The sequence below is a fragment of the Limnohabitans sp. Rim11 genome (genome assembly GCF_001269365.1).
GTDB lineage: Bacteria > Pseudomonadota > Gammaproteobacteria > Burkholderiales > Burkholderiaceae_C > Limnohabitans_A.
In genome coordinates this window covers 1-53,476 of the sequence record NZ_CXOM01000005.1, presented here as the reverse complement: position 1 = coordinate 53,476, position 53,476 = coordinate 1, and the positions used below count along the sequence as shown (strand labels likewise).

The following is a 53,476-nucleotide window of genomic DNA, read 5'->3' as shown; positions in this document are numbered from 1 at the left end:
GCCAAAAACCGATACACCAGCCAATTTCAGGCGCTGGCCAAAACCTCCGAGCTCACCAAACTGGGCGACATTGAGGCCACAGACGTCGACCGCAGCCCCACCGGCATTGAAGAGCTAGACCGCGCTTTGGGCGGCGGCGTGGTGGAAGGCGGCGTGGTTTTAATTGGTGGCGATCCTGGCATTGGCAAATCCACCTTGTTGTTACAAGCCCTAGACGCCCTGCAGCGCAAAGGCATGAATACGCTGTACGTCACAGGCGAGGAAAGCGGTGCCCAAGTGGCGCTGCGCTCCAGACGCCTTGGCTTAGACAACAGCCAAGTGCAGGTTTTGGCCGAAATTCAGCTGGAAAAAATCCTGGCCACTTTGCAAACCGAGCGGCCCCACATTGCGGTCATCGACTCTATTCAAACGGTTTACTCCGACCAGCTCACCTCAGCGCCAGGCTCGGTTGCGCAGGTTAGAGAATGCGCAGCTCACTTAACGCGTGCGGCCAAAGCCACCGGCACGGCCATCGTCTTGGTCGGTCACGTGACCAAAGAAGGCGCCCTGGCGGGCCCGCGTGTTTTGGAGCACATGGTCGACACCGTCTTGTACTTTGAAGGCGACACCCACAGCAGCTTCCGCCTCATTCGGGCCATCAAAAACCGCTTTGGTGCGGTCAACGAGATTGGCGTTTTTGCCATGACCGAAAAAGGCTTGAAGGGCGTTTCCAATCCCAGCGCCATCTTTTTGTCACAGCATTCCGAACCTGTGGCCGGCAGTTGTGTCATGGTCACTTTGGAAGGCACTCGGCCTTTGTTGGTAGAAATTCAAGCCCTGGTCGACAGCGGCGGGCCCAGCCCACGCAGGCTGTCTGTGGGCCTAGAAAGAGACCGTTTGGCCATGCTCTTGGCCGTCTTGCACCGGCACGCTGGCGTGGCCTGCATGGACCAAGATGTATTCGTCAATGCGGTGGGCGGCGTTCGAATCAGTGAGCCTGCTGCTGACTTGGCAGTGATGTTAGCAATTACTTCATCCCTAAGAGGCAAGCCTTTGCCCAAGGGCTTCATTGCGTTTGGTGAGGTGGGTTTGGCGGGCGAAGTGCGGCCCGCGCCACGCGGCCAAGAGCGTCTGAAAGAAGCGGCCAAATTGGGGTTCACGGTCGCCGTGGTGCCCAAAGCCAACGCGCCCAAAAAGAACGACAAGAACTTTGAAGGCCTCACGATTTATCCGGTTGAGCGCATCGAAGACGCCATGAACTGCGTGCGCGGACTTTAAGATCGGCGCATGAACTTTTCTAGATTTTTGATCCCCATTGGGGTTGTTCTTTTTGTAGCGGGTGCTTGGCAACAATACCAATGGGCCGGTGTCGCCGTCGCCTCAGGCGCTGTCGTCATGTGGATTTTGTTGCACTTCACACGCATGGTGACCGTGCTCAGCCGAGCCGCCAACCGTCCCGTAGGCCATGTTGGCAGCGCCGTCATGTTGAACGCCAAGCTCAAAAAAGGCGTCAATTTGATGCACGTGATTGCCATGACCAAGTCTTTGGGCCAGCGCTTGTCCCCAGAAAATACCCAGCCCGAGGTCTTCAAATGGACCGATCAAGGCGAATCCTTCGTGACTTGCACCTTTAAAGATGGCAAGTTAACCGAATGGGCCATGACCCGGCCCGACCCAGAAGAAGCCGAGGCTTCACAAACATCGCCTGAAATCTCCTGAACTGAGCCCATCAACTGGCCAAAGACAGGGCATAAGACCCGTAAAATGGCAATTTTGCGAAACTGGCAACAAAGGACAAAACAATGAGCACCGCAACCCCCTCAATGGAAGACCGTGACGGCAAAATCTGGATGGACGGCAAGATGGTCGAGTGGCGCGATGCCAAGATCCACGTTTTGACACACACCTTGCACTACGGCTGCGGCGCCTTTGAAGGCGTGCGCGCCTACAAAACCATCAACGGTACCGCTATTTTCCGTTTGCAAGAGCACACCGACCGACTCTTCAACAGCGCCAAAATTTTGCGCATGAAGTTGCCCTTCACCAAAGAAGAAGTCAACGAAGCGCAAAAAGCGGTAGTCCGTGAAAACAATTTGGAAAGCGGCTATATCCGTCCTTTGACTTGGATTGGTTCGCAAAAGCTGGGCGTGAGCCCCAAAGGCAACACCATTCACCTGATGGTGGCCGCATGGACTTGGGGTGCATACCTGGGCGAAGAAGGCATGAAGCGCGGCATTCGCGTCAAAACTTCTAGCTTCACACGCCACCACGTCAACATCACCATGACGCAGGCCAAAGCGGTCAGCAACTACACCAACTCCATCTTGGCCAACATGGAAGCCACCGATGAGGGTTACGACGAAGCTTTGTTGCTGGACACTTCAGGCTTTGTGTCTGAAGGCGCAGGCGAGAATTTGTTCGTGATCAAAGACGGTGTGATCTACACCCCCGACTTGTCGGCTGGCGCTTTGAACGGCATCACACGCAACACGGTGTTCCACATTGCCAAAGACTTGGGTCTGGAAATTGTGCAAAAACGCATCACGCGCGATGAAGTTTATATTTGCGACGAAGCTTTCTTCACCGGCACCGCTGCTGAAGTGACGCCCATCCGCGAACTGGACCGCATCGAAATTGGCGCCGGCTCCCGCGGTCCCATCACCGAAAAAATTCAGACTGCGTTCTTTGACATCGTGAATGGCAAGAACCCCAAATACGCGCACTGGTTGACACGCGTCTGATTCTCGGAAAGAAATAGAACATGAGCCAAGCTGTTGAACTTCTCGCAAAAGACTTAAACCCACAAGGCGGCGTCTTTTGCCCAAGCCCCAAAGCCGACATGAAGATCTGGAACACGCATCCCAAGGTTTACTTGGATGTGGCCCGCGAAGGCCACGCCAAGTGCCCTTATTGCGGTACAGAATACAAACTCAAAGCGGGCGAAGCGGCCGGCCACAGCCACTAAAGCAAGCTCAATGGCTTGTCTTTGGCAGAGCAACTTCAAAACAAGCCCCGCCCCCTAAGCGATCGCCACACGTCACTCGTCCCTGATGGCGCAGGGCAATTGACTTCACCAGTGCCAAGCCAAGGCCTACGCTTCCTGCACGTTCACTTGCACCCGGCAGTCTAAAAAACGGCTCGAAAATTTTGTCGCGAAACGCCACAGGAACGCCTGGTCCTCGGTCGCAAACTTTCAGCACAATGTCCGTGTCTGTAATGGCGCAACTGAGTTGCACATCTTCTGGGCCTTTGGCGACACCGTAGCGTGCCGCGTTTTCTAACAAATTGCGAATCAAGCGCCTCAGGAGTTTGGGGACGCCCTGCGTTTCAATTTGCATCACGCCTGACTGCACTTCTAACAAGGCCCCCATCCGCGCGCACTCTTCAGCACACAGCCCAATCAAATCGACTGACTCGATGGTGCCCATATCGGCTTCTTGCGCATCCAATCGACTGGCCAACAAAATTTCATCAATCAATTGGTCAAGCTCGGCAATGTTGCGTGCAATTTCTTGTTTGACGGCATCGCTGTTGTCTTGATTCATGAGTTCAAGCCCCATGCGAATGCGCGTCAAGGGCGATCTCAGCTCGTGCGAGGCATTGGCCAACAAAGATTTTTGGGAGGCCAGCAACAATTGCTGCGAGTTCATCAATTGCTGAACACGCTCTGCAGCAGCGTTGAACCGCTTGGACAAATCGGCCACTTCATCTTGACCCAGCTCGGCAAGCCGAACCGTCAAGTCGCCCTCACCCCAGCGCTGCACACCCTGCTGAAGCGCCTCAAGCCTTTGCGTGAGTTTGCGCACGATGGGATAAATACCAACGGCAACCGCCACACCCACCAATAGCAGCATCCACACAAAGCCATACGGCGGCTTGGCCCACCAAGGGCCAAGGTCTCGCGGACCACGGCCCATCGGCCCGCCACTCGATCCGGAGCCAGGCCCGGGTCCTATGCCCGGCGGTCTTCTGGGTAGCAATACATTTAACTTTTGCCCATCTGGCAAAGTGACCTCGAAGTTCACACCCACACCGCGCTGCAATTGGCCTGGTACCGTCTGAATGACTTCGCCTTGCTCGTTTCGAATTTGCAACTCACGTGCACCTTGGGGTCCGTTGTGAGCTGCATGTTCAACAGACAAGCTCCAAGCCCAACCCACCAAAAGCATAAGAACCGCCACGCCAACAACTACGGCAAGCCAAATTCTCAAATACAAATGTTTAGCAACAGGTGCAAGCCAAGACATGTTGCTGCTTCACTTTTGTTGTTTGGCAAAAACATAGCCAACGCCGCGCACTGTCAAGATTCTTTCTGGCGCTTTGTGATCGTCTTCAATGGCCATTCGAATGCGGCCCATATGGACATCGATGGACCGATCGAAAGCTTCCAATTCTCGGCCCCTGACAGCTTCCATGATTTGATCGCGCGTGAGGACGCGGCCAGCCCGTTCTGCAATGGCCACCAACAAATCAAATTGATAGGACGTTAAGTCACAAGGCTTGCCACTGACGCTGACCGTGCGAGCATCGCGGTCAATTTCTAAACTGCCAAAAACAAGTTTGGTTTGACCGCCCGTGTTGCTACCTGATTTGCGTCGCAACACCGCTTTGATTCTGGCGAGCAACTCTCGGGGCTCAAACGGTTTGGGCAAATAGTCGTCTGCGCCCAACTCAAGCCCTACGATGCGGTCCATCGGATCGCCTTTGGCCGTGAGCATCAAAATGGCCGTCTGTGCTTCAGAGCCCGTCAAGGCCCTTACTTTTTGACAAATCTGCAAGCCATCGGTGTCAGGCAGCATCAGATCCAAAATGATCAGGTCAACCGAGTGCTTTTGCAAATGCAACAGGCCACTCGCACCATCGCCACAGTGCGCAAAGCCATACCCAGATTGACGCAAGTAGTCGCCCACCATCAGCGCCAAGCGGTCGTCGTCTTCGATCATCAAGATTTGTACTGTCATGCCTTGCCAACGGAGGGTCTGAGTAGCGTCACAACCCACATGATGCGCCCAGATCTAGCGCTTCGTGTCCAATTCTTTTGAAGTCTTCGTAAAGTTTCGTAAATTCGACTCAGCGCTGGATGGGCTCTTTGGCTTGAAAGCGCCATGCCAAGGCCACCAAAACCAAAACCGGCAAGCCCAACAAAGCTGTGGCATTGAAGAATGTGGCATAGCCATGCGCATTCACAAAGTCACCAGAAAAGCCCGCAATGAATTTGGGCAAGAGCAACATCATGGAGCTGAGCAAAGCGTATTGTGTGGCCGAGTATTGAATATTGGTCAGGGATGACAAATAAGCAATGAAAGCAGCCGATGCGATGCCACTGGACAAATTATCGGCCGACACCACCACCATGAGCGCATGCACATCATGGCCGTGCCCACTTAACCACGCAAACAACAAATTGCTCAAGGCGCTCAAGATGGCGCCCAGCATCAAGATGCGCATCACCCCCCAACGCAAAGCCATGACCCCGCCCACAAAGGCTCCCAGCAAGGTCATGAGCACGCCATAGACTTTGGTCACGGTGGCCACTTCGGCTTTGGTGTAGCCCATGTCGACATAAAAAGGATTGGCCATGATGCCCATCACCACATCGCTGATGCGGTACACCGCAATCAAACTCAAAATCAAAACCGCTTGCCATTTGTATCTTTTAAGGAAGTCTGCAAAGGGGTCTATCAAAGCACCTTGTAGCCATTCCTTCACATTGCGCGCAGGCGGCAACTCGGCAGGTACGGGTTCTCTCGACATCAGCACTGTGAACAAGCCAACCGCCATGCTGGCGGCCATGACCAAATAGGCGGATTGCCAAGCTTGTTGCACATAGCCAGCAGGGCCATCACCCTGAACCCATGCAGCCACCCACAAAACGCCTGCGCCTGCCCAAATCATGGCCAAGCGGTAGCCCGTTTGGTAGCTGGCAGCCAAAGCGGCTTGTTGTGTGGGCTCGGCAGACTCAATTCGAAATGCATCCAATGCAATGTCTTGCGTGGCTGAGCCCACGGCAACCATCAATGCACACCAAACGATGGGGCCCAATGTTTGCCGCGGATCGCTGACGGCCATGCCGATCAAGCCGATGGTGACCATGCATTGCGACAGCAAGAGCCAACTTCTGCGACGCCCCAAACGGCGCGTGACATAAGGAATGGGCATGCGGTCAACCAGCGGCGCCCAAACCCATTTGAACGCATACGCCAGCCCCACCCAACTGAGATAGCCAATGGTGCTGCGGTCAATGCCCGCCTCGCGCAATCTGAAACTCAAAGTACCGAGCACCAAGAGCAATGGAAGTCCCGCAGCAAAGCCTAAAAAAAGCATTCGCAAACTGGCCGGCTGCAGGTAAATACGCCAGGAGGCGAGCCAGGAAAAAGAGGCGGCGTCAGAGCTAGGCTTTTCAATCATGTCGACATTATCCAAGTCTGCGGAGGTTTTCCAAAGACTTCCATCTTGAATTATGGCGTTGTGCCACTATGATTCCAATCATGTGCTGGCTTTGCTTACCTCAACCTACCGATACCGACAAACCAGAATCCCATGGTCTGCCGGATATGTCTCGGCGTGCGTTCATTCATCAAGCGCGTTGGGGCACTGGTTTCAGCCTGACGGCTTTGGTGGCGTCGAATGCACATGCGCAGGTTGATGTGGGTCAGTCCTCCAGCCTGCGCAAACTCATTCCCGCCGAGACCCTTGAAGCCTCTGCACGCCAACAGTATCGGCAAACCCTGGGCGAAGCCAACAGCAAGGGTGCGCTTGCGCCTGATGATTACCCCCAACTGCAACGCCTGCGCGCCATAGCGGCCAGACTCATTCCGTACACGGCGCAATGGAATCCCGATTCGCGCAAATGGAAATGGGAAGTCAATTTGATTGGGAGCAATCAACTCAACGCGTGGTGCATGCCTGGCGGCAAGATTGCTTTTTACACGGGTATCTTGGATCAACTGAACTTGACCGACGACGAAGTTGGCATGATCATGGGTCACGAAATGGCGCACGCCTTGCGTGAACATGCCCGCGAAAGAATGGCCAAGTCCAAAGCCACTGGCTTGGGTTTGTCGGTGGCATCCCAATTGTTAGGCTTGGGTCAATTGGGCGATGTTGCCGCCAACATGGGCACGCAACTTCTCACCCTGAAATACGGTCGAGACGATGAAACAGAAGCCGATTTGGTCGGTTTGGAAATTGCTGCGCGAGGTGGTTTCAAGCCTGAAGCCAGCGTGCAACTTTGGAAAAAAATGCTAGGTGCCACGGGCGGAGGCAAGGGTCAACCCAGTTTCTTGTCGACACACCCCAGCGGCAACAATCGGATTCAAGAACTTGAAGCTAATTTGCCCAAGGTGGCGCATCTTTATGCAGAGGCCATTCAAACCAACTCGCGCAAGCCTCAGAATTCTGGCGCATTGAATTGATCAGGTACCGTCCACGTAGGGGTTGGTTCGACGCTCGCGACCAAATGTACTTTCGGGACCATGCCCCGGAATAAACACCGTGTCATCACCCATGGGCCACAAACGTTGCGTGATGCTGGCGATTAAAGTGTCGTGATCGCCTTGCGGAAAATCTGTCCGGCCGATGCTTCCCGCAAACAAGACATCGCCTACAAAGGCACGCTTGATTTCTGGTGAATAAAACACCACGTGGCCTGGGGTGTGGCCAGGGCAATGCCGCACGTTCAATGTGTGCCCACCCAACTCCACGGTGTCGCCATCTTGCAGCCAACGTGTGGGCGTGAAGACTTCTGCGTCTGGAAATTGAAACATGCGCCCTTGGTCTGACAAGCGATCAATCCAAAACTGATCGCCCGGATGTGGTCCCACGATGGGTAAATTCAAATTGCGCGCAAGCACGGCCGTGCCACCCGCATGGTCGATGTGCGCATGCGTCAGCCAAATTTGTTCTAGCTTGAGAGCGTGTTGGGCCACTGCTGCCAAGATCAAATCCAAGTCACCGCCCGGATCGATGACCGCCGCTTGACGCGTCTGATCGTCCCAAATCAAAGAGCAGTTTTGCTGAAAGGGCGTGACGGGAATGGTTTGGTACTGAAGCATCGCAAAATTTCATTCGGTTTCAAGGGACTGGGCTTGCAAGTCAATGCAAACACAACAGCGACTCAAGCTCGTATTGTGAGGGTTCTTTCTTTCACGCACCCATGAACACCTCACTTTTTCGCGCCCAAGTAACCCAAGCCCAACAAGCCTCCTGGCTAGGCGGCATTCATTTGGCGCACAACCCGCGCTTCAGCCTCATCGCTGCCGTGGCACTGACGCTGGCGGGCGCACTTTTGGCGTTTGGTGCGTGGGGCACAGTAGCGCGCAAGGTCCGAGTGCCAGGCATCCTCATGCCGCACACGGGCACCCTCGAACTCACCAGCGCCATGGCAGGCGCGCTGCTCGAGCAACGCGTACAAGAAGGCGAATGGGTTCAGCAAGGCCAGGTCTTGTTTGTCATCAACACCGACAAAACCAGCGCGTTAGGCAGCACATCCGCCTTGCTAGCGTCTCATTTGGCGCAGCGACGCAGCACGCTGCTGGCAGAACGTAGCACTCGCTTAGTCCAACACCAAGCGCGCGAAACGCATTTGACCCATCGCATTCGGTCCTTGTCACTCGAAACCGCGCAAGCCGTCCAAGAGCAAGTCTTGGCCAGTCGAAGGGTGGGCTTGGCTGACAAAACGTGGCGCAAATATGAGCAAATGGCCACAGAAGGTTTCGTCTCTAACATTCAAGCGCAAAACAAACAAGAAGAATTGATCGACCTGCAGTCGCGTTTAGAAACCACACAGCGCAGCGGTGTGGCACTGTCGCGCGAACACCAAGCTGCACAGGCCGAATTGCGCAACCTTCATCAACAACTCAGCATTGACTTACTGCAACTCGATCGCAGCGTGGCCACCCTCGATCAAGAAACCGCCGAAAACAAATCCCGACAAACCAGCAGTGTGTTGGCGCCCCAAGCAGGACAAGTCAGCACCCTCCATCTCCCCTTGGGCGCCATGGTGCAAGCCGGTCAAACCATTGCCAGTCTGGTCCCACAAACGCCAGATCAAGCCCAAGCACCGCTCATGGCAGCGCTGTTTGCACCCACGCGCACCGCTGGATTCATTCAACCTGGCCAAGCGGTGTGGCTTCGACTGGCCGCCTATCCCTATCAAAAATTTGGCTTGGCCCAAGGCCATGTTGTGAAAGTGAGCGGCACGCCCATTGCGGCGCAAGACTTGCCCCACGGTCAAGGCACTGCCCTCTTGGCTTCCACGCAAAGCAATGAGCCTCTTTACAGAATTCAAGTGGCATTGGCCTCACAGCACATCACAGCCTTTGGCGCCTCGCATCCGCTTCGCCCAGGCATGTCCCTAGAGGCCGATGTCATTCACGATGTTCGGGGTATTTGGGAATGGATTTTCGAGCCGCTGTTGGCCATTCATGCAAGGCAGAAAACTTCATGAACCTCATTCAAAAAATCAGAGCTTCCCACCTCAATCGACATGGCTTTGTTGATACCTTGGTCGGTATTGTTTTGTTTCAAATCATTTACTTAACACTGATTATGTTGTTGAGTCAGCCCAAGAATGATCCGATTGCAGCCGAGATGCCGTCGTTCGGCATGATCATTTTTTCTGGATTAATTTTTGCACCCTACTTTGAAAATGCAGTATTGATTGGAATTGCAGCCATCCATCAAAAACTGTTTGGCCGAAGGGGTCTGTTTGTCGTAGCGCCTTTGATACTCACAGCGCTTCACTTTGTCGCTCCAAGAGAATTGTCTTTCCCCAAAATTTTTCGCATCTTGACCTTGTTTTTGTATTTCTATATTTTCTTAAAACAGTATGACTTGCATCAAGCAGAAATCGGGAAACACAAGGCCTTGCTTTTGAGCAGCGTCATTCATTCGGCACTCAACGCGAGCGCCATGATTGTTATTTTTTTAATCGAATCCTATATCGACGCTGAAACGATTTTTTCAGCACAACCAGGAGAATGAAATGAGAAACTTAAACTTAATCGAATTGAATGAAGTCGAGGGCGGCGCAATGGCACTTAGGTGGGCCTTCAGAATGGGCGAAGTAATAACAGATGTTTACTCCATGTACCAAGCAACATCAGACTTTAGATTCGATACCTCTGGCTATGGCCGCCCAAGTGGTAGCGGCTTTAACGCCATGGGCGATTTCTCATTCTAATTGTGAGCCCAATGAGTCTGTCCCCAACAACATGGTGATAGGCTTGCCTGCGCGCCCGTGCGCGCAGGCAGCTTTTCAAACAAGTTTTAAAAGAGCCTCACTTTGACGCCTGTCCTCCAACTCCAAACTTCAGAGTGTGGTTTAGCTTGTTTGTGCATGATTGCCAATTCACATGGGCAGCACTGGCGACTCATGGACCTCAGGCGCAAGTTTCCACAAACACTCAAGGGCGTCAATCTCAAGCAACTGATTGATCAAAGCGGCCATTTAGGATTCAATGCCAGGCCTGTTCGCTTAGAACTGGACGAGTTGTCCCAACTCTCGACGCCCTGTGTCTTGCATTGGGACTTGAATCACTTTGTGGTCCTGCAAACAATCAAAGGGCGCAAAGTCACCGTGTTAGATCCTGCACTGGGCATGCGTATCATGTCGATCGCAGAAATTTCAAGGCACTTCACGGGTGTTGCGCTTGAATTAACGCCTCATGCCAATTTCAGGAAACAAGATGCGCCAGTGACATTTCCCTTGTCGCAATTAACAGGCAAAGTTCGCGGTTTTGGCAAGTCAGCGATGCAAATCATCGCATTGGCTTTGGTGCTTGAACTGTTTGCCATCTTCATGCCCATGTTCAACCAAGCCGTCGTCGACGATGTCTTGACTTCGGGTGACTACGAACTTCTGTCGGTGTTGGTGGTCGGTTTTGCACTCATCCTATTGGTTCAATCGGTCCTTTCGTTTGCCCGCAGTTGGTGGGTCATGGTCCTGGGTCAAACGCTGTCGCTTCAATGGCTCAGCAATGTCTTTGCTCATTTGATCAAACTGCCTGCCGATTGGTTTTCGCAACGCCATCTGGGCGATATCGCTTCACGCTTTGACGCAGTCCAAGACATCCAAAAAACATTGACCCAAACCACCATCGAATCTTTGCTCGATGGTCTCATGGCCATCGCAGCTTTGGTCATGATGTTCATTTACTCACCCTTGCTCACCTGGGTGGTATTGGCAGCCTCCAGCATCTACGCATTGGTGCGCTGGATCAGTTACGGCCCCCTAAGAAATGCCGCATCAGAGCGCTTGGTCTTGTCGGGCCAAGAGCAAACCCACTTTATTGAGACGCTGCGTGTCATGATGCCTTTGAAGCTGTTCGCTAGAGAGGGCGAAAGACGTGCTCGGTGGCAAAGCCTCATGGTCGAGGTTATGAACCGCGACTTTCAAACCGCCAAGCTCACCATGAGCTTCAACGCGGCACGCACACTTATTTTTGGTCTCGAAAATTTGTGTGTGTTTTGGCTGGGTGCCAAAATGATTCTGGGCGTCCAATCACACAATCAAAGCAGCCCTGTGTTTACAGTGGGCATGCTGCTGGCATTCATCAGCTACAAAATGCTTTTCACGGGGCGTCTTAGTGCGCTCATCAATCAAGGCATTGAACTCAAAATGCTCTCCCTGCATCGAGACCGTTTGGCCGACATTGTGCTGACCCCGCCCGAGCAAGACACACCGCAGGGCAACATGCCTCCCCATCACTTGGCGCATTTACAGGCCAGCCTCGAATTGCGCAATGTCTCATTTCGTTACAGCCACTCAGAACCCTGGTTGCTGCACAACTTAAACCTCCGCATTGAAGCTGGAGAGCATGTTGCCATTACTGGCGCCAGCGGCTGCGGCAAAACCACCTTGCTCAAAATCCTGTTGGGTTTGTTGCCACCCAGTCATGGCACGGTTTTGTATGGTGGGGTCCCTGTGAGTCAATTAGGCATGTCCAATGTGCGCCGCAAAATTGGTGTTGTGATGCAGGAAGATGCATTGCTTACCGGCAGCATCGCCGACAACATCGCATTTTTTGATCTATCGCCCAACCTTCAAAGAATTGAAGCCTGTGCACAGTTGGCACAAATTCACCAAGACATCATGCGAATGCCCATGGCTTATCACAGCCTCATTGGCGAGTTGGGCACAGGCTTAAGTGGCGGACAAAAGCAGCGCATTTTGCTGGCCCGTGCGCTCTACGCGGAACCCGCTGTATTGGCTTTAGACGAAGCCACCAGCCATTTAGACATGCAAAACGAACATGCCGTATCGCAAACCTTGTCGCAACTCAAACTCACACGCATCGTCATTGCGCATCGCCCCGAAACCATAGCCCAAGCAGACCGACAAATCGCCTTCAGCGAATTTGCTTTCAACAGAGCGTCTGCACTTCCAATTTAATCCGTCACGCGCTGACCAGTTTAGGGCTTAAGATCAACCAAACCAGCCACAACCCGTGGCTGCCTGATTGTCTATCTGACACATACCTCCACCATGCCTGCTGACGCTGCAGGCTTACTGGGCAACCTTGCATCGGATGCCCCTTTAGGCTTTCTCACCAAGCAAGAGTCCATCGCTATACAAGGCGTGCCCAATTTGCTCATCCGCTCTTTGCTCGACAAGCAACAGTTTTATGACCCCGAAGACGCGGCCCTTGATCTGGGTATTTCTTCTGCGTTTTGGTCGCTGTTTGGCTTGCTCTGGCCCTCTGGGTCAAGGCTTGCAGAACGCTTGGCGCTCAGGCCCATCAATCCGTCTGAACGTATTCTGGAAATTGGATGCGGTTTGGCTTTGTCCAGTTTGGTCGGCCATCGCCGCGGCGCCAACATCACAGCCTCCGATTGCCACCCATTGGCCGGTGAGTTTCTCAGAGAAAACTTGCGCCTGAACGAGCTAAGTCCCATGGACTATTTGCATGGCCATTGGGGCCAACACGCCGCGCAACAAAAAGATCCCACGGTGAGCAGCAAGTTTGACTTGATCATCGGCAGCGATATTTTGTATGAGCGCGACGAACAAGGCGACTTAGCGCATTACATCAACGATCACATAGAAGATCATGCTGAAGTGTGGGTGGTCGACCCCAATCGCGGTAACCGCGCGCACTTTCACCGCAACATGGCAGCCCAAGGCTTTAGTCTTAGCGAAGAAACCCTCGACATTTCAGCCACACACAACGAAGCCGCCTACAAAGGCCGAATGCTCACGTATTCACGCGATTGAAGCCTTCGTTCAAAGCGTCCAGTTGTAATCAATGGTCAAAGGCGCGTGATCACTGAAGCGCGTGTCTTTGTAGATCTCGGCTTTTTGTGCACCCGCCGCCAACGCGGCTGTGGCCAATTGATAGTCCAAACGCCAGCCCACGTTCTTGGCATAGGCTTGACCGCGATTGCTCCACCAGGTGTAGCACGCGTCGGTGGTCTCAGGATGAAGGCGTCGATAGACATCCACCAACGGGCCTTCGGTGGTCATGTGCGTCATCCAAGCACGCTCTTCTGGCAAAAAGCCGCTGTTCTTTTGGTTGCTCTTCCAGTTTTTTAAATCGGCTTGTTGATGAGCAATGTTCACATCACTGCACACAATGAATTCACGCTGAGCACCCAAAGCCTTCAAGTGTGGCCCCATGTGATCCAAGAATCGAAACTTGGCTTCTTGCCTTTCCGGTCCCGATGAGCCACTGGGGAAATAGGCGCTGACGATGGACAGTTTGCGCTTGGGTGTATCAAAGCGCAACTCGACAAAACGCCCTTCGGCATCAAACTCTTCATTGCCCATGCCTACCACCACCTCACTTGGCTCGTGCTTGCTGTAAACGGCCACCCCCGAGTAGCCCTTTTTTTCAGCAAAGTGGAAATGGCCCTTGAGTCCCGCCAAAGTCTCAAATTTGCCAGCCACATCGGGCGCTTGTGCTTTAACCTCTTGCACGCAAATACAATCGGGATTGTTTTGAGCAATCCAAGCCTCCACCCCTTTGGTGGCCGCAGATCGGATGCCGTTCAAGTTCAAGCTGGTTAATTTAAACAAGGATTTCCCCATGGTGACTGGACACACACCCCAAACCGACACAGCGGCCTTGGCGCAAGAGTTTGTTCAATTTTCCGTCGATGCTGGCGTGCTCAAGTTCGGTGAGTTCAAAACCAAAGCCGGCCGCATGAGCCCGTATTTCTTCAATGCAGGTTTGTTTGACGATGGCGCCAAACTCGGAAAACTCGCTCAATTCTATGCAAAAGCGTTGATGGCCAGCGGGATCGAATTTGACATGATTTTTGGGCCTGCCTACAAAGGCATTCCTTTGGGTGCGGCCGTGTCGATTGAATTGGCACGTTTAGGCAAAACCGTGCCTTTTGCCTACAACCGCAAAGAAGCCAAAGACCACGGCGAAGGCGGCACCTTGGTTGGCGCGCCCCTCAAAGGACGCGTGCTGATTGTGGATGACGTGATGAGCGCTGGTACGGCCGCGCGCGAATCGATTGAATTGATTAAGAAAGCAGGCGCCACAGCGCATGCCATCGCCATTGCCCTAGACCGTCAAGAAATGGCCACTGAAGTTCAACCTGACGGCTCGATCAAAGACGTGCCACACAGCGCCGTTCAATATGTGCGCAACACCTTGGGCATGGGCGTCTGTTGCATTGCCCAGCTGTCTGACTTGCTGGCCTACCTGTCGACACAAAGCGGTAACGAGATGGGCCAGCACCTGCCTAAGGTGCAAGCCTACCGCGATCGTTACGGCGTTTAAGCCTTTCGACTTGAAGCGTAAATTCTTTTTTGCGCTTCACAATTGAAGCGCAAAGCCTTAAGATACGCTTCATGTACCTTTGGCAATCTTCAAAATGGCCTCATTTCAAGGTCGATCTTGCATTGCTGCAACCGGCATTGGCTGCCACGCGCTTCTCGCAGGGCAGGGCCATGGGACTTGCAACCCACCTGCAACTGCCCGACCTCGCTGCATTGCAACTTCAAGGTTGGTTGGATGAAGCTTTAGCGACAGCTCAAATAGAGGGTGAAATACTGCAACTCAACTCTGTCAGAGCTTCAGCTGCACGTCGTCTGGGTCTGTCGCATGACAAAAAAGTCAAACGCGACGCTCGCGCGGAGGCCACGCTCAACCTACTTCAAGGCGCCTTGCAAAGCAGCCACCAAGCCCTCAGCCACGACATCTTGTATGACTGGCAAGCCGCTTTGTTTCCAACGGGTCGCAGTGGCACACAAAAAATTCTCACGGGCGCTTATCGCACGCACTTTGAACCGATGCAAATCGTGACACAGCGATTGGGCAAGTCCGACGTCGTGCACTATCAAGCACCCGCTTCCTCAGAAGTTCATACCCAAATGGAAGCCTTTGTGACTTGGTTCAACAGCAGCTTGGGTCAACAAGATGGTTTGGTGCGTGCCGCCATTGCACACCTGTGGTTTGAAACCATTCATCCATTTGAAGACGGCAATGGTCGAATTGGCCGCGCCTTGGTTGAAATGGCATTGGCACAAGACCTCCACACTGAACAAAGGCTGTGGAGCTTGTCGCAACAAATTTGGCAACAACGCGGCGACTACTACGATCAACTTCAAGCGGCCACAGGCAGCGCCAACATGGACGTGACACCCTGGGTTCAATGGTTTGTAACTTGCATTCACAATGCGGCCGATAGCAGCTGGCAGCAGATGCAATCGGCCATGCGCAAAACTCGCTTTTGGGCAGATCTGCGTGAGCAACATCCCTTTCTCACACCGTCACAAAGCAAAGCCATCAATAAGCTCTACGATGCAAGGCCAGAAGGTTTCAGCGGCGGTCTAAGCACCGAAAAATACGTCAACTTGTGTGGGGTATCGCGTGCCACCGCCTATCGCGAACTGACGTCGCTTTGCGAGGCGGGTTTGCTCATTCAAACTGGTACCGGGCGAGGCACCCGGTACCAGCTTTTAAGTTCAGCCTTCTAACTTTTTCTTCAACAACTCATTCACCTGCGCCGGGTTGGCCTTGCCTTTGCTGGCTTTCATGATGGGCCCCACCAAGCCATTCAATGCCTTGCTGTTGCCCGCTCTGAACTCTTCCACGTTCTTGGGATTGGCCGCCAACACTTCGTCAATGATGGCTTCCAAGGCGCCCGTGTCGTTCATCTGCTTCAGCCCTTTGGCCTCAATGATGGCGTCCACTTCGCCGCCTTCAGTCCACAGCGCATCAAACACTTGCTTGGCTGCGCTGTTGCTGATGGTGTTGTCGGCAATGCGGCCAATCATGGCAGCTAGTTGCGCTGCGCTCACAGGCGCGTGATCAATGCCAACTTCGCCCGCATTCAAGCGACGTGACACTTCACCCATGACCCAGTTGCTGACCAGCTTAGCTTGACCGCAGGCCTTGGCCGCCGCTTCAAAGTAAGCCGCCATGGCTTTGCTTTGCGTGAGGGTGGTGGCATCGTATTCGGGCAAGCCGTAGTCGGCCACAAAACGTGCCGCCATCACTCGGGGCAACTCAGTCATCTCGGATTGAACACGCGCCACCCAATCGCGACCAATCACCAAAGGTGGCAAATCGGGATCGGGGAAGTAACGGTAATCGGCCGCATCTTCCTTGGTGCGCATGGCGCGTGTTTCGCCCGTATCGGGGTCGAACAACACCGTGGCTTGTTGAATTTCAAAGCCGTCTTCAATTTGTTCAATTTGCCAGCGCACTTCAAAGTCGATGGCTTGCTGCATGAACTTGAAGCTGTTCAAGTTTTTAATTTCGCGACGTGTACCCAACGCGGCGCCAGGCTTGCGCACCGACACGTTGGCATCGCATCTGAAACTGCCCTCTTGCATGTTGCCATCGCAAATGCCAATCCAGGTCACAATTTTGTGCAGCTCTTTGGCATAGGCCACGGCTTCTTCACTAGAGCGAATGTCGGGTTCGGTCACAATTTCCAACAGCGGTGTGCCTGCACGATTCAGGTCAATGCCACTCTGGCCAATGAAGTCTTCGTGCAAAGATTTGCCCGCGTCTTCTTCCAAGTGCGCGCGCACCAAGCGAACTGTTTTTTTCTCGTCGCCCACAAAGAACGACACCTCACCGCCTTGCACCACCGGAATTTCAAACTGACTGATTTGATAGCCCTTGGGCAGGTCGGGATAGAAGTAATTTTTGCGCGCAAAAATACTTTCTTCTGCAATGTGCGCACCCACCGCCAAGCCCAACTCAATGGCGCGTTCCACCGCACCTTTGTTCATCACGGGCAGTGTGCCTGGCAACGCCAAATCCACCGCACAAGCTTGCGTGTTGGGCTCTGCACCAAACGCTGTAGGCGCACGGCTGAAAATTTTGCTCTGGGTCGAAAGTTGGGCGTGGGTTTCAAAGCCAATGACCACTTCGTAGCCTTGGACCAACAACGTTTTTTGTTTCGTGCTCATTTTGTGCCTCCTGGTTGACGGAGGTGAAAGTCAGTGGCTTGCTGCAAACGGTGTGCGGCATTGAGCAACTGGGCTTCTTTGAAATAATTGCCAATGAGCTGCAAGCCAACAGGCATGCCCTCTTCGCCAAAACCAGCAGGCACGCTCATACCCGGCAAGCCCGCCAAAGAAGCTGGCAAGGTAAAGATGTCGGCCAAATAATTGGCCACAGGATCGTCGGCTTTTTCGCCTAACTTCCATGCCACTGTGGGCGCTACGGGGCCTGCAATGACATCGCAAACTTGGAAAGCTTGTTGGAAGTCATCAGAAATCATGCGTCTGATTTTTTGCGCTTGCAAGTAGTACGCATCGTAATAACCGTGCGACAACACATACGCGCCCGTCATGATGCGGCGCTTCACTTCTTCGCCAAAACCCTCGGCGCGCGAGCGCTTGTACATCGACACCAAATCGGTGTAGTCCTTGGTGCGATGACCAAACTTGACGCCATCAAACCGGCTTAAGTTGCTAGACGCTTCAGCGGGCGCAATGATGTAGTAAACGGGAATAGAAAGCTCTGTGCGGGGCAAGCTGATGGGCACCAACTTAGCGCCCAGCTTTTCGTATTCTTTCAACGCAGCATCGACTGCTGCGCGAACGCCAGTTGCCAAACCTTCACCAAAAAATTCTTGGGGAATGCCAATGCGCAAACCATCGAGCGAGGCATTTAAATCGCGCGCAAAGTTTTCTGCAGGCACATCCAGAGATGTGGAGTCGCGGTCTAAATCGGGGCCGCACATGGCCGACAGCATGAGTGCGCAGTCTTCTGCAGTGCGTGCCATAGGGCCGGCTTGGTCCAAGCTAGAAGCATAAGCAATCATGCCGTAGCGTGAGGCGCGGCCATAGGTGGGCTTGATGCCCGTGATGCCGCAAAAACTAGCAGGCTGGCGAATAGAGCCGCCGGTGTCTGTGCCGGTGGCAGCAGGCACCAAGCGTGCAGCAACAGCAGACGAGCTACCGCCTGAAGACCCGCCTGGCACACGAGATATATCCCAGGGGTTGGTGACTGATTTGTAAGCCGAGTTTTCGTTGGACGAACCCATGGCAAATTCATCGCAATTGAGCTTGCCCACATTGACCATGCCCGCGCCGCCTTCTTGCACGCCCAATTTGCGCACCACAGTGGCGTCAAACGGCGACCGATAGCCTTCCAACATCTTGGAGCCCGCTGTGGTGGGAAAGTCGGTGGTGACAAAAATGTCTTTGTGCGCCATGGGCACACCCGCCAAAGGACCTGCGGTACCTGCGGCCAATTGCGCATCGGCTTCTTTGGCTTGGGCCAAGGTGGCTTCTGGGTTGAGGCTTAAAAAAGCACCTGAAGCATCGGCTTGGCTGCGCGCCAAAAAATGCTGGGCCAGCTCTGTGGCGCTGACTTTTTTGGCGCGAAGGTCGGCAGCCAGGGTGGCAACCGTTAAATCATGTAAAGCTGTCATGGCGTTCCCTTACTCAATCACTTTGGGAACTAAGAACAAGCCGCGCTCCACAGCGGGGGCACTTTGTTGGTTGGCATCGCGCTGATTGGGCTCGCTGGCCACGTCGTCGCGCAGGCGCAAGGCCACTTCTTGGATGGTGGCAATGGGGTGCGGCAAGGGCTGAACGCCGGTGGTATCAACCGCGCGCATGGCTTCCACGATGGTGAAAAAGCCGTTGATTTGGTCCAACATGCGTTGGCCCTCCTCGGGTGGGAGCTCTAACCGGGCCAGATTGGCGATTCGGTCAATGTCTTGGGCAGATAAGGACATAAAAAAGTGACTCTTTACAGAAGCTGAAACCCACAAAAATGGGGGCTCAAACCGCCTTTTTTTTCAGGCGATCGGTTATTATCGTGTGTTCGCTGCAAGCTCTCCAAAAAAGCTTGTTCAAGCCCACAATTTACACCCTTCAATGACCCCCCAAACTGCAAGCTAGGCGCATCATGGCTTCAGTTGCTTAGGATTTGTTATGTTCAGCTCGTTTCGCCGTTATTTTTCTACCGATTTGGCCATTGATTTGGGCACGGCCAACACCCTCATTTTTGTCCGAGACAAAGGCATCGTTCTAGACGAGCCCTCCGTGGTCGCCATTCGCCACGAAGGCGGCCCCCAAGGCAAAAAAGTCTTGCAAGCCGTTGGCCACGAAGCCAAGTCCATGTTGGGCAAGGTGCCTGGCAACATCGAAGCCATTCGCCCCATGAAAGACGGCGTGATTGCCGACTTCACGGTTACCGAGCAAATGCTCAAGCAATTCATTCGCATGGTGCACCCCCGCAGCACCTTCCGCCCCAGCCCCCGCATCATCATTTGCGTACCCTGCGGCTCTACTCAGGTAGAGCGCCGTGCCATTCGCGAATCTGCTTTGGGCGCTGGCGCCTCCGAGGTGTACCTCATTGAAGAACCCATGGCCGCCGCCATTGGCGCGGGCTTGCCCGTGTCAGAAGCGTCAGGTTCCATGGTGGTCGACATTGGTGGTGGCACCACCGAAGTGGGCGTCATTTCTTTGGGCGGCATGGTCTACAAAGGCAGTGTGCGCGTGGGTGGCGACAAGTTTGACGAAGCCATCATCAACTACATCCGCCGCAACTACGGCATGCTCATTGGCGAGCCCACCGCCGAAGCCATCAAGAAAAGCATCGGTTCTGCCTTTCCAGGCAGCGAAGTGCGCGAAATGGAAGTCAAGGGCCGCAACCTGTCCGAAGGCGTGCCCCGCAGTTTCACCATCAGCAGCAACGAAATTTTGGAAGCGCTTACCGATCCCCTGAACAACATCGTGTCTGCGGTCAAAACAGCGCTCGAGCAAACTCCGCCCGAGTTGGGTGCCGACATCTCCGATCGCGGCATGATGCTCACCGGCGGTGGCGCTTTGCTGCGTGACCTCGATCGTTTGTTGTCTGAAGAAACGGGCTTGCCCGTCTTGGTGGCCGAAGACCCCCTCACTTGCGTGGCCCGCGGTTGCGGCATGGCCCTCGAACGCATGGACCGTCTGGGCAGCATCTTCACCAGTGAATAACACTGGCGCATCGCATGGCGCTGGAGTCTCTTGACCGCAGCCCCCCACCTTTCTTCAGGGTGGGGTTTGCGCCCCTGACCAAACTCTTTTTTTTTAGCGCCTTGTCGGTGCTATTGATGTTTGGCGACAAACAGCTGCAATTTACAAAACCCATTCGCGCGGGTTTGTCGACACTGATCATGCCAGTGCAATGGCTGGTCTTGCAGCCTGGGCAAGTGGCATCGTCGGTCGGTGACTATTTTCAAAATTTGGATCAAGCGCAAAAAGATTTGCAGGCCCTCCAACTCAAACAACTGCAGCAAAGCGCACGCGCACAACAGGTTGAGCAATTGCTCATTGAAAACCAAAACCTGCGTCAGCTCTTAGATTTGAAAAACACAGTTGCGACCCCATCCCAAGTGGCAGAAATTTTGTTTGATGTGCCAGACCCCTACAACCAACGCATCGTGATCGACAAAGGTCAAACCAAGGAGGTGGTTTTGGGCTCGCCTGTTATTGATGCTGGGGGCGTTATCGGCCAAGTCACTCGCGTCTATCCATTGACAGCAGAAGTCACCCTCTTAACCGATCGCGATCAAAGCATTCCCGTCATGAACAGTCGCACAGGGGCGCGCAATATCAGCAGTGGCAACATCATGTCGGGCACCCCCCTCATTGAACTGAAATTTGTACCCGCCAGTGCCGACGTTAAAGAAGGCGATTTGCTCACCACCAGCGGCATTGATGGCGTCTACCCTGCAGGCTTGCAAGTGGCGCGCATCAGCCACATTGAAAGGCGCGTAGACATTTCTTTTGCGCGCATTCATGCAACGCCCTTGGCTGAACTCAAAGGCCGACATGTGCTGGTCTTGCAGCCCACCGGCATTCAAGCTGCCAGCAAAGGAAAAGCGCCATGATCATGGATCGCCGCGAAGCTTTGTTGTTGCCCGTTAGCCCATGGTTCATCGCCATCAGTTTGCTGCTGTCATTGCTGGCCAGCATGTTGTTAGGCTTGGCCCAAACTTTGTGGTTGCCCGATGTGCTGGCAGTGGTCATTTTCTTTTGGGGCATTCATCAGCCACGCAGAGTGGGCATGGCCATTGCCTTTGTCTTCGGCTTGTGGATAGACGCTCAACAATCGTCACTGATGGGTCAACACGCACTTTGTTATGTGCTTCTCAATTACTTTGCATTCAGCATGCACCGTCGCTTGCTTTGGTTTCCCATCAAAGACCAGATGATTCAAATCTTGCCGTTTTTCATTGTGTCGGATGCGCTCGGCTTAATCATTCGACTCAGCACTGGCAATGAATTTCCTGGATGGTCTTTGCTGCTCACGCCGTTCACAGCCACTTTGTTGTGGCCTGTTGCAAACTTTATTTTGCTAGCCCCTCAGCGTCGGGCACACGATCCTGACGCCAACCGCCCCATCTAAACCATGGCGCTGCACCTGCCCTCCCTGAGTGAGTTGCGCAACACCGAGTTTGAGATTTTTAAATTTCAAACCCGAGTGATGGTGCTTCAAGGTGTGGTGCTCTTGTGCTTCGCCTTGCTAGGCATGCGTTTGTTTTATCTGCAAGTCATTCGTCACGACGATTTGTTAGAGCAAGCCGAAAACAATCGCACGGCCATTCTGCCAACCGTGCCCAATCGCGGCACCATCATCGACCGCAATGGCGTGGTGTTGGCCAACAACTATTCTGCATACACCTTGGAGATCACACCTTCACGTGTCAAAAATTTAGAGGCGACCATCGACAGTTTGTCTGAGATCGTTGAAATTTCTGCGCGCGACAGAAAACGCTTCAAGCGTATGCGCGAAGAATCCAAAAATTTTGACTCCTTGCCCATTCGCTCCAGACTCACCGACGAAGAAGTGGCCAAATTCACTGCGCAGCACTATCGATTTCCAGGTGTTGAAATCAAAGCGCGCTTGTTTCGCAATTACCCCTTTGGCCACTTGGCCAGCCATGTGGTGGGCTACATCGGTCGCATCAATCAAAAAGAAAAAGAGCAACTGGAAGAAAGCGATGACGAGGGCAATTACCGCGGCACCCAATACATCGGCAAGTTAGGCGTAGAACAGCGCTACGAGCGCGAATTGCACGGCATCACAGGTGTTCAAGAAGTTGAAACCTCAGCAGGCGGCCGTGCCGTCAGAAGGCTTGCCAGCCGCCCCGCCACACCCGGCCAAAATGTGGTGCTCTCGATCGACATCAAACTGCAAAAAATGATTGAGGATCTTTACGGCAACCGACGCGGCGCTTTGGTTGCCCTAGACCCTCGCACGGGTGAAGTGTTGGCCTTTGTCAGCAAGCCCACTTTCGATCCCAATTTGTTTGTGGATGGCATCGACAGCGAGAGCTGGAAAATGCTGAGTGAATCGATTGACAAACCGCTGCTCAATCGCGCCTTGCGGGGCACCTATCCGCCAGGCTCCACCTACAAACCTTTCATGGCGCTTGCGGCACTTGAAACAGGCAAACGCAGTGCCAGCGAAATCACCAATGACACCGGTTCTTGGACCTATGGCGGGCACACCTTCAGAAGCCACGGCGATGGGGGTTTAGGGCCCGTCGATATGGTTCGCTCCATCGTGCTGTCTAGCAATGTTTATTACTACTCATTGGCCAACACCATGGGGGTCGACACCATCCATGACTTCATGAAGCCACTGGGCTTCGGTCAAATCACTGGGCTCGATTTGCCCGGCGAATTGCGCGGCACCTTGCCCAGCACCGAATGGAAAAAGAAGACTTATAAAAAACCAGAACAGCAACGTTGGTACGGTGGAGAAACAATTTCCTTGGGCATTGGGCAGGGCTACAACGCATTCACCATGTTGCAATTGGCCAATGCAACCGCCATTTTGGCCAACGGCGGCACCTCCAACAAACCTCGCTTGGTCATGGCCACCCAAGATCCCATACAGCGTGTCGATCGCGCGGTTGTGAGCGATCCACCTATCAATTTGGGTTACAAGCCAGAGCACGTGGAAGTGATCAAACAAGGCTTGATTGGTGTTGCCAAAGAAGGCACCTCTGCCCGCGTGTTTGCAGGCACGCCCTATCAAAGCGCTGGCAAAACTGGCACAGCGCAAGCTGTGACCATTGGTCAAAAAGACAAATACAACGCCAGCAAGCTGGAAGAGCATCAACGCGACCATGCCTTGTACATGGCTTTTGCGCCAGCAGAAAATCCTCAAATTGCCTTGGCCATCGTGGTTGAAAATGCAGGCTTTGGTGCAGCCCAAGCAGCGCCCATTGCCAGGCGCGTTTTTGACTATTGGTTATTGGGTGACTATCCCAGCGTAGAAGACATCGAGGCCTCACAGAAAGGCATGGCGTCAACGCCCATTGGCACCCGCAGACGCAAAGAGGATGTTCAGCTTGTGCCGAGTGAAGGCGTTACAAGCCTGATGGGAAAAAGGTAGGTATTTCTCTATACCCGTTTTAGATCCGCTCAACACCCAATTTTCCGGACTGCACAGAAAAACTTGCGAGCGTACTCACAGCAGTGTCTGCTTTCGTGACATCTTCTACAACGCGCAATGTTGTTTTGAGTCCAGAGGGCGAAAATTCGCAAACGCCATAACCGCGCTTTTCGTTGTCGTTGAAAATGTAATGTGGATTTTTTGCGAGTCTGACATCCATGACAGCACGCGTTGCAGCAGTAGGCCGCGAGGTAATGCTGGTGCCACAAAACTCTGAAGCCAATATCTTGCTTCTAACTTTTGTGTAGTCGGCCTTAACGTGGCCCACCCAATTGGCATGCACATCGCCACCAATGACCACATTACTGGCATGACTGCCTGCCAAGCTGCCCAAAAGACGTTCACGTGCTGCAGGGTAACCATCCCAACCATCATTTGAAATGCGACCACTCGCACCGAAGGGGCCAATCAGCGTGGCTTGCCCGACAACCTGCCAAGTTGTTCCGGTCATGCCGAGTTGTTGGTGAAGCCAATCTTCCTGAGTCTTGCCAAGCATCGTTCGAGCTGGGTCTTTAAGTGCCTCGCAAGTTTTAGGATCGATGACGGCAGAACCTAAGCGACCGTCCGGGTTGCAAACTGCCGGATCTTTATATTGGCGTGGGTCAAGTAGCATCATGTTTGCCAACTGCCCCCAACGCAGGTTTTGGTAGATACGCAGCTCGTTTGGCTTAGAAGACCGTTCAATCAAACCGGCCAAGGCTTTGGTCAAAACACTTGAGCGAACTGGCATGTGTTCGTACCATGCCTGGTAGGCTGCGGCACGCCGTTTTGAGAAATCAGTGCTCGGTTCCGCTTGACTTGCATACCCTGCCGTGTCGCCGGTGTAATCATTTTGGACTTCGTGATCATCCCAAGTAAAAACCCAAGGGCAGGCCAAGTGAGCGGCTTGCAAGTCGGCATCGCTCTTATGCAAAGCATATCTCTGTCGGTAGTCAGCAAGGCTCTGCACCCAGCCTCCAGTGACTAAGCGCACAGCATTGGCGGCATTGGTTGTGCCGGGGTATTCATAAATGTAGTCACCCAAGAACATGACCAAATCAAGCTGCTCTTGTGCCATGTGCCGATAGGCGCCGTAAAACCCATGGCCCCAATGCTGGCAACTTGCATAGGCCATACGCAAACTATTCACTTTGGCATCGACCGCAGGCAAGGTGCGTGTTCGACCCACCGCACTAGTAAATTCACCTGCATGAAAACGGTAAAAGTACCAGCTGTCAGACATCAACCCTGCTAGTTCTACATGCACCGAATGGCCCAATTGGGGAGTAGCGACACTCGTACCTTGTTGAACAATGCGCTGAAACTTATCGTCATGCGCAATTTCCCATCTGACCGATGCGTTTTCATTTCCTAACGAGGAAAAAATGCCGCTGGGCAACAAGCGCGTCCACAACACAATGCCATCTGACGTCGGCGAACCGCTGGCAACGCCAAGGGTGAAGGGGTTTGAGCTTATTTTTGCTTGCCCCCAACTGGCACCTGGCCACCAAATACCGGCAACGGTTGAAGCACTAGCGGCCGTAAACTTCAGAAGATTTCGTCTATCAAGCAAGGGGGCTGTTTTCTTGATGTTTGGCATGTTATCTGTCCCTATGGCGATGACCTCGTAATCAATGGCAAGTCTTCAAGTTGCAGGCGAGAAATCAGAAAATGTGGTGCGGCTGGCGGGGATCGAACCCACGACCCTTGGCTTCGGAGGCCAATACTCTATCCACTGAGCTACAGCCGCGCCCGATTCCTCTTTGGAAGAGGTCCTTGATTATGGCATGCAGGCCTTGAAAACATCCCTACATGGCCTGAACGCCTTGACCTCGAGGTTATAATTTAAAGTTGATTCCGGTCAACCGGACACAGTTCAATAGAGATTCATTGAGGACGCTATGAGCGACAACAGCCACGATCAAGCCCACGAAGACCACACAGGCCCGGTCAAAACACCCAAACAAATGTTGATGCTGAGCTTTGCCTCCTTCATCATTCCCGTTTTCATCATCATTGGCTTGGTCTACTACGTGACTTCCGCCAACAAAACAGCTCCCGGTGGCGACACAGAGCGTGCCGTTGCCGAACGCATTCAAAAAGTGGGCATGGTTGAAGTTCGTGATGCCAACCGCCCATTGAAGGCTGGTCAAGAAGTTTACAAAGCACAATGCGCAGCTTGCCACGATGCGGGTGCCGCTGGTGCACCTAAATACGCAGATGTTGGCGCCTGGGCTCCTCGCATCAAAACAGGTTATGACTCTTTGGTAAATTCAGCCCTCAAAGGCAAAGGTGCCATGGGTGCCCAAGGCGGTGGCGACTTCAGCGACCTCGAAATTGGCCGTGCTGTTGCCTACCTCACGTCCGCTGCTGGCGGCAAGTTCAAAGAGCCTGAGCAACCCGCTGCACCCGCAGAGAAAAAGTAATCTCACATTGGCCAGCCCCTTTGTTGTGGGCTTGCTTTCAAACCGCTCGATGCAAATCAGAGCGGTTTTTTATTGTCTGACGCTGGGCTAAGACAAAAGCCAAAACGTGTTGACATTTCTGCGACTGCCATTGACTCAAGCGGCCACAAGTGTAGTGACAAGCCTTCTGCTGCTTGCGCAACATCCAAGGTATGAAGCAAGCCAAATCCTAGCGAGGTTTGAAAATAGACCTTGCCAGCTTCGTCGGTGAAGCATGTTTGCCCTTGCGTTTCTTGACCGGTTTGCGCGGTCAATTTGAAGTCTGCTGACAGTCGCCAAATCCATGGCGTTGCCGCCAACTCAACATAGACACGTTGCGGGCCGTTCTGAAAAAACCAGGCACCCGAGTCATCTGCCGCATAGTTGCGGTGAATAAACCCGATGAGTTTTTCGTGTTGCAACAAGGACCCCTTAGCACCTGGCACACCACTTTGAAAACTGCCTAGTGCTTGTGCCGCATCATCTCTTAAATACCAGTGGCCACGTTCATCCAAACCCAACCAGCCAAAGCAGTTTGGGACATTGGGCCACTTGTTCATCGCCTGTTTGACAATATCGTCCATGGCTTTGATCTTAGTGGATGTGTTGCAAAAGCCATTGGCCCACAGCCTGCGGCATGGCTTTCAAATGGCCCGGCAAACTTCCTTTAGCAAAGCCAACATGCCCGCCATGCGCTGGCTGCCACAGTGTGACGTGGGCACTAACTTTCTGTATTGTGGGCAAACTGTATGCAGGTATGAACGGATCGTTCTTGGCATTCAGAGCCAATGCGGGAACAGCGATGTCTTGCATCTTGGGCAATGCAGAGGCACGCCGCCAATAATCAGCGGTGTTTTGAAAGCCGTGCAATGGCGCGGTGAACACATCGTCAAACTCATAAAGATCTCGGGCCGCCAATAGTTTTTGGGCATCAAACAAGCCGGGGTGTTGTTTTAACTTGGCCATGGCTTTGGGCTTCATGGTTCGCAAAAACATGCGGGTGTAGACCTGTCGATTGAAACCTTCACCAATGGCTTTGCCGCTGGCACTCAGGTCCAGTGGTGAACAAATGGACGCTACGGCCTTGACGATTTGCTGGGCCGATTGACCCTGCTCACCTGCCCACCTCATCAAAGCATTGCCGCCCAACGACACCCCTGCCGCCAACAAGCCTGGGCGTTTTTGCGCATCCACCCTTTGTTTGAATTTGACCAGCAAGTGATGAACCTCTTCGTGATCACCTGAGTGATAAGCCCGCGGCGCCAAGTTCAACGTACCACTGCAACCTCTGAAATGGGGCACTGCAATATCGCAGTCATTGTGGTGAGCCCAATCGGCAAATGCTTGCGCATAGTGGCTGCCAGATGATCCCTCTAGGCCATGAAATAGAACCAACAAGGGTCTCGGCAAAGTGGCTGTCGCTGATTCACAAAAATCAACGTCGACAAAATCTTGATCGGGTGTTGTCCACCTTTCGCGGCGCCAAGTTGGCGGCTCAGCATCAAACCGGCGCGACCATAGCGCCGGCCAAATGGTTTGTAAATGGCCGCCAGGCAACCATGGCGGCGCCATGTAGTCTGTCAATGCAACACCGCAGGACTGGAAGACACTTCTGCGGGTGCAGTCGGTGTGCCCGGGCTGGCATGGTGCGCCACCATGCGCCAACCCTGCGGCGTCTTGTGATACACGTTGGTAGCCACCACAAATGCGGTTTGGGGTCCATTGGCACCCAGCACTTCCACGCGCTCTACCAAGTGATGCATGGCACTGGCCAATGAGTCGACTTTGTGAACTTGGGTAGGCTGCGCTTGTACCGTGCCATTGGCAAACATGGCTTCAAAGTTGGCACGGATAGCGCCTGCACCAATTAATCGAGGACCGCCAGGATGCACACACACAATTTCTTCTTCATCGGCCCAACACGCCATCAAGCGCTCAATGTCGCCTTGTCTGAGTGCGTCGTAAAACGCAGCTTCGACATCGTCTGGATTGCCACCCAATGTGGCCGCTTGAAGTTTTGCTTTGCGCATGGTGTCCTTAGAAACAAAAAACCCGGCGTGCGCCGGGTTTCAGAAAACGATCAGCGCGTTCAACGCCATCATTTTATTTTTTAGTGCGGAACTTGCGCAAGGCCGCCAGTTGGGCAGCAAACACTGCCAACTCGCTTTGCGCACGTGCCATGTCGATTTCGGACTTGGCATTGCGAAGAGCGTCTTCTGCAGCAGCTTTGGCTGCATTGGCTTTCTCTTCGTCCAAATCTTTACCGCGAATAGCAGTGTCAGACAACACGGTCACGTGGTCGGGTTGCACTTCCAAAACACCGCCAGCCACGAAGACAAATTCTTCGGTGCCGTCGGCTTTTTCGATGCGAACAGAGCCAGCCTTGATGCGTGAAATCAACGGTGTGTGACGGGGATAAATGCCCAACTCGCCAGCTTCACCAGGCAAGGCCACAAAACGGGCTTCACCTGAGAAGATGGACTCTTCGGCACTGACCACATCAACGCGGATGGTGTTCATAGTTTGTTCCTTGAAAAGGGTTTACAAAAATGGCTTACGCCATTTTCTTGGCCTTTTCGAAGGCTTCGTCAATGCCGCCAACCATATAGAACGCTTGCTCTGGCAAGTGATCGCACTCACCGGCCACAATCATCTTGAAGCCACGGATGGTTTCAGACAAAGGCACGTACTTACCAGGTGAGCCAGTAAACACTTCAGCAACGTGGAAAGGTTGTGACAAGAAACGCTGAATCTTACGAGCACGGGCCACAGCCAACTTGTCTTCAGGAGCCAAGTCGTCCATACCCATAATGGCAATGATGTCGCGCAGTTCGCGATAACGCTGCAATGTGCCCTGAACAGCGCGCGCTGTTTCGTAGTGATCGACACCCACGACCAAAGGATCGAGCTGACGGCTTGTGGAGTCCAAAGGATCCACAGCGGGGTAGATACCCAAAGAAGCGATGTCACGAGACAACACCACGGTGGAGTCCAAGTGAGCAAAGGTGGTGGCAGGAGATGGGTCGGTCAAGTCATCGGCAGGCACGTAAACGGCTTGGATGGAAGTGATGGAGCCCACTTTGGTAGAGGTAATACGCTCTTGCAAACGGCCCATTTCTTCGGCCAGTGTAGGCTGGTAACCCACCGCAGAAGGCATACGACCCAACAAGGCGGACACTTCGGTACCGGCCAATGTGTAACGGTAGATGTTGTCCACGAAGAACAACACGTCTTTGCCTTCGTCACGGAAAGATTCGGCAATGGTCAAACCTGTGAGGGCCACGCGCAAACGGTTGCCTGGTGGCTCGTTCATCTGACCGTACACCATCGCCACTTTGGACTCAAGCAGGTTTTCCAGATTCACCACACCAGAGTCAGCCATCTCGTGATAGAAGTCGTTACCTTCACGTGTACGCTCACCCACACCAGCGAACACGGACAAGCCGCTGTGCGCTTTGGCGATGTTGTTAATCAGTTCCATCATGTTCACAGTTTTGCCCACACCGGCACCACCGAACAGACCCACTTTACCGCCCTTGGCGAATGGGCAAACCAAGTCAATCACCTTGATGCCGGTTTCCAGCAATTCTTGTGAAGGGCTCAATTCGTCATAAGCAGGGGCCTTACGGTGAATAGACGCTGTGAGTTCTTGGCTGACAGGACCGCGCTCGTCGATGGGCGTGCCGAGCACGTCCATGATGCGACCCAATGTGGCCTTGCCAACTGGCACTGTGATGGGGTTGCCGGTGTTGGACACCATCAAACCGCGGCGCAGACCGTCGGATGAACCCAGCGCAATGGTACGCACCACGCCGTCACCGAGTTGCTGCTGCACTTCCAATGTCAGGGCAGAGCCGTCCATTTTCAGAGCATCATAAATCTTGGGCATTTGATCGCGTGGAAATTCCACGTCAACCACGGCACCAATACATTGAACAATTTTTCCTTGGGCTTGCATTTTTCGCTCCAATAATTTGAATTAGCTGAACTGTCTTAATCGTCTTAGCCGCTGATCGCCGCGGCGCCAGAAACGATTTCGGACAATTCTTTCGTGATGGCTGCTTGACGAGTTTTGTTGTAAACGAGTTTGAGCTCGCCAATCACATTACCCGCGTTGTCTGTTGCGGCTTTCATGGCGACCATGCGTGCTGCATGCTCGGAGGCCATGTTTTCTGCAACAGCTTGGTAAACCAAAGCTTCCGCGTAACGAACCAACAAGTCGTCAATGACAGCTTGTGCATCGGGTTCGTACAAATAGTCCCAACCATGTTGTTTACCAGCGGCTTGGGTCTCGGCTTCCATCTTGTCGGCCGACAAAGGCAACAACTGATCGATGGTAGGCTGTTGAGCCATGGTGCTGATGAACTTGTTGTAGCAGAGGTAAACCGCGCTCAACTCGCCGTTGGCATACGCATCGAGCATGACCTTGACGGGGCCGATGAGTTTTTCCAAATGGGGTTTGTCACCCAAGTGCGTCACTTGTGACACCACTTTGGCGCCCACGCGATTCAAGAAGCCCAAACCTTTGCTACCGATGGCCACTGCTTGCGCAGTTTTGCCAGCGTTTTGCGTGTCACGCAACTGTGTGGTCACAGCGCGCAACAAGTTGGTATTCAGACCGCCGCACAAACCTTTGTCAGTGGTGACCACAATGAAGCCAACGGCTTTGCCGTCGGTGTGCTTCATATAAGCGTGCACATACTCAGGGTTGGCCTTGCCAAGATTGCTCGCGATGGCGCGAATTTTCTCAGCGTAAGGACGTGCCGTGCGCATGCGCTCCTGCGCCTTGCGCATTTTGGAGACAGAAATCATCTCCATCGCTTTGGTGATCTTCTTGGTGTTTTCCACCGATTTGATCTTGGTGCGTAGTTCCTTGCCCGATGCCATCAGAGGCTCCTTTTGGTCAGGTAGAAATTAAGCAAAAGTTTTCTTGAAGGCGGCCACAGCAGCGTTCAACTCGGCTTCGGCGTCTTTGTCCAAAGCTTTGGTCTCTTCGATTTTTGCCAACAATGCGGCATTTTTATCTTTGAGGTACGCGTGCAAACCACTTTCGAAGGACAGAATTTTCTTCACGTCCACGTCGTCCATGAAACCTTTGTTGACAGCGAACAAAGAAGCGCCCATCAAGCTGATGGATTGTGGGCTGTACTGAGCCTGCTTCAAGAGTTCTGTCACGCGGGCACCGCGGTCGAGTTGTTTGCGTGTGGATTCGTCCAAGTCAGAAGCGAACTGCGCGAACGCAGCCAATTCACGGTACTGCGCCAAGTCGGTACGGATACCGCCAGACTGACCCTTGATGACTTTGGTTTGAGCCGAGCTACCCACGCGAGACACAGAAATACCGGCGTTAATCGCGGGACGAATACCTGCGTTAAACAACGATGTTTCCAAGAAGATCTGGCCGTCGGTAATCGAAATCACGTTGGTTGGCACGAAGGCTGACACGTCACCGGCTTGCGTTTCAATGATTGGCAAAGCTGTGAGTGAACCTGTTTTGCCTTTGACCGCGCCTTTGGTGAAGGCTTCGACGTAGTCGGCATTGACGCGAGCTGCACGCTCGAGCAAACGGCTGTGGAGATAGAACACGTCGCCAGGGTAAGCTTCGCGGCCTGGTGGACGGCGCAAGAGCAATGACACTTGACGGTAAGCCACAGCTTGCTTAGACAGATCGTCATAAACGATCAATGCGTCTTCGCCGCGGTCGCGGAAATACTCACCCATGGTGCAACCAGAGTAGGCTGACACATATTGCATGGCTGCGGATTCAGAAGCGGAAGCTGCCACCACAATGGTGTAAGCCATGGCGCCAGCTTGTTCCAACGCGCGAACCACGTTTTTGATGGAAGAAGCTTTTTGACCAATCGCCACATACACGCAGGTCATGTTCTGACCTTTTTGGTTGATGATGGCGTCGATGGCCACAGCTGTTTTACCAGTCTGACGGTCACCAATGATCAATTCACGTTGACCACGGCCCACGGGCACCATGGAGTCAATTGACTTCAAGCCAGTTTGCATGGGCTGGTCAACTGATTTACGTGCGATCACACCAGGCGCAACCTTTTCGATCACGTCGGTCATCTTGGCGTTGATGGGGCCTTTGCCATCGATAGGCTGACCCAAAGCGTTGACCACACGGCCAATCAACTCGGGACCCACGGGCACTTCTAAAATGCGGCCTGTACATTTGACAGTGTCGCCTTCAGAGATGTGCTCGTACTCACCCAAAATCACGGCGCCGACAGAGTCACGCTCCAAGTTCAAAGCCAAACCGAAGGTGGCAACACCAGCGGCTGTAGCGGGGAACTCAAGCATCTCGCCTTGCATCACGTCAGACAGGCCGTGCACGCGCACGATACCGTCGGTTACGGACACCACGGTGCCTTGGTTACGGATGTCTGCATCAGAAGACAAACCTTGGATTCGGCTCTTGATCAGCTCAGAAATTTCTGCTGGATTGAGTTGCATGACTCTTTCCTTCTTTCTTTAAATAGATCTGGCCTCTCGCTGCATCAAGCAGTGAGAGCCACTTTCATTTGTTCCAGACGGGCCTTGACGGAAGTGTCCAACACCTCGTCCCCCACGACCACGCGCACGCCACCAATCAGTGACGCATCGACCTCAACGCTGACGTTGAGTTTGCGGCCAAAACGCTTTTCCAGTGTTCCGGACAGATCAGCCAAAGCGGCTGCATCAATGGGGAAAGCACTGTGAACGATCGCATCGGCGGTGCCACCTTGCGCATTTTTGAGTGCACGAAATTGGCTGGCAATTTCGGGCAATGCAACAAGACGGCGGTTTTCAATGGCCAAACGCAAGAAGTTTTGAGCTGCTGCGGGCAACGCGGTTTTCACGATGCCAGACATCAGATCGAACACTTGCGCGTCGGTCACCTTGGGGTTTTCAGAGAATTGCAACAGTTGCGAGTTGCTCGCAACTGCGGCAAGCTCGTCGAGCCAAGCTGCAGTTCCCGCAAGGTCGGCTGTTTGCGCTTTGAAAAGCGCATCAGCGTAAGGGCGGGCGATGGTTGCAAGTTCTGCCATGGTCTTCTCGGACTGATAAAGGTTTACAGCTCGGTCTTCAGACGGTTCAACAGATCAGCATGAACACCAGCATTGACTTCCTTGCGGAGAATCTGCTCGGCGCCCTTCACAGCCAATGCCGCAACTTGCTCACGCAAAGTTTCACGGGCATTGACCGTTTGTTGCTCTGCTTCAGCTTTTGCTGCAGCAATGATCTTGTTGCCTTCTTCAGTGGCACGGGCTTTGGCTTCTTCGATGATCGTCAAAGCACGGCGCTCGGCGTCAGCCAAGCGAGAAGCCGTTTCGTTGCGTGAGGTGGCCAATTCGGCTTCGACGCGCTGGTTGGCAGCGGCGAGTTCTGATTTGGCTTTGTCAGCAGCGGCGAGGCCGTCGGCGATTTTTTGAGCTCGTTCATCCAAAGCGGCTGCAAGGGGTGGCCACACGAATTTCATCGTGAACCAAACCAGAATTGCAAAAACAATGGCTTGAACAAACAGGGTTGCATTGATACTCACGGCAACACCTTTCTTTTGGTTGTTGCAGGAATTACTTCAGAACAAACGGATTCGCGAACGCGAACATCATGGCGATACCAACGCCAATCAGGAAAGCCGCGTCAATCAAACCAGCCAACAAGAACATTTTGGTTTGCAGTTCGTTCATCAATTCGGGTTGACGAGCAGCTGCCTCGAGGTATTTGCTGCCCATGATACCGATACCGATACAAGCGCCAATCGCGCCCATGCCGATGATGAGACCAGCTGCCAAAGCGACGTAACCGAGAACGTGTTCCATTTAATTGCTCCTATGGATGATGATGGAAAGGTTGAGAAAAAACTAAACTAAATTGTGACGCTTAGTGAGCGTCGTGCGCTTGACCGATGTAGACCAAAGTCAACATCATGAAAATGAAAGCTTGCAAAGCCACGATCAAGATATGGAAGATGGCCCAGATGGAGCCAGCGATCACGTGACCGATGGGCAACAAGATGCCTGTCAATGACATGGCGGCTGTACCGCCCATCAAAGCGATCAACATGAAAATCAGTTCGCCGGCATACATGTTGCCGAAGAGTCGCATGCCGTGTGACACGGTTTTGGCGACGAATTCAATCATTTGGAAGACAAAGTTGAAGGGCCACAAAATAGGGTGGGCACCGAAGGGCGCTGTGGTCAACTCATGGAACCAACCGCCAAATCCTTTGATTTTGATGTTGTAGTAGACACAAATCAGCAAAACAGACACAGACATACCCAAGGTGGTGGACAAGTCGGCTGTAGGCACTACGCGGAAGTAATGGATGCTGTGATCTAGGCCGGTGACAGCAAACAAGGTGTGGAACAAGTCGACAGGCAAGAAGTCCATCGAGTTGAGCAAGAAGATCCAAACAAAGACGGTCAAGGCCAAAGGCGAGACCAACTTGCGGCTTTGCGCGTTGTGAATGATGCCCTTGGCTTGGGAATCAACCATTTCAAACAAGATTTCAACGGCAGCCTGGAAACGGCCAGGAACGCCTGAGGTAGCCTTGCTGGCAGCCTTCCACAAAAAGAAGCTACCCAAAACGCCCAACAAAATACCCCAAAAAATGGAGTCGATGTTGAAGACTGAAAAGTCAATCACACCGGCCATCGGCTTGTTTTGCAGATGGGTCAGGTGGTGGCCGATGTATTCACCGGCGCTGGGAGCGTTTGCAGCTGACATTCTCTAGGCTCTTTAAAAATTAACTTTAACTTTTCAACTTGGACATAACTTAAGCAACTGGGTGAAACACTTTGCGCCAGGCAAACACCACCCAATAAACCTTCATCGTGACCACAAGGCCCACCAACATGGCAGGCCAACTTAAATCTTTGACCCATCGGGTTGCCGCAAAAAGCATGGCAACCGTAAGACCGATCTTCACCATCTCCCACAACAAAAATCCAAAGACCGCGGCCCCCGAATTAATGCTGCTGGTTTTGCTGGTAAGGCCCCGCGCGAACAACGCTGCAGGAAGCACCACCGACAAAGCCCCATATGCTGCTGACCATGCTGCCGATACCCGCCCCGTAAAGAGCCAAGTGAGGGCAGCAACTGCCAAGCCTACCAAAACCTGCGCGAAAACCACACGCCATATAGAAAGGAGGGGCTGCTGAAGTCGTAACTGTTGAACTTCTTCAGCTGTCAAGGGCCTGATGTTCTCAGTGCCATTGAAATCGCCGTCTTCGTCTACAAAATCTTGTGTTGGTATTCTGGCCATGATTGATTACATCCAGGTTACAGATACCCTTGGTTTCGCAAAGCTCACGATTATAGGTGAAAACCCATACATTGAAAAAGGGTCACAATTGAAAAGGGATTTAATTTCAACCAACCGCATCTCCAAAACACTCAAACCATGTACGAACTGATCAAATTTTCCCATCTGGCCGCCGGCATTATTTGGATGGGTGGCATGGCACTCATGATTTGGGCCCTGCGCCCCGTGGCCATCGCCCAATTGGAACCCGCACAACGGCTACCCTTGCTTAGCGGCGTCTTGTCCCGCTTCTTTAAAATGGTGGTGGCCTGCATTGTCGTGCTGCTGGCTTCGGGCGGCATCATGCTGATGGGCGTCGACATGGCCTTAGCCCCCAGGGGCTGGCATGTCATGATTGGCCTAGGCAGCCTGATGTGCCTCATTTTTGGGCATTTGTTTTTCGGTCCCTTTAGAAAAATGAAAGCGGCATTGGCAGCGGGCGAGTTGCCTGCGGCGGGGGCGCAATTGGCCAAAATACATCCTTTGGTTCTTATAAACTTCTCTTTAGGATGGGTGGCCATAGGTGCCGTGGTGATTTGGCGCTAAATCTTGCACCCCAACCCTTTTTAAAACACTTTGTCGACCTCCATATGAGCGCCTCCACCAATCCTCCCAACCTCGACCCTCGCAAAGAGTCGCTGATTGAGTACCCGTGCAGCTTTCCCATCAAAGTCATGGGCGCCAGGGTCGATGGCTTTGCAGAGGCCATGGTCCAAGTTGCCAAGCAGTTTGACCCCGAGTTTGACCCTGCCACCCTAGAAATGCGACCCAGCAAGGCTGGCAACTACCTCAGCGTGACTTTGACCATTCGCGCAACCAGCCGTGAGCAACTGGACAACATGTACCTTGCCCTGACCTCACACCCCATGGTCAAAATCGCGCTTTGACTTAGCGCTTTAACGTCGCCCTTAAACGTCCGCTTTCAGCCTTTGATATTCACCATGCAGGTCAAGCTCCTCGGTCAGGCCAACTACCTGGACACTTACCAAGCCATGCAGAGTTTCACGGCTGAAAGAGGCGCGGAAACACAGGACGAGTTGTGGCTGTGTCAGCATCCGCCAGTATTTACGCAAGGTTTGGCTGGCTTGGCGGGACATGTCTTGCATGCTGGCGATATTCCCGTGGTACCCACCAACAGGGGCGGCCAAGTCACCTACCACGGACCCGGACAAGTCATGGCCTACCCGCTTGTCAACCTGCAAAGGGCGGGCTACTTTGTCAAAGAATATGTGTACCGCCTTGAAGAAGCCGTCATTCGCACACTGTCTCACTTTGGCGTGACAGGGCACCGCGTACCCAATGCCCCGGGCATCTATGTTCGCTTGGCCGACCCGTTCGCGCACCAAGCCTTAACTGGACCTGCCTTGCCCAACGACCCCTTCAAAGGCTTGGGAAAAATCAGTGCCTTGGGCATCAAGGTCAGCCGCCAGTGCACCTATCACGGCTTGGCTTTGAACGTCAAAATGGACCTCGAGCCCTTCCTTCGCATCAATCCTTGTGGATATGCCGGTCTCCAAACCGTGGATCTTTTTACAATAGGGGTCAATACCTCGTGGGAAGAAGCTGCAGATGTTTTGGCACACAAGCTGACATCTTTGCTGGCACCCTGACACCGAAAGAAAGCAATGACCAAAGACTCCGGCATCACCCGCAACGTGGTGCGAGAAGCGCAGACACAAGAAAACTACGACGCTTCAGCCAAACAAAAGGCGGCCGCGAAGTTGTCGCGCATTCCCATCAAAGTGGAAGCAGGCGAAATTCTGAAAAAGCCCGATTGGATTCGCGTCAAAGCAGGCTCACCAACCACGCGCTTTTACGAAATCAAAGACATTCTGCGCAAAAACAGTCTGGTCACTGTGTGCGAGGAAGCCAGCTGCCCCAACATTGGAGAGTGCTTTGGTAAAGGCACGGCCACCTTCATGATCATGGGCGACAAATGCACGCGTCGCTGCCCTTTTTGTGATGTGGGTCACGGCCGCCCCGATCCATTGGATGTGAACGAACCCAGCAACTTGGCGCGCACCATTGCCGACCTAAAGTTGAGCTATGTGGTCATTACCAGCGTAGACCGCGACGACTTGCGCGATGGGGGCGCAGGTCACTTTGTCGACTGCATTCGCCAAACCCGCGAGCTGTCGCCCAAAACCCAAATTGAAGTTTTGGTGCCCGACTTTAGAGGCCGTGACGACCGCGCGCTTGAAATTCTCAAAGCGGCGCCACCCGATGTCATGAACCACAATCTAGAAACAGTGCCACGTCTGTACAAAGAAGTGCGCCCTGGTTCCGACTATCAGTTCTCATTGCAACTTCTCAAAAAATTCAAGGCCTTGTTTCCTGACGTGCCGACCAAGAGCGGCTTGATGGTGGGCTTGGGTGAAACCGACGAAGAAATTTTGGAAGTGATGCGCGACATGCGTGCACACAACATCGAAATGCTCACACTGGGTCAGTACTTGGCACCTTCTAACAGCCACTTGCCTGTGAAGCGTTATGTGCACCCCGACACTTTCAAAATGTTTGAAGAAAAAGCCTACGAGATGGGCTTCAAGCATGCGGCTGTTGGCGCGATGGTTCGATCAAGTTATCACGCAGATCAACAAGCGCACGAGGCGAGTTTGGCGCGTTGACCGCCTCTCAAAAAGCCGTCTTCTCTGCGCTGGGCGCGATTGCACTGTGGGCCACACTGGCGCCCGTGGGTGTGAGGCTTTCTCACCTGCCGCCTTTTTTATCTACCGGTTGCGCTTTATTAATCGGCAGTTTGGTCGCTTTGCCTTGGTCTGGTTTTCAATGGCGTCTTGCCATCGTGCCCGCCAGCACCTTGTTGCTGGGTATTTACGGCTTGTTTGGCTTTCACTTTTTGCTGTTTCTAGCGCTCAGAACTGCGCCTGCAGTTGAAGCCAATTTAGTCAATTATTTGTGGCCCCTGCTGATCGTTGTATTGGCGCCGATGTTCCACAAAGGGGCACGATTGCATTGGCGACAACTTGTAGCGGCATTGGCAGGTTTCAGCGGTGCTGTGTTGGCCATCACTGGCGGTCGCGTCATTGAATTTCAATTCAGCGCAGGCTATTGGGCCGCGTTGGCTTCAGCCATCGTCTGGGCCACCTATTCGCTTATGACGCAGAGAGTGCCTGCATTTCACACCGCGGCCATTGGCAGTTTTGGTTTGGCTTCAGGCCTGTTATCTCTGGCTTGTCACTTTGTCTTGGAAGCACCTGTGATGCTTTCGACAAACGATGCTTTGTTGTTAACTTGGATGGGCTTGGGGCCCTTGGGCTTGGCGTTTTATTTGTGGGATGCGGCCCTTAAGAAGGGCCGCGCGCAACAAATAGGATTGCTCAGTTTTTTGACGCCGCTGGGCTCAACCGTTTTGCTTTTGTTAGACCGACAAGAAGCGCTCACCGCCGCAGTGGCGTGTGCGGGTGTATTGATTGTGGGTGGCGCATGGCTAGGGCGCAGTGTCAGCAACGAAGCGGCCAACGACCCCTATTTTGAAACGCCAGCCAAGCCAAACTAAGCCAACAGCAGGCTGGCAGGATCTTCCGAGTCCAACACTTTCGCGGCCAAGGTTTTGAGCTTTTCGGTGTCGGCACGCAAAATTTGTTGCTTGACCAGCAGCACCTGCGAAGGGTGCATTGAGAAACTTCTCAGTCCCATGCCCAATAGCAATCGGGTCATACCAACATCGCCCGCCATCTCACCACAAACGGACACGCTCTTGCCTTGCGCCGCGCCTTCCGCAATGGTGTCGGCAATCAAGCGTAACACTGCTGGGTGCAAGGGATCGTACAAGTGCGCCACTGTTTCATCCGCACGGTCAATGGCCAAGGTGTATTGAATCAGGTCATTGGTACCAATGGACAGAAAGTCAAAGTGCTTCAAAAATAGTTTGAGAGACAAAGCCGCAGCAGGGATTTCAATCATGGCGCCTAGTCGAACATTGCCATAGGCAACACCGCGTGCGTCCAAGTCGCGCTGGGCTTGCTTGACCAGTGCCAGGGTTTGATGAATTTCACTGGCGTGTGCCAACATGGGCACCAACAAATTGACTTTACCCAAGGCAGCCGCTCGCAAAATAGCGCGCAATTGCGTCAAGAACATTTCGGGGTCGGCCAAGCTCCAACGAATGGCTCGCAGGCCCAGAGCAGGGTTCAAGTGGGCGGCGTCGTGACGCGCTTCATCGAGCGGCTTGTCTGCACCCACATCGACTGTTCGAATGGTCACTGGCAAGCCCTTCATGCCTTCGATGGCCCGCCGATATTGCTCAAATTGCTCGTCTTCTTCCGGCAAATTGCCCTGCCGGCCCATGAACAAAAACTCACTTCTAAAAAGCCCCACACCGACAGCGCCAGCCAACACAGCGGCATCGGCATCTTCAGGCATTTCGATGTTGGCCAGCAGTTCAATTTTTTGGCCATCTAAAGTAACGGCGGGTGTGTGCCTCAGTCTTGAAAGACGTTCTCGCTCCAAGTCCCCTTGTCTTTGCTTGAAGCCGTACTCGGCCAAAATAATGGGCGAGGGATCGACAATGACAACGCCCATGTCGCCATCAATGATGACCCAATCGTCTTGGCGAATGAGTTGGCTGGCGCTTCTAGCACCCACAACTGCAGGAATGTCTAAGCTGCGCGCCACAATGGCGGTGTGCGACGTTTTGCCGCCAACATCGGTCACAAATCCAGTAAACACACTTTGCTTAAACTGCAGCATGTCAGCGGGCGACAAATCGTGCGCCACCAACACCAAGGGCACGTCCATGGTGTCGCCCAATTGCAATTCTTGTTGCGGCCTTGCATGTGGCTTGGTTCTCACCACAGGCGAGGTTCCACCTTTCAAGAAATGCAAGACACGTTCAGTGACTTGTTCGAGATCTGATTTACGCTCGCGCAAATAGGCATCTTCCATTTCGTCAAACTGGCGTCCGATGACTTCCATTTGACTGCTCACAGCCCACTCGGCGTTGTAGAAACGCTCTTCGATCCATTGCTTCACGCCTGCAGACAAACTCTCATCTTCCAAGAGCATCAAGTGCACATCGAGCAAGGCGCCCAATTCGGGCGGTGCATCGGCTGTGAGTTCTTGTTGAAGTCGTTTGAGTTCGTCGACCACGGCGTTGCGCGCTTGACGCAGTCGGTCTATTTCTGCAGCGACTTGATCGTGCTGAATGAAATAGTGCGCAACGTCAACTCGGCTCGAAGCCACCAGCACCGCACGCCCAATGGCAATGCCTCTGGCAACTGCTAAACCGTGGATGCTAAAAGTCATTCACCCTCGCCAAATTTGTCGGCAATGATGGCCAGAACGGCGTCCAAAGCCTCTTGTGCTTGCTCACCATCTGTGTCAATGGTGACTTCGCTGCCAATGCCAGCAGCCAACATCATGACGCCCATGATGCTTTTGGCATTGACCCGGCGCTCGCCTTTGGCGATCCATACTTCGCACGGAAAACTACCGGCCAGTTTGGTGAGCTTGGCAGACGCTCGCGCATGGAGGCCGAGCTTATTGCTGATGGTCGTCGTAGCTTGGAGCATGTCGAGTTCCTGTTTGAATTTGAGGCGCGGTGCAGCCAACGGGCATGATGCCTTGCGCACCACCGGTTTGCGCACGCGAGGCCAAGGCATCCAGCGTTTCGTGACGATAGCAAACGCTTCTGAGCAACATGGGTAAGTTGACACCCGCCAGCAAGCGCGTGTCGATGCCATCGTTGAGTTTTTGTGCGATGTTGGAGGGGGTTGCACCAAAGACATCACTCAAAAGCAAAACTTCTGAAGTATTCAATTTGGCCATGGCCGCTTTGGCCAATTGCAAGCTTTCTTCTGGGCTGGCATTGGGCGCAATGTCGAGCGCCTGCACACCAGAAGCACAATCTGGAAAAACGTGCAAAGCACATTCACGCAAAGCCGAAGCCAGCGGTGCGTGGGCAACGATGAGAATTCCAATCATGCCGAATTATCGCGGTTTGCCCAATGAAAATAAACATAGGACAGCGTGGCACACGCGCCAAACACCGAAAACGCAGACTGAAACGCCAAAACAGGTGGCCAGCCCAATGATTTGAAGAAGTCCACGCCCAGGCCAATGCCCCACTGAACCACAAACACGCCCACGAAGATCACCAAGTTGTAGGCCGACAAAGCACGGCCTGCCAGATGCGATGGGAAGGCCATGCCAACGGCTGGCTGGGCCAAAGAGACAAAGGTGCTGCTGACACAAAACAAAGTCAACACAATGGCGGTGTGACCGCCCAATTGAGGGCCCAGCGCAATCAGGGTGGCCAAAATCAAAAGGCTGATCGGCTGACCCCAGGCAATCAAGCGATTGGGCGAAAGGCCACGTTGGGCCAATTTGGGCGTCACCAAACCCCAAATCCAAAATGTGACGAGCATGGTCAAGTTGATACCAAACAAGCCCGTGGCTGCCTCAATGGGTGTATAGCCACCGACCACCGTCATCCAGGGGCCCGCCCACAAAGTTTGAACTGCCAGCATGCCGGCATAACAAAAGAATCCAATCGGGGCCATGCGCCAGAAGTAGGCGCTGCGCCAAATGGGGCCATAGCCGGCTTCTGCGTCAACGGGCTTGGCCGAAGTTTCTTGCGGCTTTTCCCAAGCAGGGACGATCCAATGAATCATCAACATGGCCACCACCACCAACACTGCCAAACCCGCAAAAATAGCGCGCCAGCCGGTGAAGGGCATTAACCACTGGACAGGCAAGGTGGAGCAGAGCATGCCCAGTGAGCCGGTCATCAGCATCCAAGAATTGGCGCGAAGTTGCGAGCCTGGGTCCATCCAGCGCCTGTAGCCGGTCAGGGGTGCCATTAAGCAGGCGCTAACACCAATGCCGCACAACACGCGGGCCAACCACAAGCCCACAAAACTCTCGGCCATGGCAAAACAAATGCAACCCAAGACAGCCACCACCAAAAAGGACAAGATGACTTTTTTGGGGCCATGCAAATCCAACCATTTACCCAAGGGCAACTGCGTGACCGAAAATCCTAGAAAGTAGCCGCCGGCCAACAGTCCCAAATCTTGCGCCGACAGTGCCAGCTCTTGTGTCAGGGCCGGTGACAGTGTGGCCGTGATGGCGCGCATCAGGGTGGATAAAAAATAGGCAAAAGCAAAGGCCAAAAAGACCCCGACCATTTGACGCCTTGCCAGCATAGGGCTTTGGCTTGGATTCATGGCAACTTAAAGCTTTCTATAAATGGGTCGGCACTTTGCTGACTTTGTGATTTTTTGACCTTGTTTTGATAAACAACCGCATGCACCATGCGCAGTTGACTGCCTTCTAGGTGAGAGAACCAAACGGCATGGGCGATCAATGCTTGCCCATTTGGGCCTGTCCCTTTTGCCAGGACACGCACAGCGCCCTCTAAGGCTGATTTGGGTGGCGTCCAAGTCGCCTCTTGAACTTCAGTGGCGCGCATGTTTTGCAAAGTCGCTTGACGCCAGCCCTTGATCAATTCATTGCGGTCCACCGATGCTGGGGCTTGCGTTGACATGACGGCCCAGACAGCGTCTTCGGCTTCACAGCCTGCCACCGCAAGTTCCAAGGCTTGTCCTGCCATGCTGACTGTGCGCACGGTTTTGTCAGGCTTGCAGGGCAACTCAAAGCGCAAAGCGCTGCCTTCCAACTGACTGGCTCGCCAGTTCAGGCTGGGCTGGCAAGCGGGTAAACCCAACAATCCCAATAGGGTGATGACAGTAAACAACAATTTCGACATGGCTTGATTATCAACGCGCGCATGGAACTTTGTTTTTCGCGACAATGTGCGCATGAATTCATTAGACGGCATTCGCGTTCTCGATCTTTCCCGCGTGTTGGCGGGCCCATGGTGCACCCAAACATTGGCCGACTTAGGCGCCGATGTCATCAAAATTGAACGCCCTGGTGCGGGCGACGACACCCGCAGTTGGGGGCCGCCTTTCTTGAAAGACGCAGAGGGCAAGGACACCCAAGAAGCTGCTTATTATTTAGGGACCAACCGAAATAAGCGCTCACTTACGTGCGATATCTCCAAACCACAAGGCCAAACCTTGATTCGAGAACTGGTGACGCACTGCGATGTCTTCATCGAGAATTTCAAAGTGGGCGACATGGCCCGCTATGGCTTGGACTACAGCAGTCTCAAAGTCCTTAACCCGCGCCTTGTTTATTGCAGCGTGACGGGTTTTGGACAAACCGGCCCCTACAGTGATCGCGCGGGATATGACTACGCTGTGCAAGGCATAGGCGGCTTGATGAGCGTCACAGGCGAGCGAGATGACTTGGGCGGTGGCCCCCAAAAGGTGGGCGTGGCTGTGGCCGATTTGTTCACGGGCATGTACGCCGCCGTGGGCATCATGGCCGCACTACGTCACGCCGAAAAAACCGGCGAAGGCCAATATGTCGACATGGCCCTGCTAGACACGCAAGTGGCCATGCTGGCCAATTTGGGCGCCAACTATTTGGTCAGTGGCAAAACTCCCGGCCGTGCTGGCAACGCGCATCAGAACATCGTGCCGTACCAAGTTTTTGAAGTGAAGCCCAGCCCCGAATTGATCGCCAGCAACGGCCCTGCTGCACGTGATCATCTTATTTTGGCGGTGGGCAATGACGGTCAATATGCCAAGTTCTGTGGCGTGGCGGGACATCCAGAGTTGGCGGCCGATGAGCGTTTTGCCAAGAACACCGAACGCGTCAAAAACCGTCAAGTGCTGGTGCCAATGCTTGAAAAAATCATGCTGACGCGAACCAAGGCCGATTGGTTGTCGGCACTCGAAGCCGCCAAGGTTCCGTGTGGCGCCATCAACAATTTGTCTGAAGTGTTTGCTGACCCCCACGTGGCCGCCAGAGACATGGTGAGCACGTGGCAACACCCGCATCAAAAAGACTTGAAGTTGGTCTCAAGCCCTCTGAAGCTAAGCGTCACACCCGTTCGAAAGGACCATGTGCCACCGCAGTTGGGTGAGCACACAGACGTGCTACTCAAAGAAGTATTGGGCTATACCGACACCCAAATTGCTGAGCTGAAAAACCAAGACATCATTTGATGATGCCTTGATGCTCGATTTATAGGACGATTTTCTTCACTCTTTGCGGAAGGTGTCGTGGCAGCCTTTGCAAGTTGCTGACGCTGGTCCAAATGCTGCTTTGAGTGCATCCACATTGCCAGCCTTTGCGGCAACCGCCACTTTGCTTAGCTCTGCTTGCATCTTGTCGGCCGCTTCTTTGTACTTGGCACTGTCTTTCCAAATTTCGGGCTTGGCGCGCGTTTCGCCTTTGTCACTGCCCTCAGGGAAAGCGGCCCAAGGCAACTTGGCCATGGCGGCGGCAATGTCTGCATTTTCGGCAGCGGCTTTGGCGTCGTAAGGGACGCGGCCGGTTGCCATAGCGCCTACACGGCTAAAGTGTGCAGCCATGACGGTGAAGCTGGCCTTGCGGTACTTGATGGCATCTTCAGGTTTGGCAAATTGTGCTGCAGCAGGCAATGCCATCATGATAGATGCGACACCTGTGACCAGTATCAAGAGTTTTTTCATAATGAATCCTAAAATTGTTAAGTGCCCGCAGTTTCTCATGTTTTTAAATGGCTTGCAGGCACCGTTTTTTCTGCTGAAAGTATTTGAATGACACAAATCAGAATTTGGGATTTACCCACCCGCATATTTCACTGGGCACTGGCCCTGTCCGTCATTGGCTTGGTCATCACGGGCAATGTGGGTGGCAATGCCATGGTGTGGCATTTCCGACTGGGTTACTGTGTTGGCAGTCTGCTTATTTTCAGATTCGTCTGGGGATTTGTCGGTGGGTTTTGGTCGCTCTGGCGCCAATTTGCCTTGTCGCCCTTAACCCTCAAGTCCTATTTGTTTTCCAAAGACCCCTCCGTTAACTATTTGGGACACAACCCAACTGGTTCCTGGTCTGTGTTGGCCATTTTGTTTTTTCTAACTGCCCAAGTGGGTTCTGGCTTGATCAGTGACGACGAAATAGCCAACGCAGGTCCTTTGACACACCTGGTGTCTGAAAAAACCATCCTATCGGCTACTTACTGGCACACCGAAGTTGGCAAGCTTGTTATCTTGATTTTGGTGCTTGTGCACATTTTGGCCATTGCTTGGTACTTTTATCGCAAGAAAATTAACCTGGTCAAACCCATGTTGACGGGTGACAAATCGACTCCCTCAGAAGCAGCCTTGAATGAACCCGCCTCACTCGACCGCCCCATCGACTGGCTGAAAGCTTTGGTGGTGATAGCCATCAGCGCTTATGTCATTTATCGATTGGTGAATTTGGGCCCCTGAAATTTTGCAAATTCTGCAAGCACGCCATTCACGCTAAACTTGGGTTTTGTTTTTAATCGCACCGCTTTGAAAGATACATCGCCTTCTGAGGTTTCGCTCATCGAGCCCACGACGCCCGAACAAATGGATTGGGTTCGTGAGATATTTTTGGAATATGCCAGCACGCTCAGTGTTGACTTGTGTTTCCAAGGTTTTGAGCTTGAATTGAAAGAGTTGCCCGGTGAATATGCACTGCCCCGCGGGTCACTCCAGTTGGCGATTGTGAACGGGCAAGTAGCAGGATGCTGTGCACTTCGGCCCCTTGATTCAGCGGACGAGCCCAATGCCTCCGAGATGAAGCGCTTGTATGTCAGGCCTGCCTACAGGGGCCTGCGGCTTGGCAGGCAATTGGCAGAAGCCATCATTGATGCAGCGCGCCGTTATGGCTACAGCAGCATCTTTCTGGACACCCTTGACGAAATGGAAACAGCCCGCGCCTTGTACGAAGACTTGGGCTTCGAAGAAATTCCACCTTACTATCACAACCCTATTCCAGGCGCACACTATCTTCGTGTGCTCCTTTAATAGGGCGCCTTGTTGAGGCACGGTAGCGAGCCCGCAATGCAGACTCGCAGTGACAATTAAGCTTTGGCTTGCGACAACATGGTGTCGGCGTCGCTCACTTCAAACTTGCCAGGGCCTTCAATGTTGAGGGTCGCGACCTTGCCATCTTTAACGAGCATGGAATAACGGTTGCTGCGCAAGCCCATGCCACGCGCGGTCAAGTCCAATGTGAGGCCAGTGGCTTTGGTGAAATCGGCACTGCCATCACCCATCATGCGCACTTTGCCTGTGCTCTTTTGATCACGTCCCCATGCGCCCATCACGAATGCATCGTTGACGCTGACACACCAGATTTCATCGACGCCAGCGGCGACCAATGCATCGTACTGCGACACATAACCAGGCACGTGTTTGGCAGAGCATGTTGGCGTGAAAGCGCCGGGCAAAGCAAACAAGGCAATGGTTTTGCCAGCTGTGGCTTTGGCCAGGTCGACAGGGTTGGGGCCAATGCTGCAGCCATTGCCTTCAACTTCAACGAATTCCGTCAATGTAACGGCTGGGAGTGTGTCTCCAACTTTGATCATGCTAGTTCCTTTGTAAATTTGAATTCGGTATTTCGTTCATTCGTAAGACGAAAAAAAAAACGACCCACTATTGTGAGTCGTTTTTAGAAGCTTTGCTGAAACTAAGCTTTTTGGGCTTAAACAGTTTCTGCTTTTTCAACCAAACGGGTAGCAACCCAGTTTTTGGTTTTGGAAATTGGCTTGCTCTCGGTGATTTCAATCACGTCGCCCACGCCATATTGTCCAGTTTCGTCATGTGCGTGGTACTTGCTTGATTTGGCAACAATCTTGCCGTACAAAGCATGCTTCACGCGACGCTCGACCAACACCGTTACGGTTTTGGCGCGCTTGTCGCTGACCACCTTGCCGATCAAGGTGCGCTTGAGGGATGTTTTAGCTTCCGTCATGGTCACTCCTTATTTGGCGGCTTGCTTTTGGGCAAGGATGGTTTTGGCACGTGCGATGCTGCGGCGAGTTTCGCGCAGTTGGTTCGTGTTGCCGAGTTGCTGAGTGGCTTTTTGCATGCGCAAATTGAAATGGGCTCTTTGCAGATCCTTGATTTCTTTAGCCAAACCAGCTTCGTCTTGGGTGCGCAGTTCAGTTGTGTTCATTGTGATATCTCCTGAATTACTGGCCAATCATGCGTGCGACAAAGGTCGTGCGCAAGGGCAGTTTGGCTGCGGCCAATTTAAACGCTTCACGGGCCAATTGCTCTGGCACGCCAACGATTTCATACAACACCTTACCGGGCTGAATCTCAGCCACGTAGTACTCGGGGTTGCCCTTACCGTTACCCATACGAACCTCTGCAGGTTTTGTAGAGATTGGCTTGTCGGGGAACACACGAATCCAGATACGGCCGCCACGCTTCACGTGACGTGAAATTGCACGACGTGCAGCTTCGATCTGACGGGCCGTCAAACGGCCGCGGTCGGTGGACTTCAAACCGAAATCACCAAACGCAACCGTGTTGCCACGGGTTGCGACGCCGGTGTTGCGGCCCTTTTGTTCCTTACGGAACTTTCTGCGAGCGGGTTGCAGCATGTTTACTCTCCTTTGGCACCGTCAGCTGCTGCAGCTGGCGCGGCTACTTTACGTACGCGCTTAACGGTGGGTTTGACATCACCACCAGCTTCGGCGGGCTTGTCGCTGCCGTCAACGGGTGCTGTGTTGGTACCGCCAGCACGACGGGGCGCACCGCGAGCAGGCCGGTCACCCGGACGTGCATCACGACGCGGGCCACGTGGGCGACGCTCTTCTTCTTGACGGGGTTCAGCCAATGCAGGTGCATCGTTGCGACCCAAGGTGTCACCCTTGTAGACCCAGACCTTGACGCCGATCACACCGTAGGTGGTCTTGGCTTCAGAAGTGCCGTAGTCAATGTCAGCGCGCAGAGTGTGCAAAGGCACGCGGCCTTCACGGTACCACTCGGTACGTGCAATCTCGATACCGTTCAGACGGCCAGCAGACATGATCTTGATGCCCAAAGCACCCAGACGCATGGCGTTTTGCATGGCGCGCTTCATGGCGCGGCGGAACATGATCCGCTTTTCGAGCTGTTGTGTGATGCTGTCAGCAATCAGTTGGGCATCGATTTCGGGCTTGCGCACTTCTTCGATGTTCACTGCCACTGGCACGCCCAAACGAGCTGCGAGTTCTTTCTTCAAGCTCTCGATGTCTTCGCCTTTTTTACCGATCACAACACCAGGACGAGCCGAGAAAATTGTGATGCGTGCGTTTTTGGCTGGACGCTCGATGAGGACGCGTGCAACCGCAGCGTTCTTCAACTTGGCCTTGAGGTATTCACGAACCTTGATGTCTTCGGCCAACATGCCTGCGAAATCACGGTTGCTTGCGTACCAACGGCTTGCCCAATTGCGGCTGACCGCAAGGCGGAAGCCGGTAGGATGGATTTTTTGTCCCATATTCTTCCTAGGCCTTTCAGTTGCCAACCGTCACATACACGTGGCATGTGGGCTTGCTGATACGGTTGCCACGGCCTTTGGCGCGGGCGGTAAAACGCTTGAGTGTGGCGCCTTGTTCGACGTAGATGGTTTTCACCTTCAACTCGTCGATGTCAGCACCGTCGTTGTGTTCAGCGTTGGCGATAGCGGACTCCAAAACCTTCTTCACAATGCCAGCAGCTTTTTTCTGCGTGAATGTGAGGATGTTCAGAGCTTGATCCACTTTTTTGCCGCGAATTAAATCGGCGACCAGGCGGCCTTTATCGACCGACAAACGGACGCCCCTGAGGACTGCACGTGTTTCCATGGTCTTTCCTTATTTCTTCTGGACTTTTTTGTCCGCTGGATGACCCTTGAATGTCCGGGTCAGAGCGAATTCACCCAGCTTGTGGCCAACCATTTGGTCAGTCACATAAACAGGCACGTGTTGTTTGCCGTTGTGCACAGCAATGGTCAAACCGATGAAATCGGGCAAGACCATAGAACGACGTGACCATGTTTTGATGGGCTTCTTGTCTTTCGTTGCAACGGCTTTTTCAACCTTGGCAACGAGGTGATGGTCAACGAATGGACCTTTTTTAAGTGAGCGAGTCATTGGCTACCCTTTACTTCTTGCGACGCGACACGATCATGACCTGCGTGCGCTTGTTGTTACGGGTACGGTAGCCCTTAGTCAGGTTACCCCATGGGTCAACTGCATGACGGCCTTCACCGGTACGACCTTCGCCACCACCGTGTGGGTGATCAACAGGGTTCATTGCCACACCGCGGACGGTAGGACGAATACCCATCCAACGCTTCACACCGGCTTTGCCCAACTGGCGCAAGCTGTGTTCTTCGTTGGCGACTTCACCAATCGTTGCACGGCATTCGATGTGAATCTTGCGAACTTCACCGGAACGCATACGCACTTGAGCGTAGATGCCTTCACGGGCCAACAAGGTGGCAGAAGTACCAGCAGAGCGAGCGATTTGAGCGCCAGCACCTGGTTTCAATTCGATGCAGTGAATGGTTGAACCCACTGGAATGTTGCGGATGGGCAATGTATTGCCTGCACGGATCGGAGCTTCCGAACCGGACAACAATGTTGCGCCAACTTCCAAACCACGGGGTGCAATGATGTAACGACGCTCACCGTCTGCGTAGCAGACCAACGCAATGTGCGCTGTGCGGTTTGGATCGTACTCAATGCGTTCCACTTTGGCTGGAATTGCATCTTTGTTGCGTTTGAAGTCAACAACACGGTAGTGATGTTTGTGACCACCACCCTTGTGACGGGTTGTGATGTGACCGTTGTTGTTGCGACCCGCTTTTTGATGCTGTGCTTCGAGCAAAGGCGCATAGGCCTCGCCTTTGTACAGGTGATCGCGAGTCACCTTCACCACGCCACGTTGGCCTGGTGAGGTTGGTTTGAGTTTAATGACTGCCATGATTAAGCGGCCTCCCCTGAGAGGTTCAGCTCTTGACCTGGCATCAAGGTGACATAAGCCTTGCGAACATTGTCGCGACGGCCGATTGTCTTGCCAAAACGCTTGGTCTTGCCTTTGGTGTTCACCACAGACACGCCCTTAACTTCCACCTTGAACATCAACTGCACAGCAGCTTTGATTTCAGGCTTGGTAGCGTCCTGCAGCACTTTGAATGTGACAGCGTTTGATTTTTCTGCAACCATGGTGGCCTTTTCGGACACGATGGGGGCAACCAACACAGCCATCAGACGACCTTCGTCAAACTTTTGTGTGCTCATGCGAACATCTCCTTGAGTTTGTCGACAGCGGCTTTGGTCACGAGCACTTTCTTGAAGTGCACCAAAGAAACTGGATCGGCGTAACGGGGCTCAACAATCAGGATGTTGACCAAATTGCGTGAAGCCAAGTACAGGTTTTCGTCAACTTCGTCAGCAATGACCAAGACTGAGTCGAGGTTCATGGCTTTGAATTTGGCAGCCAACTGCTTGGTTTTGGGAGACTCAACCTTGAGGGAGTCGACCACAGCCAAACGGCCTTCGCGTGCCAACTGAGAGAAGATCGAAGCCATACCAGCGCGGTACATCTTCTTGTTGATCTTCTGTGTGAAGTTTTCGTCGGGCATGTTCGGGAAAATACGACCACCGCCGCGCCACAAAGGCGAAGAAGTCATACCAGCACGTGCACGGCCAGTCCCTTTTTGTTTAAAGGGCTTCTTGGTTGAGTGGTGAACTTGTTCACGGTCTTTTTGAGCGCGGGTGCCTTGACGGGCATTGGCTTGATAAGCCACCACGATCTGGTGAATCAGGTCTTCGTTGTATTCACGACCGAACACGGTTTCAGGCGCTTCGAATTTAGAAGCGGCTTGACCTTGATCGTTTAGGAGTTCGAGCTGCATCAGTTCGCTCCTTTAGCTTTAACGGCGGGACGCACAGTGACGAAACCGCCTTTTGAACCAGGAATTGCACCTTTAATGAGGAGCAAACCACGGACTTCATCTACGCGCACGACGTCGAGGTTCTGGGTTGTGCATGTGACATCACCGAGGTGACCGGACATGCGCTTACCTGGGAACACGCGACCTGGGTCTTGCGCCATAGAGATAGAGCCTGGCACGTTGTGCGAACGGCTGTTACCGTGCGACGCGCGCTGTGACTTGAAGTTGTGACGCTTGATGGTGCCCGCGAAGCCTTTACCAATGGAAGTGCCTTGCACGTCCACTTTTTGGCCCACAGCAAACACCGTAGCAGGCACAGCAGCGCCAGCGGCGTACTGAGCTGCTGTATCAGCAGTCACTTTGAATTCTTGAATGATTTCACCGGCTTCAACGCCTGCTTTCGCAAGGTGGCCAGCAATTGGCTTGGTCACGCGCGATGCTTTGCGCGAGCCGAACGTTACCTGAAGGGCAACGTAGCCATCGTTCTCTTGGGTTTTCACCTGGGTCACACGGTTGTTTGAAACATCTACCACTGTGACAGGCACTGCGTCCCCATCATCAGTGAACAGACGCATCATGCCCACCTTGCGGCCCAGCAACCCTAGGGAGTTGCTAAGACTCATGTTTTTTTCTCCAAAACTTCCACCTCAGCGACTTCAATTGGCCACTGAGTTTGATATGAAAGAAGGTTAATAAATCCCAGCCCAAATTAGGCTGAGCCTCGAATTATAGCCACACGCCATGAATCATGGCAAGCAGTTTTTAAATTCGAGTCTTTTTGGGGCTTTTTCAGACCCCGATGAGGACGTTGCAAGCCCAGTTTCCCAGGCAGGCAACACCTCAACTATTTTTTAAATTGCAGATTACTGCAACTTGATTTCGACGTCCACGCCAGCAGGCAAGTCCAACTTCATCAAGGCATCAACAGTTTTATCTGTTGGGTCGACGATGTCCATCAGACGCTGGTGCGTACGGATTTCGAACTGGTCACGGCTGGTCTTGTTGACGTGCGGTGAACGCAGAATGTCAAAACGCTTCATGCGTGTTGGCAAAGGCACGGGGCCTTTGACAATCGCGCCGGTGCGCTTGGCAGTGTCTACGATCTCAGCAGCAGACTGGTCGATCAATTTGTAATCAAACGCTTTGAGGCGAATGCGAATTTTTTGTTTAGCTGACATGTTGGTGTTCCAAACTTAAATGTGTTGAATTAAGCGAGGATCTTGGCAACAACGCCAGCGCCCACAGTGCGGCCGCCTTCACGGATCGCAAAACGCAGACCTTCTTCCATGGCGATCGGGTTGATCAACTTCACAGTGATCGACACGTTGTCACCAGGCATCACCATCTCTTTGCCTTCTGGCAATTCGATCGCGCCTGTCACGTCAGTCGTACGGAAGTAGAACTGAGGACGGTAGTTGTTGAAGAAAGGCGTGTGACGGCCACCTTCGTCTTTAGACAAGACATAGATCTCGCCTGTGAAGTGGGTGTGGGGCTTGATTGAGCCGGGCTTGCACAACACTTGGCCGCGCTGCACGTCTTCGCGCTTGGTGCCGCGCAGCAAAATACCCACGTTGTCGCCAGCTTGACCTTGGTCCAGCAATTTGCGGAACATTTCAACGCCTGTACATGTGGTTTTTTGTGTGTCAGCAATACCAACGATTTCGATCTCTTCGCCAACCTTGATGATGCCGCGCTCGATACGGCCAGTCACCACTGTGCCGCGACCAGAGATGGAGAACACGTCTTCCACTGGCATCAAGAAAGCACCGTCCACTGCGCGGTCAGGCGTAGGGATGTAAGAGTCCAAAGCAGCTGCCAACTTCATGATGGCTTCTTCGCCCAAAGGACCCTTGTCGCCTTCCAAAGCCAGCTTGGCTGAACCTTGAACGATCGGTGTGTCGTCGCCTGGGAAGTCGTACTTAGACAACAACTCGCGAACTTCCATTTCCACCAACTCGAGCAACTCGGCGTCGGCCTGAACGGCCATCGCGCGGCCACCCGCTGCCTTGATTTGCTGAACCACCTCTTCGGCAGCCTGTGCATTGGACGTGTAATTGACGGCGACGTCCCAGCCCTTTTGGGCTGCCAAAATGCAGGTGGCAGCACCAATGCCGCGGCTTCCGCCTGTGACCAAAACA

The 53,476-nt window shown here is 53.3% G+C and carries 65 protein-coding genes and 1 tRNA gene (1 of these 66 cut by a window edge); 25 read left to right on the top strand and 41 right to left on the bottom strand.

All coding sequences use genetic code 11. From position 1 onward, the window contains the following. From radA to AMM03_RS12815, 4 genes are all read left to right on the top strand, one after another. Positions 1-1,257, top strand: the 3' portion of a protein-coding gene (radA, locus tag AMM03_RS12830) for a DNA repair protein RadA (RefSeq protein WP_090132227.1). 129 nt of this gene lie to the left of the window's left edge; 1,257 of the gene's 1,386 nt are visible here — the last part of the coding sequence; its start codon lies off the left edge, out of view; its stop codon occupies positions 1,255-1,257. A 9-nt stretch (positions 1,258-1,266) separates the two neighbouring features. Continuing rightward, positions 1,267-1,698, top strand: a complete 432-nt coding sequence (locus AMM03_RS12825; protein ID WP_090132225.1) for a glycerate kinase — start codon at positions 1,267-1,269, stop codon at positions 1,696-1,698. An 83-nt stretch (positions 1,699-1,781) separates the two neighbouring features. Continuing rightward, a complete protein-coding gene (locus tag AMM03_RS12820) occupies positions 1,782-2,720 on the top strand; it encodes a branched-chain amino acid transaminase (protein ID WP_090132223.1) in 939 nt (312 codons plus the stop codon). A 20-nt stretch (positions 2,721-2,740) separates the two neighbouring features. Further along, a complete protein-coding gene (locus tag AMM03_RS12815; protein ID WP_090132220.1) occupies positions 2,741-2,944 on the top strand; it encodes a zinc-finger domain-containing protein in 204 nt (67 codons plus the stop codon). Between the two features lie 7 nt (positions 2,945-2,951). Here the strand turns inward: AMM03_RS12815 and AMM03_RS12810 are convergent, their stop codons facing one another. The 3 genes from AMM03_RS12810 to AMM03_RS12800 all read right to left on the bottom strand — a co-directional run bounded on the left by AMM03_RS12810 (position 2,952) and on the right by AMM03_RS12800 (position 6,387). Beyond that, positions 2,952-4,226, bottom strand: a complete 1,275-nt coding sequence (locus tag AMM03_RS12810) for a HAMP domain-containing sensor histidine kinase (RefSeq protein ID WP_090132218.1) — start codon at positions 4,224-4,226, stop codon at positions 2,952-2,954. A 9-nt stretch (positions 4,227-4,235) separates the two neighbouring features. Further along, positions 4,236-4,940, bottom strand: coding sequence for a response regulator (locus AMM03_RS12805; RefSeq protein WP_090132217.1), 705 nt, complete (start codon positions 4,938-4,940; stop codon positions 4,236-4,238). 109 nt (positions 4,941-5,049) lie between these two features. Continuing rightward, on the bottom strand, positions 5,050-6,387 hold the full coding sequence (locus tag AMM03_RS12800; RefSeq protein WP_194942892.1) for an AmpG family muropeptide MFS transporter: 1,338 nt from the start codon (positions 6,385-6,387) through the stop codon (positions 5,050-5,052). Positions 6,388-6,455: 68 nt separating this feature from the next. Here AMM03_RS12800 and AMM03_RS12795 point away from each other — a divergent pair, with 68 nt between their 5' ends. Further along, positions 6,456-7,394 (top strand): M48 family metallopeptidase, encoded by a 939-nt coding sequence (locus AMM03_RS12795; RefSeq protein ID WP_228764701.1) that lies wholly within the window; start codon positions 6,456-6,458, stop codon positions 7,392-7,394. On the opposite strand, the gene AMM03_RS12790 is transcribed toward AMM03_RS12795, so the two are convergent. Then, positions 7,395-8,033, bottom strand: a complete 639-nt coding sequence (locus AMM03_RS12790) for an MBL fold metallo-hydrolase (RefSeq protein WP_090132213.1) — start codon at positions 8,031-8,033, stop codon at positions 7,395-7,397. 101 nt (positions 8,034-8,134) lie between these two features. On the opposite strand from AMM03_RS12790, the gene AMM03_RS12785 reads away from it, so the two are divergent. The 5 genes from AMM03_RS12785 (at position 8,135) to AMM03_RS12765 (ending at position 13,195) form a co-directional block, all read left to right on the top strand. Continuing rightward, entirely contained in the window at positions 8,135-9,427 is a 1,293-nt protein-coding gene (locus tag AMM03_RS12785; RefSeq protein WP_090132211.1) for an HlyD family secretion protein, read from the top strand. Beyond that, a complete protein-coding gene (locus AMM03_RS12780; protein ID WP_090132209.1) occupies positions 9,424-9,963 on the top strand; it encodes a hypothetical protein in 540 nt (179 codons plus the stop codon). The genes AMM03_RS12785 and AMM03_RS12780 overlap by 4 nt, the downstream gene beginning before the upstream one ends. A gap of 1 nt (position 9,964) precedes the next feature. Beyond that, positions 9,965-10,162 carry a hypothetical protein gene (locus tag AMM03_RS12775; protein WP_090132207.1) on the top strand — a complete coding sequence of 66 codons (198 nt, stop codon included), beginning with the start codon at positions 9,965-9,967 and terminating at the stop codon, positions 10,160-10,162. A gap of 102 nt (positions 10,163-10,264) precedes the next feature. Further along, the gene (locus AMM03_RS12770; protein WP_194942891.1) at positions 10,265-12,373 is read left to right on the top strand and encodes a peptidase domain-containing ABC transporter; all 2,109 of its coding nucleotides are present in this window, start codon (positions 10,265-10,267) and stop codon (positions 12,371-12,373) included. 93 nt (positions 12,374-12,466) lie between these two features. Next, on the top strand, positions 12,467-13,195 hold the full coding sequence (locus AMM03_RS12765; protein WP_090132203.1) for a class I SAM-dependent methyltransferase: 729 nt from the start codon (positions 12,467-12,469) through the stop codon (positions 13,193-13,195). 9 nt (positions 13,196-13,204) lie between these two features. Here AMM03_RS12765 and AMM03_RS12760 read toward each other — a convergent pair whose 3' ends face one another. Next, positions 13,205-13,996, bottom strand: a complete 792-nt coding sequence (locus AMM03_RS12760) for an exodeoxyribonuclease III (protein ID WP_090132329.1) — start codon at positions 13,994-13,996, stop codon at positions 13,205-13,207. Between the two features lie 10 nt (positions 13,997-14,006). Between AMM03_RS12760 and pyrE the strand changes: the two genes are divergently transcribed. Continuing rightward, entirely contained in the window at positions 14,007-14,711 is a 705-nt protein-coding gene (gene pyrE, locus AMM03_RS12755) for an orotate phosphoribosyltransferase (protein WP_090132200.1), read from the top strand. Positions 14,712-14,782: 71 nt separating this feature from the next. Then, positions 14,783-15,910: a Fic family protein gene (locus tag AMM03_RS12750; protein ID WP_090132199.1), complete on the top strand. Its 1,128-nt coding sequence runs from the start codon at positions 14,783-14,785 to the stop codon at positions 15,908-15,910. Here the strand turns inward: AMM03_RS12750 and gatB are convergent. From gatB to gatC, 3 genes are read right to left on the bottom strand one after another with little or no spacing between them, the layout of a single operon-like run. After that, a complete protein-coding gene (gene gatB, locus AMM03_RS12745; protein ID WP_090132197.1) occupies positions 15,899-17,356 on the bottom strand; it encodes an Asp-tRNA(Asn)/Glu-tRNA(Gln) amidotransferase subunit GatB in 1,458 nt (485 codons plus the stop codon). The two genes, AMM03_RS12750 and gatB, sit on opposite strands and share 12 nt — an antisense overlap. Continuing rightward, positions 17,353-18,828: an Asp-tRNA(Asn)/Glu-tRNA(Gln) amidotransferase subunit GatA gene (gene gatA / locus AMM03_RS12740; protein ID WP_090132195.1), complete on the bottom strand. Its 1,476-nt coding sequence runs from the start codon at positions 18,826-18,828 to the stop codon at positions 17,353-17,355. The genes gatB and gatA overlap by 4 nt, the downstream gene beginning before the upstream one ends. Before the next feature lie 9 nt (positions 18,829-18,837). Beyond that, positions 18,838-19,137, bottom strand: a complete 300-nt coding sequence (gene gatC, locus AMM03_RS12735) for an Asp-tRNA(Asn)/Glu-tRNA(Gln) amidotransferase subunit GatC (RefSeq protein ID WP_090132193.1) — start codon at positions 19,135-19,137, stop codon at positions 18,838-18,840. A 199-nt stretch (positions 19,138-19,336) separates the two neighbouring features. Here gatC and AMM03_RS12730 point away from each other — a divergent pair, with 199 nt between their 5' ends. From AMM03_RS12730 to mrdA, 4 genes are read left to right on the top strand one after another with little or no spacing between them, the layout of a single operon-like run. After that, the gene (locus tag AMM03_RS12730) at positions 19,337-20,380 is read left to right on the top strand and encodes a rod shape-determining protein (RefSeq protein WP_055359523.1); all 1,044 of its coding nucleotides are present in this window, start codon (positions 19,337-19,339) and stop codon (positions 20,378-20,380) included. A 14-nt stretch (positions 20,381-20,394) separates the two neighbouring features. Beyond that, on the top strand, positions 20,395-21,276 hold the full coding sequence (gene mreC, locus AMM03_RS12725) for a rod shape-determining protein MreC (RefSeq protein WP_090132191.1): 882 nt from the start codon (positions 20,395-20,397) through the stop codon (positions 21,274-21,276). After that, the gene (mreD, locus tag AMM03_RS12720) at positions 21,273-21,794 is read left to right on the top strand and encodes a rod shape-determining protein MreD (RefSeq protein ID WP_090132189.1); all 522 of its coding nucleotides are present in this window, start codon (positions 21,273-21,275) and stop codon (positions 21,792-21,794) included. Before mreC ends, mreD begins: the two co-directional genes overlap by 4 nt. Positions 21,795-21,797: 3 nt before the next feature. After that, positions 21,798-23,792, top strand: a complete 1,995-nt coding sequence (mrdA, locus tag AMM03_RS12715) for a penicillin-binding protein 2 (protein WP_369793712.1) — start codon at positions 21,798-21,800, stop codon at positions 23,790-23,792. Positions 23,793-23,811: 19 nt separating this feature from the next. On the opposite strand, the gene AMM03_RS12710 is transcribed toward mrdA, so the two are convergent. Then, positions 23,812-25,431, bottom strand: coding sequence for an alkaline phosphatase D family protein (locus AMM03_RS12710; protein WP_090132187.1), 1,620 nt, complete (start codon positions 25,429-25,431; stop codon positions 23,812-23,814). A gap of 74 nt (positions 25,432-25,505) precedes the next feature. After that, positions 25,506-25,581, bottom strand: a tRNA-Arg gene (locus AMM03_RS12705). Positions 25,582-25,732: 151 nt separating this feature from the next. Here AMM03_RS12705 and AMM03_RS12700 point away from each other — a divergent pair. Next, complete coding sequence (locus tag AMM03_RS12700; RefSeq protein WP_090132185.1) at positions 25,733-26,257, top strand: c-type cytochrome; 525 nt, start codon at positions 25,733-25,735, stop codon at positions 26,255-26,257. A 56-nt stretch (positions 26,258-26,313) separates the two neighbouring features. Here AMM03_RS12700 and AMM03_RS12695 read toward each other — a convergent pair whose 3' ends face one another. The 12 genes from AMM03_RS12695 to AMM03_RS12640 form a co-directional block, all read right to left on the bottom strand. After that, positions 26,314-26,859 carry a DUF2946 family protein gene (locus AMM03_RS12695; RefSeq protein WP_090132182.1) on the bottom strand — a complete coding sequence of 182 codons (546 nt, stop codon included), beginning with the start codon at positions 26,857-26,859 and terminating at the stop codon, positions 26,314-26,316. A 10-nt stretch (positions 26,860-26,869) separates the two neighbouring features. Continuing rightward, the gene (locus tag AMM03_RS12690) at positions 26,870-27,847 is read right to left on the bottom strand and encodes a YheT family hydrolase (RefSeq protein ID WP_090132325.1); all 978 of its coding nucleotides are present in this window, start codon (positions 27,845-27,847) and stop codon (positions 26,870-26,872) included. A gap of 8 nt (positions 27,848-27,855) precedes the next feature. Then, a complete protein-coding gene (locus AMM03_RS12685) occupies positions 27,856-28,305 on the bottom strand; it encodes a YybH family protein (RefSeq protein ID WP_090132180.1) in 450 nt (149 codons plus the stop codon). Positions 28,306-28,378: 73 nt separating this feature from the next. Then, the gene (locus AMM03_RS12680) at positions 28,379-28,795 is read right to left on the bottom strand and encodes a F0F1 ATP synthase subunit epsilon (RefSeq protein ID WP_090132179.1); all 417 of its coding nucleotides are present in this window, start codon (positions 28,793-28,795) and stop codon (positions 28,379-28,381) included. A gap of 34 nt (positions 28,796-28,829) precedes the next feature. Continuing rightward, the gene (atpD, locus tag AMM03_RS12675; RefSeq protein ID WP_090132177.1) at positions 28,830-30,233 is read right to left on the bottom strand and encodes a F0F1 ATP synthase subunit beta; all 1,404 of its coding nucleotides are present in this window, start codon (positions 30,231-30,233) and stop codon (positions 28,830-28,832) included. Positions 30,234-30,277: 44 nt separating this feature from the next. Then, positions 30,278-31,162, bottom strand: coding sequence for a F0F1 ATP synthase subunit gamma (gene atpG, locus AMM03_RS12670; protein ID WP_090132175.1), 885 nt, complete (start codon positions 31,160-31,162; stop codon positions 30,278-30,280). Between the two features lie 27 nt (positions 31,163-31,189). Then, positions 31,190-32,743: a F0F1 ATP synthase subunit alpha gene (gene atpA, locus AMM03_RS12665; RefSeq protein WP_090132174.1), complete on the bottom strand. Its 1,554-nt coding sequence runs from the start codon at positions 32,741-32,743 to the stop codon at positions 31,190-31,192. A 44-nt stretch (positions 32,744-32,787) separates the two neighbouring features. Then, on the bottom strand, positions 32,788-33,318 hold the full coding sequence (locus AMM03_RS12660; protein WP_090132172.1) for a F0F1 ATP synthase subunit delta: 531 nt from the start codon (positions 33,316-33,318) through the stop codon (positions 32,788-32,790). A gap of 23 nt (positions 33,319-33,341) precedes the next feature. Next, on the bottom strand, positions 33,342-33,812 hold the full coding sequence (locus AMM03_RS12655; protein WP_055359510.1) for a F0F1 ATP synthase subunit B: 471 nt from the start codon (positions 33,810-33,812) through the stop codon (positions 33,342-33,344). A gap of 31 nt (positions 33,813-33,843) precedes the next feature. Next, the gene (atpE, locus tag AMM03_RS12650; RefSeq protein ID WP_055359509.1) at positions 33,844-34,092 is read right to left on the bottom strand and encodes a F0F1 ATP synthase subunit C; all 249 of its coding nucleotides are present in this window, start codon (positions 34,090-34,092) and stop codon (positions 33,844-33,846) included. 61 nt (positions 34,093-34,153) lie between these two features. Next, positions 34,154-34,999: a F0F1 ATP synthase subunit A gene (atpB, locus tag AMM03_RS12645; protein ID WP_090132170.1), complete on the bottom strand. Its 846-nt coding sequence runs from the start codon at positions 34,997-34,999 to the stop codon at positions 34,154-34,156. Positions 35,000-35,048: 49 nt separating this feature from the next. After that, positions 35,049-35,537, bottom strand: a complete 489-nt coding sequence (locus tag AMM03_RS12640) for an ATP synthase subunit I (RefSeq protein ID WP_090132168.1) — start codon at positions 35,535-35,537, stop codon at positions 35,049-35,051. Between the two features lie 138 nt (positions 35,538-35,675). Here AMM03_RS12640 and AMM03_RS12635 point away from each other — a divergent pair, with 138 nt between their 5' ends. From AMM03_RS12635 to AMM03_RS12615, 5 genes are read left to right on the top strand one after another with little or no spacing between them, the layout of a single operon-like run. Further along, a complete protein-coding gene (locus AMM03_RS12635; RefSeq protein WP_090132167.1) occupies positions 35,676-36,122 on the top strand; it encodes a CopD family protein in 447 nt (148 codons plus the stop codon). 44 nt (positions 36,123-36,166) lie between these two features. Then, entirely contained in the window at positions 36,167-36,463 is a 297-nt protein-coding gene (locus tag AMM03_RS12630; RefSeq protein ID WP_090132165.1) for a YbeD family protein, read from the top strand. Between the two features lie 54 nt (positions 36,464-36,517). After that, positions 36,518-37,186, top strand: a complete 669-nt coding sequence (gene lipB, locus AMM03_RS12625) for a lipoyl(octanoyl) transferase LipB (protein WP_090132163.1) — start codon at positions 36,518-36,520, stop codon at positions 37,184-37,186. 15 nt (positions 37,187-37,201) lie between these two features. Next, positions 37,202-38,203: a lipoyl synthase gene (gene lipA, locus AMM03_RS12620; protein WP_090132162.1), complete on the top strand. Its 1,002-nt coding sequence runs from the start codon at positions 37,202-37,204 to the stop codon at positions 38,201-38,203. Then, a complete protein-coding gene (locus AMM03_RS12615) occupies positions 38,200-39,093 on the top strand; it encodes a DMT family transporter (protein ID WP_090132160.1) in 894 nt (297 codons plus the stop codon). The genes lipA and AMM03_RS12615 overlap by 4 nt, the downstream gene beginning before the upstream one ends. Here AMM03_RS12615 and ptsP read toward each other — a convergent pair. From ptsP to AMM03_RS12590, 5 genes are read right to left on the bottom strand one after another with little or no spacing between them, the layout of a single operon-like run. Further along, positions 39,090-40,841: a phosphoenolpyruvate--protein phosphotransferase gene (gene ptsP / locus AMM03_RS12610; protein ID WP_090132158.1), complete on the bottom strand. Its 1,752-nt coding sequence runs from the start codon at positions 40,839-40,841 to the stop codon at positions 39,090-39,092. The genes AMM03_RS12615 and ptsP overlap by 4 nt on opposite strands. After that, positions 40,838-41,107, bottom strand: coding sequence for an HPr family phosphocarrier protein (locus AMM03_RS12605; RefSeq protein ID WP_090132156.1), 270 nt, complete (start codon positions 41,105-41,107; stop codon positions 40,838-40,840). The genes ptsP and AMM03_RS12605 overlap by 4 nt, the downstream gene beginning before the upstream one ends. Continuing rightward, entirely contained in the window at positions 41,076-41,519 is a 444-nt protein-coding gene (locus AMM03_RS12600) for a PTS sugar transporter subunit IIA (RefSeq protein WP_090132154.1), read from the bottom strand. Before AMM03_RS12600 ends, AMM03_RS12605 begins: the two co-directional genes overlap by 32 nt. Continuing rightward, entirely contained in the window at positions 41,516-42,763 is a 1,248-nt protein-coding gene (locus AMM03_RS12595; RefSeq protein ID WP_228764700.1) for an MFS transporter, read from the bottom strand. The genes AMM03_RS12600 and AMM03_RS12595 overlap by 4 nt, the downstream gene beginning before the upstream one ends. Beyond that, positions 42,760-43,305, bottom strand: coding sequence for a hypothetical protein (locus AMM03_RS12590; protein WP_194942889.1), 546 nt, complete (start codon positions 43,303-43,305; stop codon positions 42,760-42,762). The genes AMM03_RS12595 and AMM03_RS12590 overlap by 4 nt, the downstream gene beginning before the upstream one ends. A gap of 52 nt (positions 43,306-43,357) precedes the next feature. Here AMM03_RS12590 and AMM03_RS12585 point away from each other — a divergent pair, with 52 nt between their 5' ends. Then, the gene (locus AMM03_RS12585) at positions 43,358-44,614 is read left to right on the top strand and encodes a CaiB/BaiF CoA transferase family protein (RefSeq protein WP_090132150.1); all 1,257 of its coding nucleotides are present in this window, start codon (positions 43,358-43,360) and stop codon (positions 44,612-44,614) included. Between the two features lie 36 nt (positions 44,615-44,650). Here the strand turns inward: AMM03_RS12585 and AMM03_RS12580 are convergent, their stop codons facing one another. Next, positions 44,651-45,103, bottom strand: a complete 453-nt coding sequence (locus tag AMM03_RS12580) for a c-type cytochrome (protein ID WP_090132148.1) — start codon at positions 45,101-45,103, stop codon at positions 44,651-44,653. Positions 45,104-45,190: 87 nt separating this feature from the next. On the opposite strand from AMM03_RS12580, the gene AMM03_RS12575 reads away from it, so the two are divergent. Beyond that, entirely contained in the window at positions 45,191-45,865 is a 675-nt protein-coding gene (locus AMM03_RS12575) for a cytochrome b/b6 domain-containing protein (protein WP_090132146.1), read from the top strand. Between the two features lie 123 nt (positions 45,866-45,988). Then, positions 45,989-46,429 (top strand): GNAT family N-acetyltransferase, encoded by a 441-nt coding sequence (locus AMM03_RS12570; RefSeq protein ID WP_090132323.1) that lies wholly within the window; start codon positions 45,989-45,991, stop codon positions 46,427-46,429. A gap of 56 nt (positions 46,430-46,485) precedes the next feature. Here the strand turns inward: AMM03_RS12570 and AMM03_RS12565 are convergent, their stop codons facing one another. The 13 genes from AMM03_RS12565 to AMM03_RS12505 all read right to left on the bottom strand — a co-directional run. After that, positions 46,486-46,992 (bottom strand): peroxiredoxin, encoded by a 507-nt coding sequence (locus AMM03_RS12565; RefSeq protein ID WP_090132144.1) that lies wholly within the window; start codon positions 46,990-46,992, stop codon positions 46,486-46,488. A 116-nt stretch (positions 46,993-47,108) separates the two neighbouring features. Next, entirely contained in the window at positions 47,109-47,378 is a 270-nt protein-coding gene (gene rpsQ / locus AMM03_RS12560; protein ID WP_090132142.1) for a 30S ribosomal protein S17, read from the bottom strand. A 9-nt stretch (positions 47,379-47,387) separates the two neighbouring features. Next, the gene (rpmC, locus tag AMM03_RS12555; protein ID WP_090132140.1) at positions 47,388-47,582 is read right to left on the bottom strand and encodes a 50S ribosomal protein L29; all 195 of its coding nucleotides are present in this window, start codon (positions 47,580-47,582) and stop codon (positions 47,388-47,390) included. 16 nt (positions 47,583-47,598) lie between these two features. Further along, positions 47,599-48,015 (bottom strand): 50S ribosomal protein L16, encoded by a 417-nt coding sequence (gene rplP, locus AMM03_RS12550; RefSeq protein ID WP_055359490.1) that lies wholly within the window; start codon positions 48,013-48,015, stop codon positions 47,599-47,601. 2 nt (positions 48,016-48,017) lie between these two features. Then, complete coding sequence (gene rpsC, locus AMM03_RS12545; protein ID WP_090132138.1) at positions 48,018-48,896, bottom strand: 30S ribosomal protein S3; 879 nt, start codon at positions 48,894-48,896, stop codon at positions 48,018-48,020. Positions 48,897-48,912: 16 nt separating this feature from the next. Continuing rightward, positions 48,913-49,242: a 50S ribosomal protein L22 gene (rplV, locus tag AMM03_RS12540; RefSeq protein WP_055359488.1), complete on the bottom strand. Its 330-nt coding sequence runs from the start codon at positions 49,240-49,242 to the stop codon at positions 48,913-48,915. 9 nt (positions 49,243-49,251) lie between these two features. After that, a complete protein-coding gene (gene rpsS / locus AMM03_RS12535) occupies positions 49,252-49,530 on the bottom strand; it encodes a 30S ribosomal protein S19 (RefSeq protein ID WP_055359487.1) in 279 nt (92 codons plus the stop codon). Positions 49,531-49,540: 10 nt separating this feature from the next. Continuing rightward, positions 49,541-50,365, bottom strand: coding sequence for a 50S ribosomal protein L2 (gene rplB, locus AMM03_RS12530; RefSeq protein WP_090132136.1), 825 nt, complete (start codon positions 50,363-50,365; stop codon positions 49,541-49,543). Positions 50,366-50,367: 2 nt separating this feature from the next. After that, entirely contained in the window at positions 50,368-50,682 is a 315-nt protein-coding gene (rplW, locus tag AMM03_RS12525) for a 50S ribosomal protein L23 (protein ID WP_090132134.1), read from the bottom strand. Then, positions 50,679-51,299 carry a 50S ribosomal protein L4 gene (rplD, locus tag AMM03_RS12520; RefSeq protein ID WP_090132132.1) on the bottom strand — a complete coding sequence of 207 codons (621 nt, stop codon included), beginning with the start codon at positions 51,297-51,299 and terminating at the stop codon, positions 50,679-50,681. Before rplD ends, rplW begins: the two co-directional genes overlap by 4 nt. Further along, complete coding sequence (rplC, locus tag AMM03_RS12515; protein ID WP_090132130.1) at positions 51,299-51,961, bottom strand: 50S ribosomal protein L3; 663 nt, start codon at positions 51,959-51,961, stop codon at positions 51,299-51,301. The genes rplD and rplC overlap by 1 nt, the downstream gene beginning before the upstream one ends. 240 nt (positions 51,962-52,201) lie before the next feature. Continuing rightward, entirely contained in the window at positions 52,202-52,516 is a 315-nt protein-coding gene (gene rpsJ, locus AMM03_RS12510; protein WP_055359482.1) for a 30S ribosomal protein S10, read from the bottom strand. A gap of 29 nt (positions 52,517-52,545) precedes the next feature. Beyond that, positions 52,546-53,476: elongation factor Tu (locus AMM03_RS12505; protein ID WP_194942888.1), on the bottom strand; the 931-nt coding region annotated here is incomplete at its 5' end.

Bases quoted from the DNA above. Each gene is read 5' to 3' on its own strand.
- AMM03_RS12825 (WP_090132225.1), top strand. From the start codon at position 1,267: ATGAACTTTTCTAGATTTTTGATCCCCATTGGGGTTGTTCTTTTTGTA.
- AMM03_RS12820 (WP_090132223.1), top strand. From the start codon at position 1,782: ATGAGCACCGCAACCCCCTCAATGGAAGACCGTGACGGCAAAATCTGG.
- AMM03_RS12815 (WP_090132220.1), top strand. From the start codon at position 2,741: ATGAGCCAAGCTGTTGAACTTCTCGCAAAAGACTTAAACCCACAAGGC.
- AMM03_RS12810 (WP_090132218.1), bottom strand. From the start codon at position 4,226: ATGTCTTGGCTTGCACCTGTTGCTAAACATTTGTATTTGAGAATTTGG.
- AMM03_RS12805 (WP_090132217.1), bottom strand. From the start codon at position 4,940: ATGACAGTACAAATCTTGATGATCGAAGACGACGACCGCTTGGCGCTG.
- AMM03_RS12800 (WP_194942892.1), bottom strand. From the start codon at position 6,387: ATGATTGAAAAGCCTAGCTCTGACGCCGCCTCTTTTTCCTGGCTCGCC.
- AMM03_RS12795 (WP_228764701.1), top strand. From the start codon at position 6,456: ATGATTCCAATCATGTGCTGGCTTTGCTTACCTCAACCTACCGATACC.
- AMM03_RS12790 (WP_090132213.1), bottom strand. From the start codon at position 8,033: ATGCTTCAGTACCAAACCATTCCCGTCACGCCCTTTCAGCAAAACTGC.
- AMM03_RS12785 (WP_090132211.1), top strand. From the start codon at position 8,135: ATGAACACCTCACTTTTTCGCGCCCAAGTAACCCAAGCCCAACAAGCC.
- AMM03_RS12780 (WP_090132209.1), top strand. From the start codon at position 9,424: ATGAACCTCATTCAAAAAATCAGAGCTTCCCACCTCAATCGACATGGC.
- AMM03_RS12775 (WP_090132207.1), top strand. From the start codon at position 9,965: ATGAGAAACTTAAACTTAATCGAATTGAATGAAGTCGAGGGCGGCGCA.
- AMM03_RS12765 (WP_090132203.1), top strand. From the start codon at position 12,467: ATGCCTGCTGACGCTGCAGGCTTACTGGGCAACCTTGCATCGGATGCC.
- pyrE (WP_090132200.1), top strand. From the start codon at position 14,007: ATGGTGACTGGACACACACCCCAAACCGACACAGCGGCCTTGGCGCAA.
- AMM03_RS12750 (WP_090132199.1), top strand. From the start codon at position 14,783: ATGTACCTTTGGCAATCTTCAAAATGGCCTCATTTCAAGGTCGATCTT.
- gatB (WP_090132197.1), bottom strand. From the start codon at position 17,356: ATGAGCACGAAACAAAAAACGTTGTTGGTCCAAGGCTACGAAGTGGTC.
- gatA (WP_090132195.1), bottom strand. From the start codon at position 18,828: ATGACAGCTTTACATGATTTAACGGTTGCCACCCTGGCTGCCGACCTT.
- gatC (WP_090132193.1), bottom strand. From the start codon at position 19,137: ATGTCCTTATCTGCCCAAGACATTGACCGAATCGCCAATCTGGCCCGG.
- AMM03_RS12730 (WP_055359523.1), top strand. From the start codon at position 19,337: ATGTTCAGCTCGTTTCGCCGTTATTTTTCTACCGATTTGGCCATTGAT.
- mreC (WP_090132191.1), top strand. From the start codon at position 20,395: ATGGCGCTGGAGTCTCTTGACCGCAGCCCCCCACCTTTCTTCAGGGTG.
- mreD (WP_090132189.1), top strand. From the start codon at position 21,273: ATGATCATGGATCGCCGCGAAGCTTTGTTGTTGCCCGTTAGCCCATGG.
- mrdA (WP_369793712.1), top strand. From the start codon at position 21,798: ATGGCGCTGCACCTGCCCTCCCTGAGTGAGTTGCGCAACACCGAGTTT.
- AMM03_RS12710 (WP_090132187.1), bottom strand. From the start codon at position 25,431: ATGCCAAACATCAAGAAAACAGCCCCCTTGCTTGATAGACGAAATCTT.
- AMM03_RS12700 (WP_090132185.1), top strand. From the start codon at position 25,733: ATGAGCGACAACAGCCACGATCAAGCCCACGAAGACCACACAGGCCCG.
- AMM03_RS12695 (WP_090132182.1), bottom strand. From the start codon at position 26,859: ATGGACGATATTGTCAAACAGGCGATGAACAAGTGGCCCAATGTCCCA.
- AMM03_RS12690 (WP_090132325.1), bottom strand. From the start codon at position 27,847: ATGGCGCCGCCATGGTTGCCTGGCGGCCATTTACAAACCATTTGGCCG.
- AMM03_RS12685 (WP_090132180.1), bottom strand. From the start codon at position 28,305: ATGCGCAAAGCAAAACTTCAAGCGGCCACATTGGGTGGCAATCCAGAC.
- AMM03_RS12680 (WP_090132179.1), bottom strand. From the start codon at position 28,795: ATGAACACCATCCGCGTTGATGTGGTCAGTGCCGAAGAGTCCATCTTC.
- atpD (WP_090132177.1), bottom strand. From the start codon at position 30,233: ATGCAAGCCCAAGGAAAAATTGTTCAATGTATTGGTGCCGTGGTTGAC.
- atpG (WP_090132175.1), bottom strand. From the start codon at position 31,162: ATGGCATCGGGCAAGGAACTACGCACCAAGATCAAATCGGTGGAAAAC.
- atpA (WP_090132174.1), bottom strand. From the start codon at position 32,743: ATGCAACTCAATCCAGCAGAAATTTCTGAGCTGATCAAGAGCCGAATC.
- AMM03_RS12660 (WP_090132172.1), bottom strand. From the start codon at position 33,318: ATGGCAGAACTTGCAACCATCGCCCGCCCTTACGCTGATGCGCTTTTC.
- atpE (WP_055359509.1), bottom strand. From the start codon at position 34,092: ATGGAACACGTTCTCGGTTACGTCGCTTTGGCAGCTGGTCTCATCATC.
- atpB (WP_090132170.1), bottom strand. From the start codon at position 34,999: ATGTCAGCTGCAAACGCTCCCAGCGCCGGTGAATACATCGGCCACCAC.
- AMM03_RS12640 (WP_090132168.1), bottom strand. From the start codon at position 35,537: ATGGCCAGAATACCAACACAAGATTTTGTAGACGAAGACGGCGATTTC.
- AMM03_RS12635 (WP_090132167.1), top strand. From the start codon at position 35,676: ATGTACGAACTGATCAAATTTTCCCATCTGGCCGCCGGCATTATTTGG.
- AMM03_RS12630 (WP_090132165.1), top strand. From the start codon at position 36,167: ATGAGCGCCTCCACCAATCCTCCCAACCTCGACCCTCGCAAAGAGTCG.
- lipB (WP_090132163.1), top strand. From the start codon at position 36,518: ATGCAGGTCAAGCTCCTCGGTCAGGCCAACTACCTGGACACTTACCAA.
- lipA (WP_090132162.1), top strand. From the start codon at position 37,202: ATGACCAAAGACTCCGGCATCACCCGCAACGTGGTGCGAGAAGCGCAG.
- ptsP (WP_090132158.1), bottom strand. From the start codon at position 40,841: ATGACTTTTAGCATCCACGGTTTAGCAGTTGCCAGAGGCATTGCCATT.
- AMM03_RS12605 (WP_090132156.1), bottom strand. From the start codon at position 41,107: ATGCTCCAAGCTACGACGACCATCAGCAATAAGCTCGGCCTCCATGCG.
- AMM03_RS12600 (WP_090132154.1), bottom strand. From the start codon at position 41,519: ATGATTGGAATTCTCATCGTTGCCCACGCACCGCTGGCTTCGGCTTTG.
- AMM03_RS12595 (WP_228764700.1), bottom strand. From the start codon at position 42,763: ATGAATCCAAGCCAAAGCCCTATGCTGGCAAGGCGTCAAATGGTCGGG.
- AMM03_RS12590 (WP_194942889.1), bottom strand. From the start codon at position 43,305: ATGTCGAAATTGTTGTTTACTGTCATCACCCTATTGGGATTGTTGGGT.
- AMM03_RS12585 (WP_090132150.1), top strand. From the start codon at position 43,358: ATGAATTCATTAGACGGCATTCGCGTTCTCGATCTTTCCCGCGTGTTG.
- AMM03_RS12580 (WP_090132148.1), bottom strand. From the start codon at position 45,103: ATGAAAAAACTCTTGATACTGGTCACAGGTGTCGCATCTATCATGATG.
- AMM03_RS12575 (WP_090132146.1), top strand. From the start codon at position 45,191: ATGACACAAATCAGAATTTGGGATTTACCCACCCGCATATTTCACTGG.
- AMM03_RS12570 (WP_090132323.1), top strand. From the start codon at position 45,989: ATGGATTGGGTTCGTGAGATATTTTTGGAATATGCCAGCACGCTCAGT.
- AMM03_RS12565 (WP_090132144.1), bottom strand. From the start codon at position 46,992: ATGATCAAAGTTGGAGACACACTCCCAGCCGTTACATTGACGGAATTC.
- rpsQ (WP_090132142.1), bottom strand. From the start codon at position 47,378: ATGACGGAAGCTAAAACATCCCTCAAGCGCACCTTGATCGGCAAGGTG.
- rpmC (WP_090132140.1), bottom strand. From the start codon at position 47,582: ATGAACACAACTGAACTGCGCACCCAAGACGAAGCTGGTTTGGCTAAA.
- rplP (WP_055359490.1), bottom strand. From the start codon at position 48,015: ATGCTGCAACCCGCTCGCAGAAAGTTCCGTAAGGAACAAAAGGGCCGC.
- rpsC (WP_090132138.1), bottom strand. From the start codon at position 48,896: ATGGGACAAAAAATCCATCCTACCGGCTTCCGCCTTGCGGTCAGCCGC.
- rplV (WP_055359488.1), bottom strand. From the start codon at position 49,242: ATGGAAACACGTGCAGTCCTCAGGGGCGTCCGTTTGTCGGTCGATAAA.
- rpsS (WP_055359487.1), bottom strand. From the start codon at position 49,530: ATGACTCGCTCACTTAAAAAAGGTCCATTCGTTGACCATCACCTCGTT.
- rplB (WP_090132136.1), bottom strand. From the start codon at position 50,365: ATGGCAGTCATTAAACTCAAACCAACCTCACCAGGCCAACGTGGCGTG.
- rplW (WP_090132134.1), bottom strand. From the start codon at position 50,682: ATGAGCACACAAAAGTTTGACGAAGGTCGTCTGATGGCTGTGTTGGTT.
- rplD (WP_090132132.1), bottom strand. From the start codon at position 51,299: ATGCAGCTCGAACTCCTAAACGATCAAGGTCAAGCCGCTTCTAAATTC.
- rplC (WP_090132130.1), bottom strand. From the start codon at position 51,961: ATGAGTCTTAGCAACTCCCTAGGGTTGCTGGGCCGCAAGGTGGGCATG.
- rpsJ (WP_055359482.1), bottom strand. From the start codon at position 52,516: ATGTCAGCTAAACAAAAAATTCGCATTCGCCTCAAAGCGTTTGATTAC.